Origin of the sequence: Nocardioides sp. Root1257 (genome assembly GCF_001425175.1) — a bacterium.
Classification (GTDB): Bacteria; Actinomycetota; Actinomycetes; order Propionibacteriales; family Nocardioidaceae; genus Nocardioides.
In genome coordinates, this window is record NZ_LMDV01000009.1 from 55,097 (window position 1) to 112,633 (window position 57,537).

General features: G+C 71.5%; 49 protein-coding genes (2 of these 49 only partly in view). 23 read left to right on the forward strand and 26 right to left on the reverse strand.

Annotated features, from left to right (window positions below; all coding sequences use genetic code 11):
- Together treY and treZ are read left to right on the forward strand one after the other, a co-directional pair.
- Positions 1-2,164, forward strand: partial view of a malto-oligosyltrehalose synthase gene (treY, locus tag ASC77_RS14575; protein ID WP_056156467.1) — the 3' portion only. Its footprint begins 134 nt before the window's first position; only the last 2,164 of its 2,298 coding nucleotides appear in the window; its start codon lies off the left edge, out of view; it ends in the stop codon at positions 2,162-2,164.
- Positions 2,161-3,906: a malto-oligosyltrehalose trehalohydrolase gene (treZ, locus tag ASC77_RS14580; RefSeq protein ID WP_056154338.1), complete on the forward strand. Its 1,746-nt coding sequence runs from the start codon at positions 2,161-2,163 to the stop codon at positions 3,904-3,906. Before treY ends, treZ begins: the two co-directional genes overlap by 4 nt.
- Here the strand turns inward: treZ and ASC77_RS14585 are convergent.
- A complete protein-coding gene (locus tag ASC77_RS14585; RefSeq protein WP_056154341.1) occupies positions 3,896-4,480 on the reverse strand; it encodes a TetR/AcrR family transcriptional regulator in 585 nt (194 codons plus the stop codon). The genes treZ and ASC77_RS14585 overlap by 11 nt on opposite strands.
- 97 nt (positions 4,481-4,577) lie before the next feature.
- Between ASC77_RS14585 and ASC77_RS14590 the strand changes: the two genes are divergently transcribed.
- Positions 4,578-6,002 (forward strand): MFS transporter, encoded by a 1,425-nt coding sequence (locus ASC77_RS14590; protein ID WP_056154344.1) that lies wholly within the window; start codon positions 4,578-4,580, stop codon positions 6,000-6,002.
- 71 nt (positions 6,003-6,073) lie between these two features.
- Here the strand turns inward: ASC77_RS14590 and ASC77_RS14595 are convergent, their stop codons facing one another.
- The 5 genes from ASC77_RS14595 to ASC77_RS14615 all read right to left on the reverse strand — a co-directional run bounded on the left by ASC77_RS14595 (position 6,074) and on the right by ASC77_RS14615 (position 9,603).
- Positions 6,074-6,385 carry an antibiotic biosynthesis monooxygenase family protein gene (locus tag ASC77_RS14595; protein ID WP_056154347.1) on the reverse strand — a complete coding sequence of 104 codons (312 nt, stop codon included), beginning with the start codon at positions 6,383-6,385 and terminating at the stop codon, positions 6,074-6,076.
- Positions 6,382-7,083 (reverse strand): hypothetical protein, encoded by a 702-nt coding sequence (locus ASC77_RS14600; RefSeq protein WP_056154349.1) that lies wholly within the window; start codon positions 7,081-7,083, stop codon positions 6,382-6,384. Before ASC77_RS14600 ends, ASC77_RS14595 begins: the two co-directional genes overlap by 4 nt.
- 83 nt (positions 7,084-7,166) lie before the next feature.
- Complete coding sequence (locus ASC77_RS14605; RefSeq protein ID WP_056154352.1) at positions 7,167-7,853, reverse strand: NAD-dependent deacylase; 687 nt, start codon at positions 7,851-7,853, stop codon at positions 7,167-7,169.
- The gene (locus ASC77_RS14610; RefSeq protein ID WP_056154355.1) at positions 7,850-8,470 is read right to left on the reverse strand and encodes a class I SAM-dependent methyltransferase; all 621 of its coding nucleotides are present in this window, start codon (positions 8,468-8,470) and stop codon (positions 7,850-7,852) included. Before ASC77_RS14610 ends, ASC77_RS14605 begins: the two co-directional genes overlap by 4 nt.
- Positions 8,467-9,603, reverse strand: coding sequence for a GTPase family protein (locus ASC77_RS14615; RefSeq protein ID WP_056154358.1), 1,137 nt, complete (start codon positions 9,601-9,603; stop codon positions 8,467-8,469). Before ASC77_RS14615 ends, ASC77_RS14610 begins: the two co-directional genes overlap by 4 nt.
- A gap of 36 nt (positions 9,604-9,639) precedes the next feature.
- Here ASC77_RS14615 and ASC77_RS14620 point away from each other — a divergent pair, with 36 nt between their 5' ends.
- Positions 9,640-10,287: a dihydrofolate reductase family protein gene (locus ASC77_RS14620; protein WP_056154361.1), complete on the forward strand. Its 648-nt coding sequence runs from the start codon at positions 9,640-9,642 to the stop codon at positions 10,285-10,287.
- A 58-nt stretch (positions 10,288-10,345) separates the two neighbouring features.
- Here the strand turns inward: ASC77_RS14620 and ASC77_RS14625 are convergent, their stop codons facing one another.
- Entirely contained in the window at positions 10,346-11,785 is a 1,440-nt protein-coding gene (locus ASC77_RS14625; protein WP_056154365.1) for an FAD-dependent oxidoreductase, read from the reverse strand.
- A 119-nt stretch (positions 11,786-11,904) separates the two neighbouring features.
- Here ASC77_RS14625 and ASC77_RS14630 point away from each other — a divergent pair, with 119 nt between their 5' ends.
- The 3 genes from ASC77_RS14630 (at position 11,905) to ASC77_RS27465 (ending at position 14,764) form a co-directional block, all read left to right on the forward strand.
- The gene (locus ASC77_RS14630) at positions 11,905-12,789 is read left to right on the forward strand and encodes a helix-turn-helix domain-containing GNAT family N-acetyltransferase (RefSeq protein ID WP_235547684.1); all 885 of its coding nucleotides are present in this window, start codon (positions 11,905-11,907) and stop codon (positions 12,787-12,789) included.
- Between the two features lie 87 nt (positions 12,790-12,876).
- Positions 12,877-13,602, forward strand: a complete 726-nt coding sequence (locus tag ASC77_RS14635; RefSeq protein ID WP_082574771.1) for a helix-turn-helix domain-containing protein — start codon at positions 12,877-12,879, stop codon at positions 13,600-13,602.
- A gap of 37 nt (positions 13,603-13,639) precedes the next feature.
- Positions 13,640-14,764, forward strand: coding sequence for an aquaporin (locus ASC77_RS27465; RefSeq protein WP_235547686.1), 1,125 nt, complete (start codon positions 13,640-13,642; stop codon positions 14,762-14,764).
- 244 nt (positions 14,765-15,008) lie between these two features.
- Here ASC77_RS27465 and ASC77_RS14645 read toward each other — a convergent pair whose 3' ends face one another.
- On the reverse strand, positions 15,009-15,398 hold the full coding sequence (locus ASC77_RS14645) for a VOC family protein (protein ID WP_056154369.1): 390 nt from the start codon (positions 15,396-15,398) through the stop codon (positions 15,009-15,011).
- Positions 15,391-16,188, reverse strand: a complete 798-nt coding sequence (locus ASC77_RS14650; protein ID WP_056156471.1) for an ArsR family transcriptional regulator — start codon at positions 16,186-16,188, stop codon at positions 15,391-15,393. The genes ASC77_RS14645 and ASC77_RS14650 overlap by 8 nt, the downstream gene beginning before the upstream one ends.
- A 36-nt stretch (positions 16,189-16,224) precedes the next feature.
- Here ASC77_RS14650 and chrA point away from each other — a divergent pair, with 36 nt between their 5' ends.
- Entirely contained in the window at positions 16,225-17,616 is a 1,392-nt protein-coding gene (chrA, locus tag ASC77_RS14655; protein WP_056154373.1) for a chromate efflux transporter, read from the forward strand.
- On the opposite strand, the gene ASC77_RS14660 is transcribed toward chrA, so the two are convergent.
- Both ASC77_RS14660 and ASC77_RS14665 read right to left on the reverse strand, forming a co-directional pair.
- A complete protein-coding gene (locus tag ASC77_RS14660) occupies positions 17,609-19,030 on the reverse strand; it encodes a sensor histidine kinase (protein WP_056154376.1) in 1,422 nt (473 codons plus the stop codon). The genes chrA and ASC77_RS14660 overlap by 8 nt on opposite strands.
- Positions 19,027-19,713, reverse strand: coding sequence for a response regulator transcription factor (locus ASC77_RS14665; protein ID WP_056154379.1), 687 nt, complete (start codon positions 19,711-19,713; stop codon positions 19,027-19,029). The genes ASC77_RS14660 and ASC77_RS14665 overlap by 4 nt, the downstream gene beginning before the upstream one ends.
- Before the next feature lie 101 nt (positions 19,714-19,814).
- Between ASC77_RS14665 and ASC77_RS14670 the strand changes: the two genes are divergently transcribed.
- The 4 genes from ASC77_RS14670 to ASC77_RS14685 are packed head-to-tail and all read left to right on the forward strand — an operon-like array spanning position 19,815 to position 22,916.
- Positions 19,815-20,777: an ABC transporter ATP-binding protein gene (locus ASC77_RS14670; RefSeq protein ID WP_056154382.1), complete on the forward strand. Its 963-nt coding sequence runs from the start codon at positions 19,815-19,817 to the stop codon at positions 20,775-20,777.
- Positions 20,774-21,649, forward strand: a complete 876-nt coding sequence (locus ASC77_RS14675) for an ABC transporter permease (RefSeq protein ID WP_056154384.1) — start codon at positions 20,774-20,776, stop codon at positions 21,647-21,649. The genes ASC77_RS14670 and ASC77_RS14675 overlap by 4 nt, the downstream gene beginning before the upstream one ends.
- Before the next feature lie 5 nt (positions 21,650-21,654).
- On the forward strand, positions 21,655-22,449 hold the full coding sequence (locus ASC77_RS26700; RefSeq protein ID WP_156391107.1) for a hypothetical protein: 795 nt from the start codon (positions 21,655-21,657) through the stop codon (positions 22,447-22,449).
- 44 nt (positions 22,450-22,493) lie between these two features.
- The gene (locus ASC77_RS14685) at positions 22,494-22,916 is read left to right on the forward strand and encodes a YkvA family protein (protein ID WP_056154387.1); all 423 of its coding nucleotides are present in this window, start codon (positions 22,494-22,496) and stop codon (positions 22,914-22,916) included.
- 216 nt (positions 22,917-23,132) lie between these two features.
- Here the strand turns inward: ASC77_RS14685 and ASC77_RS14690 are convergent, their stop codons facing one another.
- From ASC77_RS14690 to ASC77_RS14705, 4 genes are all read right to left on the reverse strand, one after another.
- Positions 23,133-25,547: a heavy metal translocating P-type ATPase gene (locus ASC77_RS14690; RefSeq protein WP_082574775.1), complete on the reverse strand. Its 2,415-nt coding sequence runs from the start codon at positions 25,545-25,547 to the stop codon at positions 23,133-23,135.
- Positions 25,548-25,598: 51 nt separating this feature from the next.
- A complete protein-coding gene (locus ASC77_RS14695; protein WP_156391108.1) occupies positions 25,599-26,486 on the reverse strand; it encodes a WD40/YVTN/BNR-like repeat-containing protein in 888 nt (295 codons plus the stop codon).
- Positions 26,487-26,844: 358 nt separating this feature from the next.
- Positions 26,845-27,528: a DUF305 domain-containing protein gene (locus ASC77_RS14700; RefSeq protein ID WP_056154393.1), complete on the reverse strand. Its 684-nt coding sequence runs from the start codon at positions 27,526-27,528 to the stop codon at positions 26,845-26,847.
- Positions 27,529-27,646: 118 nt separating this feature from the next.
- A complete protein-coding gene (locus ASC77_RS14705; RefSeq protein WP_156391109.1) occupies positions 27,647-28,159 on the reverse strand; it encodes a hypothetical protein in 513 nt (170 codons plus the stop codon).
- A gap of 247 nt (positions 28,160-28,406) precedes the next feature.
- Here ASC77_RS14705 and ASC77_RS14710 point away from each other — a divergent pair, with 247 nt between their 5' ends.
- The 3 genes from ASC77_RS14710 (at position 28,407) to mobF (ending at position 33,834) form a co-directional block, all read left to right on the forward strand.
- The gene (locus ASC77_RS14710; protein ID WP_235547690.1) at positions 28,407-29,891 is read left to right on the forward strand and encodes an MFS transporter; all 1,485 of its coding nucleotides are present in this window, start codon (positions 28,407-28,409) and stop codon (positions 29,889-29,891) included.
- 40 nt (positions 29,892-29,931) lie between these two features.
- Positions 29,932-30,144, forward strand: coding sequence for a heavy-metal-associated domain-containing protein (locus tag ASC77_RS14715; RefSeq protein WP_056154400.1), 213 nt, complete (start codon positions 29,932-29,934; stop codon positions 30,142-30,144).
- A 1,065-nt stretch (positions 30,145-31,209) separates the two neighbouring features.
- Positions 31,210-33,834 (forward strand): MobF family relaxase, encoded by a 2,625-nt coding sequence (gene mobF / locus ASC77_RS14725; protein ID WP_235547692.1) that lies wholly within the window; start codon positions 31,210-31,212, stop codon positions 33,832-33,834.
- On the opposite strand, the gene ASC77_RS14730 is transcribed toward mobF, so the two are convergent.
- On the reverse strand, positions 33,831-34,535 hold the full coding sequence (locus ASC77_RS14730; protein ID WP_156391110.1) for a helix-turn-helix domain-containing protein: 705 nt from the start codon (positions 34,533-34,535) through the stop codon (positions 33,831-33,833). The two genes, mobF and ASC77_RS14730, sit on opposite strands and share 4 nt — an antisense overlap.
- Positions 34,536-34,597: 62 nt before the next feature.
- Between ASC77_RS14730 and ASC77_RS14735 the strand changes: the two genes are divergently transcribed.
- A complete protein-coding gene (locus ASC77_RS14735; RefSeq protein ID WP_056154413.1) occupies positions 34,598-34,837 on the forward strand; it encodes a helix-turn-helix domain-containing protein in 240 nt (79 codons plus the stop codon).
- Positions 34,838-34,899: 62 nt separating this feature from the next.
- Positions 34,900-36,060, forward strand: coding sequence for a tyrosine-type recombinase/integrase (locus ASC77_RS14740; protein ID WP_056154416.1), 1,161 nt, complete (start codon positions 34,900-34,902; stop codon positions 36,058-36,060).
- Between the two features lie 27 nt (positions 36,061-36,087).
- Here the strand turns inward: ASC77_RS14740 and ASC77_RS14745 are convergent, their stop codons facing one another.
- Complete coding sequence (locus ASC77_RS14745) at positions 36,088-37,005, reverse strand: 1,4-dihydroxy-2-naphthoyl-CoA synthase (protein WP_056154421.1); 918 nt, start codon at positions 37,003-37,005, stop codon at positions 36,088-36,090.
- A 70-nt stretch (positions 37,006-37,075) separates the two neighbouring features.
- Between ASC77_RS14745 and ASC77_RS14750 the strand changes: the two genes are divergently transcribed.
- The 4 genes from ASC77_RS14750 (at position 37,076) to ASC77_RS14765 (ending at position 41,846) form a co-directional block, all read left to right on the forward strand.
- The gene (locus tag ASC77_RS14750) at positions 37,076-37,519 is read left to right on the forward strand and encodes a nitroreductase family deazaflavin-dependent oxidoreductase (RefSeq protein ID WP_056154422.1); all 444 of its coding nucleotides are present in this window, start codon (positions 37,076-37,078) and stop codon (positions 37,517-37,519) included.
- A gap of 35 nt (positions 37,520-37,554) precedes the next feature.
- Entirely contained in the window at positions 37,555-39,048 is a 1,494-nt protein-coding gene (locus tag ASC77_RS14755; protein WP_056154425.1) for an alpha/beta hydrolase, read from the forward strand.
- Between the two features lie 56 nt (positions 39,049-39,104).
- Positions 39,105-40,427, forward strand: coding sequence for an MFS transporter (locus ASC77_RS14760; RefSeq protein ID WP_235547694.1), 1,323 nt, complete (start codon positions 39,105-39,107; stop codon positions 40,425-40,427).
- A 99-nt stretch (positions 40,428-40,526) separates the two neighbouring features.
- On the forward strand, positions 40,527-41,846 hold the full coding sequence (locus tag ASC77_RS14765; RefSeq protein WP_056154429.1) for an endonuclease/exonuclease/phosphatase family protein: 1,320 nt from the start codon (positions 40,527-40,529) through the stop codon (positions 41,844-41,846).
- 57 nt (positions 41,847-41,903) lie between these two features.
- Here ASC77_RS14765 and ASC77_RS14770 read toward each other — a convergent pair whose 3' ends face one another.
- The 6 genes from ASC77_RS14770 to ASC77_RS14795 all read right to left on the reverse strand — a co-directional run bounded on the left by ASC77_RS14770 (position 41,904) and on the right by ASC77_RS14795 (position 52,677).
- Positions 41,904-42,527, reverse strand: a complete 624-nt coding sequence (locus tag ASC77_RS14770; RefSeq protein WP_056154432.1) for an ACT domain-containing protein — start codon at positions 42,525-42,527, stop codon at positions 41,904-41,906.
- 66 nt (positions 42,528-42,593) lie between these two features.
- Complete coding sequence (recD, locus tag ASC77_RS14775) at positions 42,594-44,351, reverse strand: exodeoxyribonuclease V subunit alpha (RefSeq protein WP_056154435.1); 1,758 nt, start codon at positions 44,349-44,351, stop codon at positions 42,594-42,596.
- Positions 44,348-47,653, reverse strand: a complete 3,306-nt coding sequence (locus ASC77_RS14780; protein ID WP_235547696.1) for a UvrD-helicase domain-containing protein — start codon at positions 47,651-47,653, stop codon at positions 44,348-44,350. Before ASC77_RS14780 ends, recD begins: the two co-directional genes overlap by 4 nt.
- Entirely contained in the window at positions 47,650-50,904 is a 3,255-nt protein-coding gene (gene recC, locus ASC77_RS14785) for an exodeoxyribonuclease V subunit gamma (protein ID WP_056154438.1), read from the reverse strand. Before recC ends, ASC77_RS14780 begins: the two co-directional genes overlap by 4 nt.
- Positions 50,905-50,938: 34 nt before the next feature.
- Positions 50,939-51,757 (reverse strand): ABC transporter permease subunit, encoded by an 819-nt coding sequence (locus ASC77_RS14790; RefSeq protein WP_056154441.1) that lies wholly within the window; start codon positions 51,755-51,757, stop codon positions 50,939-50,941.
- Positions 51,754-52,677, reverse strand: a complete 924-nt coding sequence (locus ASC77_RS14795; protein WP_056154444.1) for an ABC transporter ATP-binding protein — start codon at positions 52,675-52,677, stop codon at positions 51,754-51,756. The genes ASC77_RS14790 and ASC77_RS14795 overlap by 4 nt, the downstream gene beginning before the upstream one ends.
- A gap of 93 nt (positions 52,678-52,770) precedes the next feature.
- Here ASC77_RS14795 and ASC77_RS14800 point away from each other — a divergent pair, with 93 nt between their 5' ends.
- Entirely contained in the window at positions 52,771-53,259 is a 489-nt protein-coding gene (locus ASC77_RS14800) for a cupin domain-containing protein (RefSeq protein WP_056154447.1), read from the forward strand.
- Between the two features lie 24 nt (positions 53,260-53,283).
- On the opposite strand, the gene ASC77_RS14805 is transcribed toward ASC77_RS14800, so the two are convergent.
- The 3 genes from ASC77_RS14805 to ASC77_RS14815 form a co-directional block, all read right to left on the reverse strand.
- A complete protein-coding gene (locus ASC77_RS14805) occupies positions 53,284-54,510 on the reverse strand; it encodes a ScyD/ScyE family protein (protein WP_162249832.1) in 1,227 nt (408 codons plus the stop codon).
- 87 nt (positions 54,511-54,597) lie between these two features.
- The gene (locus ASC77_RS14810; protein WP_056154452.1) at positions 54,598-56,760 is read right to left on the reverse strand and encodes a caspase family protein; all 2,163 of its coding nucleotides are present in this window, start codon (positions 56,758-56,760) and stop codon (positions 54,598-54,600) included.
- Between the two features lie 95 nt (positions 56,761-56,855).
- Positions 56,856-57,242, reverse strand: coding sequence for a hypothetical protein (locus ASC77_RS14815; protein WP_056154454.1), 387 nt, complete (start codon positions 57,240-57,242; stop codon positions 56,856-56,858).
- A 67-nt stretch (positions 57,243-57,309) separates the two neighbouring features.
- Between ASC77_RS14815 and ASC77_RS14820 the strand changes: the two genes are divergently transcribed.
- Positions 57,310-57,537, forward strand: the 5' portion of a protein-coding gene (locus tag ASC77_RS14820; protein ID WP_056154456.1) for a Dyp-type peroxidase. The gene runs 699 nt beyond the window's last position; only the first 228 of its 927 coding nucleotides appear in the window; it begins with the start codon at positions 57,310-57,312; its stop codon lies beyond the right edge, outside the window.

Below are 57,537 nucleotides of genomic sequence, written 5' to 3' on the forward strand. Positions count from 1 at the left end.
CTACCTCTCGCCGCTGCTCGCGGCGGAGCCCGGCAGCTCCCACGGGTACGACGTCGTCGCGTTCGACCACGTCGACCCGTCGCGCGGCGGCGCCGAGGGACTGGGGACGCTGGCCGCCGAGGCGCGCCGGCTCGGCATGGGCGTGCTCGTCGACATCGTGCCCAACCACGTCGGCGTCGCGACGCCGGCGGAGGACGCGTGGTGGTGGGACGTGCTCCAGCACGGCCGCGAGTCGGAGCACGCCAACGCCTTCGACATCGACTGGGCCGCGGGCGACGGGCGGCTCCTCATCCCGGTCGTCGGCGACGGCGACGAGGACGCGATCGTCGTCCGCTCGACCGCTGAGGGGGGAGAGCTCTGGTACCACGACCTGCGCTTCCCGCTCACGCCCGGCACGACGACCCACGACGAGCAGCACTACCAGCTGGTCAACTGGCACGAGGCGGACGACAACCTCAACTACCGCCGCTTCTTCGCGGTCAACAGCCTCGCTGCCGTGCGCGTCGAGGACCCCGAGGTCTTCGCCGAGTCGCACGTCGAGATCCGGCGCTGGTTCGAGGACGGCCTGGTCGACGGCCTGCGCGTCGATCACCCCGACGGCCTGCGCGACCCGAAGCGCTACCTCGAGGACCTCGCCCAGCTGACCGGCGGGGCGTACGTGCTCGTCGAGAAGATCCTGGAGCCCGGGGAGTCGCTCCCCGCGGACTGGGCGACCCAGGGCACCACCGGGTACGACGCCCTGGGACTGGTCGACCGCGTCCTCACCGACCCGGCCGGGCAGGCACCCCTCGACGCACTGGAGACCCGCCTCCGCGGCGGTCCCGTCGACTGGGCGGCGATGATCCACGGCACCAAGCGCGAGGTCGCCGACGGGATCCTGCACTCCGAGGTCCGGCGGATCACCCGGGAGATCCGGCGGCTCACGTCGACGCCCTTCACGCAGGTCGAGGACGCCGTCGCCGAGCTGCTCGCCTGCTTCCCGGTCTACCGCTCCTACCTGCCCGAGGGGCTGCACCACCTGGAGCAGGCCTTCGAGCTGGCCCGCGAGCACCGGCCCGACCTCGCCGCGACGTACGACGCACTGCTGCCGATCCTCGTCGACGGCTGGACCGCACCGGCGCGGCGCTTCCAGCAGACCAGTGGGATGGTCATGGCCAAGGGCGTCGAGGACTGCGCGTTCTACCGCTTCTCGCGGCTCACCTCGCTCAACGAGGTCGGCGGCGACCCGAGCGTCTTCTCGGTGTCGGTCGACGAGTTCCACGCGGCGATGGCGACCCGGCAGGCGGAGTGGCCGCACGCGATGACGACGCTCTCCACCCACGACACGAAGCGTGGCGAGGACGTGCGCGCCCGGATCACCGCGCTGGCCGAGCTCCCGGAGGTCTGGACGGCGGCGCTCGACGAGCTGCTGGAGCTGGCGCCGGTGCCCGACCCGGGCTTCGGATCCCTGCTGTGGCAGGCGATCCTCGGCGCCTGGCCGACCTCGCCCGACCCCGACCTGCGCAGCCGCTTGCACGGGTACGCCGAGAAGGCGATGCGCGAGGCGGGCGACCGGACCACGTGGACCGAGCCGAACGAGACCTACGAGGCCGCCGTGCACGCAGCGGTCGACGCGGCCTTCGACTCCCCCGACGTACGACGGGTGCTCGACGGGCTGCTCGCGCAGGTCGCCTGGCCGGGCCGCTCGAACGCGCTCGCCGCCAAGCTGGTCGCGCTGACGATGCCCGGCGTGCCGGACGTCTACCAGGGCAGTGAGCTGTGGGAGCAGAGCCTGGTCGACCCCGACAACCGCCGGTTCGTGGACTTCGACCACCGGGCGCACGTGCTCGCCGGGACGGCCGAGGACGACGCCGCCGCCAAGCTCCACCTGACCCGGGCCGCGCTGACGCTGCGCCGCGACCGGCCCGACCTCTTCACGACGTACGCACCGGCGATCGCGACCGGCCCCGAGGCGAAGCACGTGCTCGCCTTCGACCGGGGCGGGGCGCTCACCGTCGCCACCCGGCTGCCGGTCGGGCTCGCCGCGACCGGGTGGGGCGCCACCCGGCTGACGCTGCCTCCGGGCTCGTGGACCGACGTGCTGACCGGGCGTCCGGCATCCTCGGTGGTGGCCGACCTGCTCGACGTGCAGCCGGTGGCCCTGCTCGTGAAGGAGAACGCGTGACCTACGGACCGTTCGACGTCTGGGCGCCGCGCCCGGCCCGGCTGCGGCTGGTGGCGGCCGGCGAGACCATCGACATGGTCAAGGACGAGGACGACTGGTGGTCGCCCGTCGGCGACGTCCCCGACCCGGAGGGCGAGGAGGTCGACTACGGCTACCTGGTCGACGACGACGAGACCCCCCGGCCCGACCCGCTGTCCCGGCGCCAGCCCGACGGCGTCCACGGCCTCTCCCGCACCCACGACGCCTCGGTCCACGACTGGCAGGACGCCGGGTGGACCGGGCGGCAGCTGGCCGGTGCGGTGATCTACGAGCTGCACATCGGCACGTTCACCCCAGAGGGCACCTTCGACGCCGCGCTCACCAGGCTCGACCACCTGCGGGATCTCGGTGTCGACTTCGTCGAGGTGATGCCGGTCAACGCGTTCAACGGCACCCACAACTGGGGCTACGACGGCGTCCTGTGGCACGCCGTGCACGAGGGGTACGGCGGGCCCGCGGGCTACCAGCGCTTCGTCGACGGCTGCCACGCGGCCGGGCTCGGCGTCATCCAGGACGTGGTCTACAACCACCTCGGTCCGTCCGGGAACTACCTGCCGCTCTTCGGTCCCTACCTGAAGTCGGGCTCCAACACCTGGGGCGACCTGGTCAACCTCGACGAGGACGGCTCCGACGTCGTACGCCGCTACATCCTCGACAACGTGGAGATGTGGCTGTCGGACTACCACGTCGACGGGCTGCGACTGGACGCCGTGCACGCGCTCCAGGACTCCTCCGACGTGCACCTCCTCGAGGAGATGGCGATCGAGGTCGCGGCGCTCTCCGCCCACCTGGGCCGGCCGCTGACGCTGATCGCCGAGTCGGACCTCAACGACGCGAAGCTGGTGACCCCGCGCGAGGCGGGTGGCTACGGGCTCGACGCGCAGTGGAGCGACGACTTCCACCACGCCGTCCACGTCGCGCTGACCCGCGAGACCGACGGCTACTACGCCGATTTCGAGCCCCTGGACGCACTGGCGAAGGTCGTCGAGCGCGGCTTCTTCCACGACGGCACGTACTCGTCCTTCCGCGGCCGCGCCCACGGCCGCAAGATCGACACCGACAAGATGCCCAGCTGGCGGCTCGTCGTCGCGAGCCAGAACCACGACCAGATCGGCAACCGGGCGGTCGGGGACCGGATCACCGAGGCGCTCGACGAGGACCAGCTCGCCTGCGCGGCGCTGCTCACGATGGCCGGCCCGTTCACCCCGATGCTCTTCCAGGGCGAGGAGTGGGCGGCCTCGACGCCCTTCCAGTTCTTCACCTCGCACCCCGAGCCCGAGCTGGGGAAGGCCACCGCCGAGGGCCGGATCGCCGAGTTCGAGCGGATGGGCTGGGACCCGGCAGTGGTGCCGGACCCGCAGGACCCCCAGACGTTCCAGCGGTCCAAGCTCGACTGGACCGAGCTCGGCGAGGGCCGGCACGCCCGGCTGCTCGACGTCTACCGACGGCTCGCCGTACTCCGTCGTGAGCGGCCCGAGCTGACGGACCCGTCGTTCGCGCACAACGCCTGCCTCGTCGACGACGACAGCCGGCTCTTCGAGATGTGGCGCGGCGACCTGCACGTCGTCGTGAACTTCGGCGACTCCGAGGTGGTCATCGACCTCGACGAGGAGGGCGAGCTGCTCTTCGAGACCGAGGCCGGCGTCGACCTGGCCGGTACGACGCTGCGCGTGCCCGCCCACGCCGGGGCCGTCATCGGTTAGGCGTCAGCACCTCGGCGCCCGGAGGGGTGTAGGCGGCGAGCACCGTACTCACCACGGCCTGCTCCGCGCCCGCGGCGTCGAGCCGACCTGCGACGCACTCGGTCGCGGCCGCGTGCATGACCGTGTAGGCGACCGTCACCAGCCAGCCCTCGGGGAGGTCGGTGCGGAAGACCCCCTCCCGGCGCCCGCGGCGGACCAGCGCGGCCATCCGCGCGAGGTGCTTGTCGTGGTGCTCGCGGACCAGCTCCTCCGGCAGCTCGCGCTGGGCGGCCGTCATCACCGAGCGGAAGCGGTGGACGACCTCCCAGCTCGCGCTGAGCAGCCGGGTCACGGCCGCGACGGGGTCGCCGGTCGTGTCGGTCGCGCCGAGGATCTCCTCCGCCTCGGCGTGCACCTGACGGAAGACCTGGTCGACCAGGATCGCGCGGGTCGCGAAGTGCCCGTGCAGCGTCACCCGCCCGACGCCGGCCTCCTCGGCGATCGCGCTCAGCGTCGCCTCGGGGTCTCGCACCAGGCAGGCCTGGGCCGCGGCGAGGATCGCGGCCACGTTGCGACGCGCGTCGGCTCGGGGCATCGGAATCCTTTGCTCGAGAGATCTTGAACATCAGTGTACAAGTTGTGTACGGTCGCGCTAACTTGAACACCGATGTTCGAGATAGTGAGGAGCCGTCATGACCACCGTCCACCACCCTCCCGTCCACGAGACGGGTTCCGATCCCTCCAGCCGGCGCTCCGGACTGGTCCTGCTGCTGCTCGCCACCGCCCAGCTGATGCTGGTCCTCGACGTGACGGTCGTGAACGTCGCGCTCCCCGACATCGGCGCCGACCTCGGCCTGAGCCGCGCCGCCGTGCCGTGGGTGATGACGGCGTACACCCTGTGCTTCGGCGGCCTGATGCTCCTCGGCGGACGGCTGGCGGACCTGGTCGGAGCGCGACGCGTGCTGCTGAGCGGACTGGCCGTGTTCACGGGAGCCTCGCTGCTGTGCGGGCTCGCGGACGGGCAGGGCGTGCTGCTGGCCGGGCGCTGCCTCCAGGGCATCGGCGCGGCCGCCCTCTCCCCCGCCGCCCTGTCGCTGGCGATCGCCTCGTCGTCGGGTGCGGCCCGGACCCGGGTCGTGGCCGTCTGGGGTGCGTTGAGCGGGACGGGTGCGGCGCTCGGGGTGCTGCTCGGTGGCGTGCTCACCTCGGCGTTCGGCTGGGAGTGGATCTTCTTCGTCAACGTGCCGATCGGCCTCGCGATCCTGGCGGTCCTGCCGCGACTGGTGGCCGCACCGCCGCGACCCGAGGTCCGCGAGCGGCTCGACCTGGCGGGCGCCGCGCTGGTCACCGGCGGCACGGCGTCCGCGATCTACGGTCTCGTGCACGCCGGCGGCAGCGGGTGGACCGACGCCCGGACCCTCGCCGCGCTCGGTCTCGCCTTCCTGCTGTGGGTCGCCTTCGCCGTCGTCGAGCGCGTCGTCACCGACCCGCTCCTCGAGATCGGGCTGCTGCGCCAGCGCACCGTCGCGGCCGGCTCCTTCCTGATGCTGGTCGCCACCGGCCTGATGGTCGGCGGGTTCTTCCTGGGCTCGTTCACGCTGCAGCGGGTGCACGGTGAGAGCGCCGTGCAGGTCGGGCTGTCCTTCCTGCCCGTCGCGGTCGCCGTCGTCGCGGGCGCCCACCTCGCCGGGCACCTGCTGACGCACGTCCCTGCTCGGGCGGTCGCGGCGACCGGGCTGGCCCTCGCCGCCGGAGGCAACGCCCTCACCGCGACGACCACCGGCGCCCCGGCGCTCGTCCTCGGGCTCAGCGTGGCGGCCCTCGGCATCGGCGCGACCTTCGTGACCGCCTTCGGGGTCGGCCTCGCGGACGCCGACCCGGCCGCGTCGGGCCTGCGGTCGGCCGTGGTGAGCACGTTCCACGAGCTGGGCGGCGCCTTCGGCGTCGCCATCCTGTCGAGCATCGCCGGCGCGGCACTGGTCGCGACGACACCCGGTGACTCGGCCTTCGTCGACGCCTACGTGGTCGCGGCCGTCATCGCCGCGGTCGGCGCGGCGCTCGCGCTGCTCGTCGTACCCACCATCGACCGCGTGGAGGGACGGGTCGGCCGCCACTGAGTTCGCCGGCTGGGACAGCCAGCAACGGAACGGCCCTTCCGGACCTCCCCGAAGGGCCGTTTCGTGCCTGGCTACCCCGCCGGGGGGCCGACCGAGAGCACCCGGTCGAAGTGCTCGACGACCGGGAACGGCTCGTAGAAGTGGTGGAGCAGACGCCGCCACTCGTCGTACTGCGCAGAGCCGCGGAAGCCGACCGTGTGGTCCTCGAGGGTGTCCCACTCGACCAGGAGCAGGAACGTGCCGGGACGCTCCTGGCAGCGCGACAGGGTCAGCCCGCCGAAGCCCGGCATCGACGCGATGATCTCCTTCGCCTCGGCGAAGGCCGCGACGAACTCGTCCTCGAGACCTGGCCGCACCGGGAGCAGGGCGTGCTCGAGGATCATCCTTCGAGGTCGTCCAGGCTGATGACGTCGCCCTCGGGCGGCGCCGTGACGTCGAAGTCCTCGTCGAACTCGGAGAAGGTCACGCTGCCGGTGTCGTCGCCCTCGGTCTTCTCGATCTTGACGAGGTAGTGCGGCTCGTCGACCAGCACGTAGCCGGTGGAGAGACCGTCGTCGTCCTTCTGGTCGACCGGGACCGCGTCGTCGCCGTCGACCTCCACGACCTCCTTGACGGAGTAGGTCTTGTCCTCGTCCCCGTCGCTGGAGATCAGCTCGTCGAGCAGGTCGTCGATGTCGCAGAACTCGCCGAAGGAGTCGTCGGAGCTCGACACCGCGACCCACTTGTCGCCCACCGCCGCGATGACCTGATCGGCGGAGTCGGGGGCGCTCGCCCGCCAGAAGGCCTCGTCAGGGCGGAACCAGACGTCACCGTCGACGCCGAGCAGCTCCGTCGTACCGCCGCCGACGCCGAGCGAGCCCGTGCAATCACCCTGGTCGTTGGTCTGCACGTCGATGGCGATCTCCTGCCCGTCGGTCGTGACGGTTCCGGCGACCTTGACCGCGTCGAGACCCTTCATGGCCTTCTTCGAGGCGTCCGCGATCTTCTGCCCCGACTGGTCGGTGAAGTCGTCACCACCACCGCAGGCGGTGAGCAGGGCGGCCATGCCGAGGCCGGCGGCGGCCAGTCCGATGCGTGTCATGCGGGCCAGCCTCCCACGCCGCCGGGGTAGTCCCTGACGGAATGGCCCTCCCTGGGCGCGGCAGCCGACCGTTCCGTCAGGGACTACCTCAGCAGCTCGCGGACCCAGGCCGGGACGAGGGCGGAGGCGGGGCCGTGGCGCGCCTCGTCGAAGAGGTGGCTGCCGGCGCTGGGCTCGAGGTTGAGCTCGAGGGTGCGAGCGCCACCCGCGCGGGCGTGCTCGACGAAGCCGGCGGCGGGGTAGACGGCGCCGGAGGTGCCGATCGAGACGAAGAGGTCCGCCTCGTCCAGGGCGGCCACGATCCGGTCCATCTCGTACGGGATCTCGCCGAACCACACCACGTCCGGCCGGAGCTCGCTGACGCCGCAGCGCGGGCACGGCGGGTAGTCGCCGAGCTCGCCCGTCCACGCGACCCGGGCGCCGCACCCGCGGCACAGCGCCGACTGCAGCTCCCCGTGCATGTGCAGGACCCGGCGCGAGCCACCGCGCTCGTGCAGGTCGTCGATGTTCTGGGTCACGACGAGCAGGTCGTCGCCGAGGACGGACTCCAGCTCCGCGAGCGCCCGGTGCGCGTCGTTGGGCTCCACACCGGCGAGCGCCGCGCGACGGGCGTCGTAGAAGCGGTGCACGACCGAGGGCTGGTACTCGTACGCCTCCGGCGTCGCGACGTCCTCGACCCGGTGGCCCTCCCACAGCCCGTCGGCGTCGCGGAAGGTAGGTACGCCGCTCTCAGCGGAGACCCCCGCGCCCGTCAGCACGACGACCCTCATCGGCGCGGCTCGGCGTACAGGGTGACGGCGTAGCCGTCGGCCGGGTCGAACGCGTGCCCGTCCCACGTGCCGTAGCGCATCACCGCGTCGAGACCGAGCACGCCGAACGCCGCGTCGACGTCGGCCAGGGCGGTCGGCGGGCAGTCGCCGGGCAGGTGGCCGGCGTCGAGGCCGTAGCCGCACACGACGACCCCGCCGGGGGTGAGGTGGTGACCGAGCCGCTCGCAGGCGTCGAGGAGCGTGCCGGGCTCGAGCAGCGGGATGGTGTTGCCGGCGACCAGCACCAGGTCGAAAGTCTCACCGAGATCGAACGACGACAGGTCGCCGAGGCGCCAGTCCAGCTCGGGCGCAGCGGCTCGGGCCTGGGCCAGCATCGACTCGTCGACGTCGACCCCGACGACGTCGTACCCGAGCTCGGCGAGACGTACGCCGACCCGCCCGGTGCCGCATCCGGCATCCAGCACCCGCGCCGGTGGTGCGATCAGGTCCGCGACGAACGTCGCCTCACCGTGGATGTCCTGGCCACGCTCCGCCATCGACCGGAAGCGGTCGGCGTACGCGCGTGCGTAGTCGTCGCCCACGGTCTCGCGGGCGATCCGCTCCCACCGGCTGGTCACGACGAGATCTTGCGACGGGAGGCGCTGGTCTTGAACTCCTCCATGAAGATCCGGTGCACCGTGTCACCGTCCAGCGCGCCACCGACCAGGCCCAGCTCGCCGCGGGCCAGCCGTTCGCACACCCGGATCCAGGCCTGTCCCATCGCATAGGTGAAGGTGCCGGCGACGGTCGCGCTGATCGGCGCGGCCACCGCCGTGCCTGCCCCGGGAACGAACTTGATCATGTTGGTGACCACCGAGCGCCCGGCCGTCGTGGCGGCGGCCGTCGCGGCGATCGACGCAGCGGTCGAGCGCTCGACGGAGATCCCGTACGTGACCGCGATCGAGGCCATCATTCCGATCTGGAGCGGGACGAGGATCGCCGCGTCGGAGAAGGGGATCGGGGAGGCTCCGGCGGCGGTGGCTGCTGTCGTCGCCGCCTTGACGGCCACCTCCGCCCGCTCCCGCTTGCGGTCGAAGTCGATCCGCTGCGCGGCGGTGATGGCGTGGGCGACGCCGTCCGGCGCGCCGCGAAAGGTGGCATCGAGGACTTCCTGCAGGCCGTACGCCGTCTGTCCGGTGAAGTCGTCCGCGAGCGCCATCGTGTAGTGGATCAGGCCGTCCTGGATGGGCAGGTCGAGAGCGGCGATGCTGGCCGCGAGCGCCTCGGCGTCGGGGTGCACGCGCCCACCGGCACCGCGCTGCACCTGGGTGAGCACCAGGATCACGGGCAGCCCGAGGTCGGCGAGCGCGCGGACGAAGTCGGCCTCGGTCGCCTCGAAGCGGCGGTCGCCGGCCCGCACGCAGTACCAGGCGACGTGGATCTGGTCGGCGAGCGGCTTGCGGCGCATGCCGTGCAGGTAGTCGCGGAGCTCGCTCAGCAGCGCGTCGTTGTCCTTGCCGACCTCGAGACCGCGGGTGTCGAGCACGCCGAGCGTCCCGCTCTGGTGCAGGTAGAGGTGCTCGGCGCGGGTGACCGGCTCGCCGATCCCGGTCTGCGCGATCTCCGCACCGAAGATCGCGTTGACCAGGGTGCTCTTGCCGACGCCCGTCTTGCCGAAGATGGCCAGGTTGAACCGGCCGATCTCCTCTGCCTTGTCCTTCCACGCCTTCCCGAAGGCCTGGCCGAACCACTCGTCGGTGGGCTTCGCCATGTCCCCAGCGTGTCAGAAGTAGGCAAGAGTGGGGTCATGACGCAGATGGTGCGAGTGCACAACTTCTTCCTGTCGAGCGACGGGTACGGCGCGGGCGAGGGCCAGAGCCTGGAGCAGCCCTTCGGCCACGCGAACCCCGCCGAGCTGGGCGCGTGGGCGTTCGGGGCCGCGAGCTGGCCGAACCGCACCGACGGCGCCGGCACCCGCGGCCTGGAGGACTACCTGGTCCGCGACTTCCACCGCAACATCGGCGCCGAGATCATGGGCCGCAACAAGTTCAGCCCCTATCGCGGTCCGTGGGAGGACCACCCCGACTGGGAGGGCTGGTGGGGTGAGGACACCCCGTTCCACACGCCCGTCTTCGTGATGACCCACCACGAGCGCCCGTCGCTGACGCTGACCGACACGACGTTCCACTTCGTGAGCGGTACGCCGAGCGAGGTGCTCGAGCTCGCTCTCGAGGCCGCCGACGGCAAGGACGTCCGCCTGGGCGGCGGCGCCACGACGATCCGCCAGTTCCTCGATGCGGGTCTCGTCGACACCCTGCACGTCGCCGTGGCCCCGATCGAGCTCGGCGGCGGGTCCCGCTTCTGGACGTCCCCCGACGAGCTGGACGACCGCTACCACCACGACGTCGTGCCGCGACCCGACGGCGTGGTGCACCACCTCTACTGGCGGCGGTGACCGCATCGACTTCGCCCGACACCCGGGCGTCACTCCCTCCCCGAACAGCCTCGCGACGTCAGCCGCAGCTGGGGCCGCAGCCGCCGGCAGGAGTGCCGATGCTGACGAGCTCCGGCTCGGCGGACGTGCCGCAGCAGCCGACGTCGGCGGGTGCACCGTCGAAGAGACCGGATCCGCCGCACACACCGCTGTCGGGCAGGACCAGCTCCACGCGGTCGGCGGCCTCCTGGTCGCCCGCGACCTCGGCGACGATGCTGCGGACCTGCTCGAACCCGGTCATGGCCAGGAACGACGGAGCGCGGCCGTAGGACTTCATCCCGGCCAGGTAGAGGCCGGGCTCGGGCTGGCGGAGCCGGTCCGCGCCGTGCGGGCTGACGGAGCCGCAGGAGTGCCAGGCAGGGTGGATCTCGTCGGCCAGCCGGGCTGGCGCGTCGAGCTCGCCGTCCAGGTCCAGCTGGACCTGGCTGAGCCAGGTGTGGTCGGGGCGGAATCCGGTCACCACGATGACCTCGTCGATGGCGTCGACGACCTTCCCGTTGTCGGCGGGTGCGGCGCCGGTCCCGAGGTCGGCGAACGACGTCAGCCGCAGCCGGCCCTGGCCGGCGTCCTCGTCGAGCTCGATGTCGCTGGTGCGGAAGGAGGTCATCACGGTGACCGGTCCGTCGGTCACGGCACGCTGGGCGCTGCTCCCCAGCGCGCCGCGCTGCTCGAGCTGGTCGTTGTCGCCACCACCGAACGCGTCGGCGGTGCCCGGTCGGCGGACCAGCCAGACGACGCGGGTCTCGGGGTGGTCCTTCGCGAGCGCGCCGAGACCGACCAGGACGTTCTGGGCCGAGGCGCCGGCACCGGCGACCGCGACCCGCTTCCCGGCGTACCGAGCTGCGACGGCAGGGTCGGTGAGGTCCGGGATGCCGTAGGTGATGCGGTCCGCGTGCTCGGTCTCGCCGGCGGCCGGGTAGCCGTCCCCGCCGAGCGGGTTCGGGCGGGTCCAGGTGCCCGAGGCATCGACGACCGCTGCGGCGTTCAGTCGTGCGCGGGCACCGGTGGCGGTCTGGGTGTGGATGGTCAACGGCAGCCGCTCGCGGTCGGCGGCGACGAGGCGGTCCCGGCCGTAGCGGGCGACCCCGACCACACGCCGACCGAAGCGGATCTCCACCTCGTCGGTCGCCTCGAGCGCGGCCGCGAGCGGAGCGAGGTACAGCTCGACCCACTCGCCGCCGGTCGGGTAGCCGTCCGGGTCCGGGGCCACCCAGCCGGTGGACGAGAGCAGCTGCTCGGCGACCGGGTCGACCAGCTCGCGCCACGGTGAGAACAACCGGACGTGGCCCCAGCGGCGCACCGAGGCGCCCGGGGCATCGCCGGCCTCGAGGACCACGGTCGCCAGGCCGCGGGACTGGGCCTGGGCCGCCGCGGCCAGACCGATCGGGCCGGCGCCGACGATGACGAGAGGCAGGTCGGCACTCGGGGTCAGGGCGGAGGATGCGGCGGAGGTGGTCATGCGTGGCTCCTGGCGACTCTCGGACAATTCATCGACGTCTGTCGATGGATGGACTGTATCGACCGCCATCGATCCCTGCAACCATCGATCAGCATCGATGAAGACGGTAGGCTGTCTCCGTGACCGTCGACATCACCGAACCAGCCGACGCTTGCGCGCCGGCGACGCCACCGGTCTCGCTCGGCGAGGACACCGCCGCGACGTACGCGGAGTGGTTCGCGACGCTGTCGGACGCGACGCGGGTGCGCCTGCTGCACGCGGTGTCGACGGCATCGTCGGGTCACCTGCGGGTCGGGGACCTCGCGACCCAGCTCGGGATCAGCCAGTCCACGGCCTCCCACCACGTCCGCAAGCTCGCCGAGGTCGGCTTCGTCGCCGTCGACAAGGTCGGCACGTCCTCGGTCGTGTCGGTGAACCCGGCCTGCTGCACCGGTCTGCCGCACGCCGCCGACGTCGTCATGGGCACCCTGACTGCGGTGCCGTGCTGCCCCGAGGACCTCCCCGTCGACGTGACCTCCCGCGCGATGACCGACGACGACCTCCCGGCGGTCCGGGAGATCTACGCCCAAGGCATCGCGACGCGCAACGCCACCTTCGAGACCCGGGTCCCGACGGTGTCGGCGCTGGCGAAGAAATGGGTGCCCGGCCACCGGTGGGTCGCCGAGCTCGACATCGACGGCACCTCGACCGTGGTCGGGTGGACCGGCGTCACTCCGGTCTCCGAGCGCGAGTGCTACGCCGGGGTCGGCGAGACCAGCGTCTACGTCGCTGAGGGCTACCGCGGCCGGGGCGTCGGCAAGGCGCTGCTGTTCCGTCAGGTCAACGAGGCCGACGCCGGCGGCCTGTGGACCCTGCAGACCTCGATCTTCCCCGAGAACCGCGCCTCCATCGCGCTGCACCACTCCGCCGGCTACCGCACCCTCGCCGTACGTCCCCGGATCGCGCAGCTCGACGGCGTCTGGCGCGACACCGTCCTGCTCGAGCGGCGGCGCGACACCGACTGACCAGCCGCCGGCGACCGTGCCGGCTTGTGCACAGCACTTTCAGTCAGCCATTATTGAGTCAATCACCACTGACTGAATGAGGTTGTCGTGGAACTCCAGGCTCGCGTCGCAGCGCTGGGTGCCCTGGCCGACCCGGCCCGGCTCCGGATCGTCGACCTCCTCAGCGCAGGAGACGCCTCTCCGAGTGAGCTCCGCGCCGAGCTGGGACTGGCCTCGAACCTGCTGGCCCACCACCTCGGGGTGCTGGAGGAGCGCGGCATCGTGACCCGGCACCGGTCGCACGCCGACCGCCGGCGCACCTACCTGCGGCTGCGGCCCGAGGGGCTCGCCGGACTCTTTCCCGCCGCGGAGGCCTCGCCGGCGAGCGCGGTCGAGCGGGTGGTGTTCGTGTGCACCGCGAACTCGGCGCGCTCCCAGCTCGCCGACGCACTGTGGCGCCGGGCCAGCACCATCCCGTCCACCTCGGCGGGCACCCATCCCGCCGCGGCCATCGCGCCGGGCGCGGCCGCAGCAGCCCGGCGTCACGGGCTCGCCCTCGTCCAGGAGGGTCCCCAGGCACTCGACGGACTCCTCCGTACGGGCGACTACGTGATCACCGTCTGCGATGGCGCGCACGAGGAGCTCAAGCCGGACGACCTCGACCTGGTCGACCTGGCCGGCATCGCCCACTGGTCGATCGCCGACCCGGTCGCCGCCGGCACCGCAGCCGCGTTCAACGCCGCGTACGCCGACATCGCCGACCGTGTCACCCAGCTGGCACCGCGACTCGAGAGATCGAGATCCACCACGACCGACTCGTCGGCCGTGTCCTGACCCGCACCACCCAACTCCTGACCCGACTCGGAGAACCGTGACACAGCCACCCCTGTCCCGGCGCCTGGTCGCCGAGTTCCTCGGCACCGGGCTCCTGGTGACCGTCGTCGTCGGCTCGGGCATCGCCGCCCAGCGGCTCTCACCCGACGACATCGGCCTCCAGCTCCTCGAGAACTCCACCGCCACGTTCCTCGGCCTGGCCGTCCTCATCCTCATGCTCGGCCCCGTCTCGGGCGCGCACCTCAACCCGGTCGTGTCCGCGGCCGACTGGTTCCTCGGCCGCCGCGCGGGCACCGGGCTCACCGGTCGCGAGGTCGGCGCCTACACACTCGCCCAGGTGCCCGGCGCCATCGCCGGCGCGGTGCTGGCCAACGCGATGTTCGACCTCGACCTCACCGAGCTCTCCACCAAGGAGCGGACCGGGTCGAACCTGCTCGTCGCCGAGGTCGTCGCGACCGCAGGCCTGATCGCGCTCATCTTCGCGCTCGCCCGCACCGGCCGCGGTGCTCTCGCCGCCCCCGCGGTCGGCGCGTACATCGGTGCTGCCTACTGGTTCACGTCCTCCACCTCGTTCGCGAACCCAGCCGTCACCATCGGCCGCATCTTCTCCGACACGTTCGCCGGCATCGACCCGACCTCGGCGCCCGCCTTCGTCGGGGCGCAGATCGTCGGAGCGGCCGTCGGCGTCGCGACCGTCCGCTACCTCTACCCCGACAGCCCGACGGAACGGGCCCACCCGCCCACGGTCGTGTTCGCGTGCCGCGCCAACGGCGGCCGCTCGGTCGCGTCCCGTCTCCTCGCCGAGCACTACGCCCGGGGCCGGGTCGTCGCGCTGTCGGCAGGCACCGAGCCCGGCGATCACATCCACCCCGAGGTGGCCCAGGTCCTCCAGCAGCTCGGCCTCGACACCTCTCGCGAGCAGCCGAAGCTCCTGACCGCCGAGACCATCGCCGCGGCTGACCTGACGATCACCATGGGCTGCGGAGAGAACTGCCCCTACGTCCCGGGCGCTCGCTACCGCGACTGGCCGCTCGAGGACCCCAAGGGCCAGGACGACGCCACCGTGCGACGCATCGTCGCCGACATCGACAGCCGGGTCCGCGACCTGCTCGTCGAGCTCGTCCCCGATCTCGAGCTGTCTCCGTCCGTGGTCAGCGTCTAGCGGGTTCCCCGTCGCGGAGGCCGGATCAGTAGTACCAGGGGAAGCGCGGCACGCTCATCAGCGGTCGTTGGGAACCGTTGGCATTGGCCGGCTGACCTGCGCAAACACGTCGGCGAACGCTGGTCGCGAACGGCACCAGACGAACGTCCTGCCACGCATTTGCCACGCAAGAGTGACGGTCAACCCGCCATTGGACGGGCTGACCACAGGACTCCGTCCCTGATCTCGGTTCGTACCGCCGTCGTTACGGGTGCTGCGTTGCGGGCTGGAACAGCTCGACCAGGTTGCCGGCAGGATCTGCGATGAGAATCTGGTGTCCACCGGGACCAGCCACCTGCGCACTGCAGAAGGGCACTCCGGCCGCTTGAAGCCGGTCGATCTCGGAGTCCAGGTCCGCGACGACCAGGTGGATCCGGTTTCGGCCGGCTCCGGCGGCATCGTCGGGTGTCGCTCGGGCGCCGGAGCTGGCCGGTCCCGACAGCAGGAGGCGCAACGGACCGCGGGTGACGTCGGCGAAAGCCGGCGCAGGGTTGCTGAGCAGCGTGAAGCCGAGATGCGTGGTGTAGAAGTCGATGGCCGCCGTCACGTCATCGACGATGTAGCGCACGCTGGCGAACTGGTCGGTCTCACTCATGGCTGATGCTCCTTGTCGTGTCGGCGGACAGCGTCGGCAGCAGGTGGCGGACGCGGCTGTCGATGTCCGCTGCCGCGGCGAGGAAGCGCCGGTAGCTTCCCTTCTTGTCGCCGTCCGCGGCGCCGGTCGGGTCGGTGACGCTCCAGTGGACGAGCGTGTGCCGCCCGGTTGACCCGGACACCTCCTCGCGGGCTCGGTCGCACAGCGTCACCACCTGGTCGAACCCACCATCGGAGCCGAGATCCAGCGGCCTGGGGATCTGTCCGCCGATGTCGATCCCGTACTGCTCGCGCAGCACTCGTTCCGCGTGTGGGTGGATGCGGTCCTTGGGACGTGTGCCGGCACTGCTCACCCGGACCCGGTCGCCTGCCCGACGACGCATCACGGCTTCGGCCAGGGGTGAACGTGCACTGTTGCCGCTGCACACGAACAGGACGCTCGGCCTGGCAACCTCCTTCTCCATGGACGGAGGTGGCGACTGCTCCGGGCTCACATTCAACGACGGATGGAGCGAGTTCGCGGCGGCAGCCAGTCCCGTCGCACATTGGTCGAGGTCCAGGTGGTAGTAGCTGTCGCGCCCGTCGAAGCTGCTTTGCGTCGCCGAGACAAGGCCACCGTTACGCAGCACCCGGAGGTGGTACGAGACCAGGTTCTGGGGTTCATCCACCCGGTCCACCAGTTCGCGCACCCGCAGGTCGCTGCGAGCCAACTCGGTCAACAGACGCCACCGCAGCGGATGGCCCACCAAGCGGATGAACAGCGGGTAACCGACTGGATCAACGACGGCCATCACCCCACTGTAGCCCCATTGCATCAACTCGGATTGATGTACTGTCCGCTCGTGCGAGCCGGCCATCTGCGAGCGCCGAAAGGCGCCCGCCCTGACGACGTCATCCCGCTCGGGGAGGCGGCGAGGGCGTGGTTCGCGATCTCACTGCAGACGTTCGGTGGTCCGGCCGGCCAAATCGCGGTCATGCAGCACAAGCTCGTCGACGAGAAGCGTTGGATCGGGCAACGCCGCTTCCTGCACGCGCTGAACTACTGCATGCTGCTGCCCGGTCCCGAGGCTCAGCAGCTCGCCATCTACACCGGGTGGCTGCTCAACGGCACCCTCGGCGGCCTGATCGCCGGCATCCTGTTCGTCCTGCCCGGCATGCTCGCCCTGCTCGGGCTCACCATCCTGTACCTCGCCGCCGGGTCGACCGCTCTCGTTACGGGACTGTTCGCGGGCCTCGCTCCCGCCGTCATCGCCATCGTCGTCCAGGCCGTCTATCGAGTCGGGAAGCGCGCCCTGACCCACCGGGTCCTCGTCGTCCTGGCGGTCGCATCCTTTCTCGCGCTCGCCGTCCTCGGCGTGCCGTTCCCCCTCGTCATCCTCGCTGCCGGTCTGCTGGGGTGGCTGGCGGCGCGGTGGGTGCCGACTCTGCGGACCCTCCAGGCACACGGCGACGAGGACGGCCCGCCTCCCCTCATCAGCGACGACGCCCTGCACACCACACGCCCCTCGGTCCGGCGCGCCGTCGGCATCATCGCGCTCGGGCTCGGCGTCTGGTTCGCACCCGTCCTGCTCGCCGGAACGCTCCTCGGCCGCAACAGCGTCTACGTCGATCAGGGTCTGTTCTTCTCCGGCGCCGCCGTCATCACGTTCGGCGGCGCGTACGCCGTGCTGGCGTACGTCGCTCAACAGGCCGTCGAGGTCTACGGGTGGCTGGCCCCGGGCGAGATGGTGCACGGACTCGCTCTCGCCGAGACCACGCCCGGCCCCCTCGTCATGGTCACGCAGTGGGTGGGCGGCGTCGCCGCCTACCGCGACCCGGGCGCCCTCAACCCCTGGGCCGGGATGCTCGTCGGATCGCTCCTGACCACATGGGTCACGTTCGTGCCGTGCTTCCTGTTCATCTTCCTCGGCGCCCCGTACGTCGAGCGCCTCCGCCACAACACGCACCTCACCGCCGCCCTGACGGGCATCACGGCAGCAGTCGTCGGCGTCATCGCATCCCTGGCCGTCTACTTCTCGCTCCACACGCTGTTCGACACCACCCGGGCTGTCGACACCGGGCCACTCGACCTCGAGCTGCCGGTCCTCGACTCGTGGGACCCCTTCGCGTTCGCCCTCACCGCGGTCGCCCTGGGGCTGCTGTTCGGGCGCAGCTGGACACCGCTGCGGACGCTCGGCGTCTGCGCTGCCGTCGGGCTCGTGGCATCGTTCGTCAGCTGAGCGGGTCGGGCCGCGGCAGGATGACCGCGGCCGTCATCGCCGGCGAGTGCTGGCAGGGCACGTCCGGAAGCCGGTGCCCATGGCTGGTGTGGTGCCCGGCATAGCAGAGACGGAGCTCGCCGCCCGCGTTCTGGATCAGCGCGACGGAGATGGACAGTCCGAGGCCGGCCCCGGGTCGCGCCCGTGCCACGTCGGCCCGCACGAACCGCTCGGTAGCCCGGTCCATCAGATCGGATGGTATTCCGAGCCCGGCGTCGGCGACCTCGACGACCGCCCACCCGGGTCCCTCGTCCGGTACGGAGCGAACGCGCACACGGACCGGCGGCGCCCCGTGTGCGAACGCGTTGTCGATGAGGTTGGAGACAGTTCGTTCGAGCGCCTGGGGGTCGATGGCTCCGGGGATGGGGCCAGCACCGGCCTCGAGTGTGAGCTGGTCGGCAAGCTCGGGGTGCGCAAGGCGATGACGTTCGATGACCACGGCGATGAGCTCGGAGACGTCGACCACGCCGGCCGGGATGCCTTCGACGGCACCGAGGGCGAGCAGGTGCTCGGCGAGATCGGTCAGTCGGGTGACGTCGACGGCGAGCTCCTCGAGCACGACCTCGTGCTCCTCGACCGTTCGGCGACGACGTTGTGCGAGTTGGATGCGGCTCTTGAGCAGGGTCAGCGGTGTACGGAGCTCGTGGCTGGCCTCGTTGACGAACCGACGCTCGCGCTCCAGCGCGCGTTCGAGCGCGGCGAGCATGTCGTTGAGGGTGTGCCCGAGGCGGGTGACTTCGTCGTCGCGACCTTCGGGTACGTCGAGGCGGAGCCCGTTGGCGCCTTCCGCGATCTCGGCGGCGCGGCGTCGGTAGCGCTCGACGGGACGCAGCGCGGCGCGGGCGAGGACGTCACCGACGACGGCGGCGACGGCGAGTGCCCCGAGCCCGGCGAGGGTGAGCTGGAGCAGGAGCTCGCGGAGTGCTTCGTCGCGGTGGTCCCGGCGGACACCGACGACCAGGTAGTGGTCGGACGGCTGGAGGCTCGTGACCTGGACCCGATAGGGCTTGGCCGCGATCGGCAGGAGCTTGCCGATGTCCTTGGTGAGCGGCTCGGTCGATACCTGGTCGAGGTCCGCGGCGGTGACGAGAGGCGCCTCGGGTGCGGTGCCGCCGGAGTCGAGGACCTGACCGGACTGGTCGAGGACCTGCCAGCCGGCGCCGGTGGCGTCCGCAGCCTCGGGTGAGGTGACGTGGCCAGATGGGTCGACCAGGGGCGTGATGACAGCGGTGGCCTGGTCGAGCTCGGTGTCCAGGCCACGGTCCAGGGCGTACTCGACCCGCCAGTAGACGAACGCTCCGGCGGCGGTGAGCAGCACGAGCATCGCGAGGATGAACCCGGCGACCAGCCGGACCCGCAGAGGCAGCCGACTCATCTCGGGGCCTGGGGGTCGACCCGGTACCCGGCGCCGCGGACGGTGGTGATGGTGCTGGTCCCGAACGGGCGGTCGATCTTGGCCCGGATCGAGGCGAGGTGGACGTCGATGACGTTGCTGCTCAGGTCGGTCTCGCCGTCCCAGACCTCGTCGAGGATGGCGTACCGGCTCACGACCCGGCCCGCCCGAGCGACCAGAAGATGCAGGATGTCGAACTCGCGCGCCGAGAGCTCGATCGGAACACCTCCCCGCGTCACGAGCCGTGCGCCCGGGTCGACGCTCAGGTCGTCGACCTCGGCCACCACCTCCTCGCCGTAGGTCGAGCGTCGTACCAGAGCCCGTAGACGGGCAAGGAGCTCGTCGAGGTCGAACGGCTTGGGCAGGTAGTCGTCGGCGCCCGCGTCCAGGCCGTCGATCCGGTCGCGGACGTCGCCACGAGCGGTGAGCATCATGACGGGGATGGTCACCCCGAGCGATCTGAGTCGCCGACACACGGCGACGCCGTCCATGCCGGGCAGCATCCAGTCGAGGAGCAGCACGTCGTAGGGGATCCCGTCCGGCAGCGCCCGTCCGTAGGCAGCGGTGCCGTCGTGGACGACCTCGACCTCCCAGCCCGCCTCAGACAGCGACTGCTCGAGAAGGTCGGCGAGGCGCACGTCGTCCTCTGCGACCAGGATTCGCACCGCGCCCCCTTCCCTTCTGTCGCGGGTTTCGACGGGACCACCCTGCACCCTGAGGCTCGGGTTCATCGTCCCTTCATGTTCCAACTCCTACGGTGCGGCGCATGAGCGATCTCCTCGCAGTCGAAGCGATAGGTGTGAGCAAGACCTTCGGGTCCGTGCGCGCCGTCAACGACATCACCGTCCGCGTCGCCGCCGGCGAGGTCTACGGCGTGCTCGGCCCCAATGGAGCCGGGAAGACCACGTTCCTGCGGATGCTGTTCGGCCTCATCCAGCCCGACTCCGGCACCATCCGTGTCCTTGGGAAGACGTGGGCCGCCGACGGCGTCGGAGTCCTGGACGGGGTCGGCGGGTTCATCGAGAGCCCGAAGTTCTACCCCTACCTGACCGGACGGCAGAACCTCGAAGGCCTCGCGCTCCTCGACGGCGGCCACCGTCCCGGGCTGCTAGAAGAGCTCCTCGACCTCGTCGAGATGAGCGACCGAGCCGACGAGAAGGTCGGCGGCTACTCCTACGGAATGCGCCAACGCCTCGGGGTCGCCGCGAGCCTGCTGCGCGAACCCCGCCTGCTGGTCCTCGACGAGCCCGCCAACGGTCTGGACCCGGCCGGCATCCGCGACATGCGCGCCCTGGTGAAGCGGCTCGCCAACAGCGGGCTCACGGTGCTGCTCAGCTCCCACGACATGGACGAGGTCGAGGAGATCTGCGACAACGTCACCATCATGAGCCGAGGCACCGTCGCGTTCCACGGCAGCATCGCGAAGCTCCGCACGATGGCGCCCGACCCCGGCCACCTTCTCGCCACCACCGACGACAATCGCGTACTCGTCCTCGCTGGCCACCACCCGGGTCTGCGGGTCGTCCGTGACCCGGACGCGGCGCTCGTTGTCACCGGCGCCAAGCCGGACGTGTCCGCGTACGTCGCCGCCCTCGTGCGCGCCGACATCGACCTGCTCGCGTTCAACCAGACCCAGACACCGCTGGAGGCGCTGTTCTTCATGCTCACCGACGACACCACCCACCAGACCCTCGCCCGCCCGGCAGAGCTGACCAAGGCCTTCCGATGAGCGCCGCCACCACCACCGCCGCAGCACCAGTCGACGCGACCCGCGCGCCCCGACAGCGTCCGGGCGCGCTCGCGCCGCTGCGCTGGGAGGTCCGCAAGCTCCGCGCCCAGTGGCGCGGCAAGGCTGTCCTCGTCGGCGCCCTCGTGCTCCCGGTCATCGTCGTGGTCGTCCTCCACGGCCAGTCACGGCCCCCGAAGGACACCCTCTTCGGTCGGTTCGCCACCGTGAACGGGTTCGCGCTCGCACTGCTCGTGCTCGGGTTCGCGGCGCAGTGGGTCCTGCCGCTCCTCACCGCGGTCGTCGCCGGCGACATCTTCGCCAGCGAGGACCAGCACGGCACCTGGAAGACCGTCCTGACCCGCTCCACCAGCCGCGGGCGCTTGTTCTGGGCCAAGACCCTGACCGCCGCCGGGTTCGCCGTCGTCGTCCTGGTCGTCCTCGCCGCCTCCACCATCGCCTCGAGCGTCCTCATCGTCGGACACCAGCCCCTCATCGGGCTCTCCGGGCAGACCATTCCTGCCACCGAGGCGCTACGGCTCGTGGCACTGGCGTGGGCGACGATGCTGCCGCCGATGCTCGGGTTCACCTGCCTGGCCATCCTGCTCTCAGTCTGGTCGCGCAACCCCGCCGTCGGCATCGCCGCCCCCGTCGTCATCGGCATGGTCATGCAGCTCGTCGGCGCCCTCGGCGGCGTCGAGGCCCTCCGCCCGTTCCTGCTGACCACACCCTTCGAGGCATGGCACGGCCTGCTCGCCGCCCCCCACTTCACCGGCCCACTGACCGACGGACTTCTCACCAGCGCCGTCTGGTGCCTCATGTGCCTGGGTGCCGCCTACGTCCTGCTCCGCCGACGCGACATCACTGGAGGCTGAACACCATGCGCACCAACCTGCGTCGCACCATCCTCGTCCTGCTCGCCGCTCTGGTAGCCCTGGTGGCCCTCGGCTCCGCCGTCGTCGCCACCCACGGCGACACCAGCACCGTCACCCGCCCCCGCCTCGAACGCTCCCTCACCACGACGTTCGCCAACCTCTACGTCGACCAGGCCCACCTCCAAGGCCGCACCCTCACCGCCGCCTCTCTCCACCCGGCCGCCATGTGCGACAAGGCCGGGCCTGCGAACAAGGACGTCGGACCCGGCGGCGACTGGAACTGCCTGATGAGCTGGACCGATCCTGAAGTCCCGATGCCCCCCGAGGGGTACGGCAAGTTCGAGCTCAACGTCCACAGCAACGACTGCTACACCGCCAGCGGCCCCAGCAAGCTCACCGGATTCCTCACCATGACCGACACCAAGGGCGACGTAGTCACCAACCCCGTCTTCGAGTTCGACGGGTGCTTCGACCCGCATGGCGACAACACACCGACCGGAGTCGTGTTCCCCTCGCTGCTCAACGTCGCGAGCACCACCATCACCCCCGACGCACACGGCAAGGCAGGACTCCAGGTCACCTGCGGCAGCGGCGACAAGGGCTGCGCCGGCACCATCACCGTCACCGCCGGTAACGCCAAGCTCGGAACGATGCCGTTCCACCAGGCCGAAGAGTCGACCGCGACCCTGCCACTCCCGTCGGCGGTCCCCACCGGGGCGAAGGAGCTCACCTTCGCCGTCCACGTGACCACCGGAGCCGGCCCGACCAGCCCCGCCACCCTCCCGGTCCAGGGACGATGAGCCACGCCTACACGGCGGCGCGGCCGGGAGCTACGGTCTAACGCGTGGAGCGACTCCTACTCCTGGCCGCCATAACCGTCGGGCTGTGGGCAATCAGCTGTCTCCTGATGATGCTGTTCGCCTCACGGCTCCCCGACGGGCTGATGCGCCAGGTCGCCGAGTTCCTCCCCGCCTGCGTCACCACAGCGCGGGTCCTACGCCAAGACCCAGCGGTGCCCCGACGCGCGAAGATCGCCCTGCTCATCGCGGTCCTGTGGGTCATATCGCCCATCGACCTGCTCCCCGAGTTCCTCCCCATCATCGGGCCACTCGACGACGTCGTCGCCGTCATCCTGCTACTCCGGTACGCGGCCCGGAGCATCCCACGCCAAACCCTCCTCACCGCCTGGCCGAGCGACCCACGACTTCTCGAGCGCCTCCTCGGGCCAGACCGGTCACGCCCACCTCGCATCGATCACGAGGTGTAACCGCGAGACGCCCGGTGCGCTGGTCAGAGTCATCCGGCGTTCGGACGACGGCCGGCACGTGAGCGGTAGCCGAGCTGAACCGGCCGAAGGTCGAGGATCCGGATCTAGCCGCACTCGGGTGCGGGTTGTAGTTGTCCGACGGCAAATTCCGCGTTGCTGACGACAACTGTGCCCCCGCGTCACCTGGGGCAACGCGGGGGCACGACCGGTGCTGGCCTACATCCGGACGGTGCGCAGCCGAAGGGCGTTCGTGATGACGCTGACCGACGAGAGCGCCATCGCCGCTGCGGCGATCATCGGCGACAGGAGCCACCCGAACGTCGGGTACAGCACGCCGGCTGCGATGGGGATGCCAGCTGTGTTGTAGCCAAACGCGAGCCAGAGGTTGGAGCGGATGTTGCGCATCGTCGCCTGTGAGAGGCGGCGGGCGGTCGCGATGCCGGTCAGGTCGCCGTGCAGCAGGGTGACGCCGGCGGACTCGATGGCGACATCCGTTCCGGTCGACATTGCCAGGCCGACGTCCGCGGCCGCGAGCGCCGGGCCGTCGTTGGTGCCGTCGCCGGCGTACGCGACGACCTTCCCTTCGGCGCGCAGGGCGTTGACGACATCGGCCTTCTTGTCCGGCATCACCTCCGCCTCCACTCGTGGGATGCCGAGCTGCGCGGCCACGGCGTGCGCGGTCACCGGGTTGTCACCGGTGACCATCACGACCTCGATGCCGACCTCCCGCAGCTGCTTGAGCGCTTTGGCGGTCGTCGGCTTCACGGGGTCGGCGATGGCCAGCACCCCGGCGAGTGCGCCTTCGACCGCGACGAAGACAGCGGTCGCGCCCTCGGTGCGCAGCTCGTCGGCGGTCTCGCCTAGCGGGGCGGCGTCGATGCCGAGGGAGGAGAGGAACTTGGTGCTGCCAACGGCGACGCGGCGACCGTCGACGAGTCCGGTGACGCCCTTGCCGGCCGGGGCGTCGAACTCCGCGACCTCGGGCACCGCGCTGCCGCCATCCTGGGCGGCGTTGGTGGCGGCGTTCACGATGGCCCGTGCCAGCGGGTGCTCCGACGGTGCCTCGACCGCGCCGGCCAAGCGCAGCAGCTCACCCTCGTTGAAGGTGCCGGTGGGGACGACTCGGGTGACGGCCGGCTTGCCCTCGGTGAGCGTTCCGGTCTTGTCGACCGCGAGGGTGTCGACCTTCTCCAGCCGCTCGAGCGCGGCCGCGTTCTTGATGAGGACGCCGAGGCGGGCGCCGCGGCCGACACCGACCATGATCGACATGGGCGTCGCCAGGCCGAGCGCACAGGGGCAGGCGATGATGAGGACGCTGACCGCGACCACGAGGGCGTGCGCGAGTTTCGGGACTGGGCCAATCAGCGCCCAGGTGGTGAACGCGACGACGGCGGCTGCGATGACAGCCGGCACGAACACTGCAGAGACCTTGTCGACGAGCCGCTGGATGGGGGCTTGGGACCGCTGGGCATCGGCGACCATCTGCACGATGCGCGCGAGCATGGTGTCGCGTCCTACTGCGCGAGCCTCAACGAGGAGTGTGCCGCCAGCGGTCAGGGTGCCTCCGATGACGGTGTCGCCGGCCTTCTTCGTCACCGGCATCGACTCTCCGGTCACCATCGACTCATCGACCGAGGACCGGCCGTCCACGACGACGCCGTCGACCGGAACCTGCTCGCCGGGGCGGACTCTGAGTCGGTCACCGGCCTGCACTTGGTCCAGCGTCACGTCTGCTTCGGTGCCGTCGGCGTTGACGCGGTGCGCGGTCTTCGGGGTCAGGTCGAGCAGGGCCTTGATGGCACCCGAGGTTCGCTCGCGGGCCCGGAGCTCGAGGACCTGACCGAGCAGCACCAAGGACGTGATGACCGCGGCGGCCTCGAAGTACACCGGGACGACGCCGTCCATCGTGCGGAACGAGTCCGGGAAGACGCCGGGCGCGACCGTCGCGACGACGCTGAACAGCCACGCGACACCGGTGCCCATCGCGATGAGCGTGAACATGTTCAGCTTCATCGTCCGCACCGAGGTCCAGCCTCGGGTGAAGAACGGCCACCCTGCCCACAGCACGACCGGCGTGGCGAATGCCAGCTGCAGCCACGCGTTCACGCGACCGGGGACGGCGATGAAGTCGAACAGCTCGGCCCCCATTCCGAGAATGACGACGGGGATGGACAGGGCGACCGCGAACCAGAACCGGCGGGTCATGTCGACCAGCTCCGCAGAGGGCCCGTCCTCAGCGGCGACTGTCACCGGCTCGAGCGCCATTCCGCAGATGGGGCACGTCCCCGGACCGATCTGGCGGATCTGCGGGTGCATGGGGCAGGTGTACTCCGCGCCGGCTGGTGCGTCGGCAGAGGTCGCGTCCCCATGGCCGTGGTGGTTCGCGTGGTGGTTCGCATGGTCGTGCGCGGGGAGTGTGTACGCGTCGGGGTTGGCGACGAACTTGTCGTGGCACCTCTCCGAGCAGAAGTGGTACGTCTGCCCGTCGTGCTCGGCCGTAGGGCCACCCGCTGCCGGGTCGACCTCCATGCCGCAGACCGGGTCCGTCACAGCCGCTACCTGGGCGACGTGCCCGTGTTCGTGCGGGTGGTCGTGCTGGCGCGGACCGTGGTTGTGGTGCTTTTCGTTCATACTCACCAAGATACCCCCAGGGGGTATCAAGTCAAGGGCCGAAAGGCCCGGTCACTGAGTGAAGGCGAGGACCTGCTCTACGGCGCCGATGCCTCCTACGCCGCCGACCCCGTCGCTGCCTCCGGGGTCCACAGGTCCGCGGAACAGGCCGTCACTGGTGGCGGCGTACCAGGCGTCTCCGATGACGCTGAACGCGGTCGGCTCGCCGGAGGTTCGAGCCAGCTCGCCCCAGGCCTCACCACCGTTCTCGGAACGCCACACGACCCCGTCGGGTGCGATGCCGAGTAGGACGTTGCCGGTAGGCCAGTCGATGAAGGCCAGTCGGGGCGCGTCGTTGAGTTCGAGTTCGCGTTCGGTGGCCGCGTCCAGCTCGAGCAGCCGACCGTCGCCGGCGGTGCCGAGCACCCGGTCCGCGTCCCGGGGGTCGGCTGCCAGGTCGAGAAGCGGCTCTGAGGGCACGGTGTCCCAGATGCGATCGTCCGTTGAGGTGAGCAGCCCCCCGGTGGCCGAGTCGATGCCCCAGGTGCGTTGTGGGGTGTGCTCGAGGGCATGGAAGTCTGCGGCGCCATCGAGTGAGAGCGGTTCCCATGTCACGCCGCCGTCGCGTGACTCGATGAGGCCGAGATTCGGCGGCCGATCGATGTCGCTGGGCTCGGGGTGGCCGCTGGCCACCAGCCTGCCCGGCCCCGCTGCAGTGATGGCCATGTAGTCGCTCGCTGAGTCCCCGACGCGGTGGACGGTGCCGTCCGTGTCGACGGAGAATAGGCCGTAGTGGGTGCCGACGAGGACTCGCCCATGCGTTTGGCCGACCGGCTGCTGCGCGGGTGCGATGCCGTGGATGTGCCCCACGATGGGGGCGTTGCCGTCCGCGGGCGTCGGTGCCTTGTGGCGGTGCTTCCCGCGGTACGGGTCGGTGAGAGCCACCACCAGCATGCTCACCATGAGCAGTGCAGCGGCGGCCCCGATGACCAGCGCCCCGCGGTGGGACGGGGAGCGGGTCCGCTGCGCGTTGGTGTCCTCGAGCGTCTGCCGGCTGCTCGGGACGGTCTCGTCGTTCGTGTGGCCGGCGTTCGTGTGGCCGGCGTTCGTGTGGTCGGCGTTGGTGGGGTCGAGGTCAGGGGTGTGCGCGTTCATGGCGTCTGGCTCGTACGCGAGCCTGGTCCGGAAGCCGATGCAGCAGGTCCGCCAGATCTCTGGTCGTCCTCCCATCCGGGTTCCCGCATCCCGGCGAAACGGTGGGCGTGGGGGGAACCCGGACGGACGGGTCAGGGCGGGGTGCTGCGGCGACCGGGCCAGGTCAGCCGAGCAGCCCCTCCATCTGCGCGATCTCCTTGTTCTGGGCCGTCTCGATGGCCTTGGCGAGCTCGACGGCGTCGGCGAACGTCCCGTCCTCCTGCTCGGTCTGCGCCATCTCCACCGCGCCCTTGTGGTGCCGGACCATCATCTCGAGCCACATGTCCTGGAACTCGGCGTCAGAGGCATCCTGAAGCTCGTTCATCTCGTCGGCCGACATCATCCCGGGCATGTCGGAGCTCTCCATGCCCTCCATCTGCTCGGACATGTCGCCGCCCATGTCGTGACCCGCGTTCGAGTGGTCGCGCATCGTCGCGGGGACGTCCTCGCCCCAGGCGGTCAACCAGTCGGCCATCGTCTCGATCTCGGGACCTTGAGCGGCCTGGATGTCGTCGGCGAGCTGCTGGACCTCTGGGTCGAGGGTGCGGCCCTGGGTCAGGTCGACCATCGAGAGCGCCTGAGCGTGGTGCTGAATCATGTCGGAGGCGAACGAGACGTCTGCGTCGTTGAACACGTCCCCGTTCGATGCGGTCTGGGTAGATGACGGCGAACCGCCATCGGAGTCGTCGCCGCACGCGGCGAGCGTCACGCCGAGCGCGGTCGTCAACGCGACCGCGGCCGCGACACGACGGACCGTCCTCGACCGCCGTACGGGGTGCTTCTTCTTGGTGTGGGTGTAGCTGTCCATGGTGGTTCTCTCCTGAGCTGAAGTGCCGTTAGGGGTCGCGAAACCACCGCTACCAGCAGGCTCTGCCCGAGTCGGTCGACCCGTCGTCAGGGCACGCAGAAGCGGCGGTGCCGGCTCCTCAGCACCTCTGAATGGAGAGTAGGTTCAAGTCGGGTGGAGCGGGCCCACGGGCCCGCGCCCAGAACGCAGTCGTCGCCGCGACGACTGGGTCATGGGCCAGTACGTGCCACAGTCGTGCGAGCGCGCGTGCACACCACGCGGCGAGACCGAACAGCAGTGCGGCCACCAGGACTGCCAGGCACATCCCGACCAGTACTCCGCCGCCGTGGTGGTCGTCGTGACCACCGCTTGAGTCTGCGGGCATCTCGGCCGGGACGCTGGCATCGGCCACAGCAGCCGCGGCACCGTGCATGCCTCCAGGCGAGGCCGCGCCGCCGCCGAGCTGATGCCCGGCTCCGGTGTGCGCGTCGACGTGGGCCACAGACGAGCCCAGAGCAGCCGGCCCGCCAACGCCGTGGTCGGACAGGCCGTGCATCGCGAACAGCCCGCCGAGCGCTACGAGCAGCAGCAGCCACCGGCCGATCACATCTCGTGACCACCGACCGACTCCAGACGCGACGACTGCACCCATCGCCATCATCGTAGGACCCGCCGCGTACCCACCCACCCGCGCCACCCGCCCGCGCCGTCCGCCCGTGCCATCCGCCGGCGCTACCCGCCCGCGTCCCGGGCCGGTCGCCGCCTCGGAGCGAACGCAGACCACAGGGCACAACCAACGGCGGGAAGAGCGCACAAGCCTCTTGCTACCCATACCGGTGGGGGGTATGTTTCGACGCCTTGGACATATACCCCTAGGGGGTATCAACAAAGGAGTAGTCGTGACCACCACCCAACGTGCCGACGACGGCACGACCCGGCCGACGAAGAGGCCATCTAAGAACACCCCGAGCAACAACCAGCCCGCCGGCAACGCCGGTGCGGCGTACCCCCGCCGCTGGGTCGGGCTCGCCGTCATCGCGGCCGCCCAGTTCATGGTCATCATGGACACCTCCATCATCGGAGTCGCTCTCCCGCAGATGCAGACCGACCTCGGCTTCACTCCCGAGAACCTCACCTGGGTCTTCAACGCCTACGTCATCGCGTTCGGCGGGCTGCTGCTGGCCGGGGGCAAGCTCGCGGACCTCTTCGGCGCCCGCCGTGTCTTCATCGCCGGCTGGGTCACGCTCGCCGCCGGGTCCCTCGCCGCCGGACTCGCAGGCAACGTCCCCGTCGAACTTGCCGGCCGCGCCGCCCAAGGCGCCGGGTCCGCACTCATCGCCCCCGCCGCCCTCTCCCTGCTGATGACCTTGTTCGGCCGGGAGCCACGCGAACTCACCAAGGCCCTCGCCCTGTACGGCGCCGCGGCCCCCGCCGGCGGCACCGCCGGCGTGTTCCTCGGCGGCGTCCTCACCGAGTACGCGTCCTGGCCGTGGGTGTTCTTCATCAACCTCCCCCTCGCTGCCGCCATCGTCGCCGTCACCCCCGCCGTCCTGCCCGGTGGCAGCGGGAACCGCGTCAAGGTCGACCTCCTCGGCGCCATCACCGTCACCGCCGGCCTCGGTACAGCCGTGTACGGCATCGTCACCGCCCCCGAGGTCGGCTGGAACTCGCCCCGCACGTGGGTCACCCTCAGCGTCGCGGCCGCCGTACTCGTCGGGTTCGTTGCCCTGCAGGCCGCGCGCCGCGACCCGCTCGTCAGGCTCAGCATCTTCCGAGCCCCGAACCTCGGCGCCGCGAACCTCGCCCAGCTGCTCCTCGGTGCCGCCTGGATTCCGATGTGGTTCTTCCTGAACCTCTACCTTCAACAGGTTCTCGGGTACTCCGCGTTCCCCTCCGGCGCCGCACTGCTCCCGATGACCGCGCTCATCATGGCCGGCATGGTGCTCTTCGCACCGCGGATCATCGCCGCGGTCGGCCCCAAGGCCGCGACCGTCACCGGACTGCTCACCCTCTCCGCCGGACTGCTGTGGCTTGCCCAGGTCGACCCGGACGGCTCCTACGTGGTCGACGTCCTGCCCGCCTCCCTGGTAGCCGCGCTCGGCATGGCCCTAGCGTTCATTCCCACGCTCGGGACCGCCATCTCCGCGGCATCGCCCGCGGACGGCGGACTGGCCTCGGGCATCGTGAACACCAGCTACCAGGTCGGCTCCGCTCTCGGCCTCGCCATCATCACCGCGGTCGCGTCCGCTGCAGGAGCCGATCAGGCTGGCGCGGCTGACCTGGCCGCCCTCACCGACGGCTACTCCGCGGCATTCATCGCCGCCGCTGTCGTCGCCGCCATCGGAGCCGCGGCCTCGGCTGCCCTCCTGCGCACCAACCGCTGAAACCAGACCAACGACCACCGACACATCAGAGAAGGAACTCATGTCCACCCCCATTGTCACCACCGTCAACGTCACCGGCATGACCTGCGGCCACTGCGCCTCATCCGTCACCACCGAGCTCCGGCAGCTCGACGGGGTCACCGACGTCATCGTCAACCTCGAGAACGGCGCCGTAGCCATCACCAGCACCGCGCCCCTGGACGACCACGCCATCACCGGCGCCGTCGAAGAAGCCGGCTACGCCATCGCCTGACACGCCCGTCGAGAACATGGGACACAACGCCGGCGGGCCAGGAGAAATCCTGCGCCCGCCGACATAGGCACGCCTCGAGCGACTCCCCCGACACTGCGCCCGACGCCGGACCGGTCGTTCACCGGACCGGGGCCAGTGCGGAGGCGACCACTGTCGGCGTACTTGACGATGGGCTGGGCCGGGGGTTGGGCTAGTGCCGATAGCACTCGCCTCCCTGACGACCGGGGGCGTCGAAGGGCTGACCTCCGATTGGGCTCATCCAGCATTACTGGGTGCTTGTTCAAGCTGGTGCTGACCCTGGCGGCGACGGTCGTCCTGGTCCTCTACACGCAAACCCTGTCGGCTCTAGCCGACGACGCGGTCGCCGGTGGCGGCCCCAGGCTTGACCGGTTCACGGTCGCGGTGCACTACGGGGCGCGGTGTCGCTGGTCGCCGCCAAGGTGCTCGCCGTCTTCCAGCCCCGCGGCCGTACCGGCCTTGGCCGAGTAGCGGACCGGCCCATGCGAGCACACGCGTAGAGCCTTGCGGCGTGCGGGGACCTGGGGAGGTCGCGCGAGGGCTTCTCCGGTCCGTGTGCTCTGCTCGACGTCATCGCTCACACCCCTCCGGCTACGAACCGTGCGCCGCTGGCTACGTCTGGCGACGTCGCCCGTCCGAGCGAGTCGGGTAGGGCGCGGCCACACTCGACGGCGATTCGCGTGAGGAACACCGGCGCTGAGGCGGCTGAACTGGGCGCACCCGCGTCCACGCCTGCGGGTAACCAAGGGTCTGAACCATTCCCCTGAGTTCGCTACTCAAGAATCGCTCGGGCCACACATGCTGGCCTCGCCCAGCCCGGCCGCTCGATCACCGGTTCTCGTCGACTATCGACGATCCCCAGAATCTTCCCCACAGGCCTGCTGTTTCGCTCCCTCAAGTCATTCTCGTCAAGCGGCACGCATGCTACGAAGGTTCGTAGATGGGTCGCCCCGATTGCGGCGGCCCATGCGGCATTTCTAGCGGTCCGTTGGTTGTCGACGGACACCGTAGAACCGGGTCTCGGGGTGGTCGGCTGTGCATGGTGGAGTGAAGTTCTACCGGGGCGCTGCAAAGGCGGCGCGCACCTATGTCGAGCGCGACCGGTCGCGGGCGGATGACTACTACCTCGCCGAGGGCAGCGGTGTCGCGACCCGACTGGTCTCCACCCCAGACGGTGTCGACGTAGCCGGATCGATGGATGGCGACACGTACGAGCAGTGGGTCGCCGGCTTCGAGGTCGAGACCGGGCGTCCGAAGGGTCGGCTCCGCACGGATGCGGACGCGTTGCGGTTCGTCGAGGTCGTGGCGAACGGTCCGAAGACCTGGTCGCTCGCGGCCGCGCTGCATCCGGAGATCTCCGACGCGCTGGATGCGGCCCAGGATCGTGCCGCGTCGGAGATCGTGGGCTGGGTCGCCTCTCATGCGACGACTCGGGTGGGGCCGCGGGGCCGGCAGGTGCAGGTCCCGGTCGAACGGATCGAGGCGGCGGTGATCCCGCACTACACGTCACGGGCGGGTGATCCGCACCGTCATCTCCACCTGCAGGTCAATGCGCGCGTCTGGGCCGCGGGTGGTTGGCGTGGCCTGCATTCGGTCGGGATCCGCGACTCCATCGAGGCGATCAACGGGATCGGGCACGCCGCGGTCGCCACCGACCCCCAGTTCAGGGCAGTGCTGGCCCAGCACGGGTACACGATCGACCCGGACACGAGCGAGATCCGCCAGCTCCAGCCGTACGTCGGGTCGTTCAGCGCCCGTGCGGCGCAGATCCACCGCAACTCCGACCGCTACGAAGCCGACTGGCGTGCCGAGCATCCCGGCGAGGAGCCCGGTCAGCGGCTGCGCGAGGGCTGGGACCGGCGTGCCTGGGCACAGGCACGCCCGGACAAGGTCGTCCCCCGCGACGGAAAGGAGTTGGTGGCTCGGTGGAACAGCGAGCTCCAGGACCTCGGCTACCACGTCCCCGACGCCCCGGTCCGGCTCGAGCGGACCCTGCCGGGGTGGGTAGACCGCGACGCCGCCGCCGACCTGGTCGTGTCGATCCTGGGCTCGAAGCGATCGGCGTGGAACACCGCCGACCTCCGCGGGAAGACCGAGGTGCTGCTCGCCCAGACCGGACTAGTCGCGGACCGGGCCGCCCGGGTCGAGCTCGCCGAGGACATCACCGCCCGCGCCGCCGGGCGCTGCACGAGCCTGCTGGAGGGATCCGGTGTGCCCGAGCACGTCCGCTCGCTGACCTCACCGCGCGTCCTGGACGTCGAGGCCGACCTCATCGCGCGGCTCGCCGTCCGCGGGGCGGAGCCGGCGCGGCGGGTCCGGCTCGGCGGGCGGGGACTCGTTCGGGTCGACGCGACTCAGGCTGCGATGGTCGGGGTTCTTGCGGGCAACGGGCGGCTGGTCGTCGTCGAGGGTGCGGCGGGTGCCGGGAAGACCACGGCCCTGTGCGCGACTCGGGAGGTCCTCGCGCAGCGGGCACGGCGAATGATCGTGGTGACCCCGACGCTGAAGGGGGCCGAGGTCGCGGCCGCCGAGACCGGCGCCGACGGTCACTCCGCCTCGTGGTTGATCTACCAGCACGGGTTCCGGTGGAACTCCGACGGCCACTGGACCCGCGTGCCCGACCCCACCCCGCAGCCGTCCGCGCGGCTGCGACCGGGGGACCTGCTGCTCGTCGATGAGGCGGGGATGCTCGACCAGGACGCAGCCCTGGCGCTCCTGACCCTCGCCGACGAGACCGGCGCGCGGCTGGCGCTGGTCGGGGACCGGAGTCAGCTGCCCGCTGTCGGTCGCGGCGGGGTCCTGGACCACGCGATCGCGTTCGCGCACCCGTCAGCCGTGGTCACCCTCGAGACCGTGCACCGGTTCACCGACCCCACGTACGCCGACCTCAGCTTGAGGATGCGCACCGGCGAGGACCCCGCCGCCGTGTTCAACACCCTCATGAAGCGTGGGCAGATCGTCATCCACCCCACCGAGGTCGAACGCACCGCCGCGCTCGCCGAGATCGGCGCCGCTGGTGACCTGGTCATCGCCGACACCCGCGAGCAGGTCGCCGACCTCAACGCCGCCATCCGCGACCACCACCGCCACGACGAAGACACCACTGCTGGCCTGACCACCGCCGTCGGGGAATGGATCGGCCTCGGGGACCGGGTCGCGACCCGCCGCAACGACCCCGACCTCCAGGTCGCAAACCGGCAGACCTGGACCGTGACCGGCATCGGGGACAACGGGAGCCTCGTCCTCCACGACCACCGATACCGTCCAGGTGGGCGCGGCCGGGATCGGGTGGTTCCGGCCGAGTACGCGCACCGGTTCGTCGAGCTCGCCTACGCCACCACCGTGCACGGCGCCCAAGGCGAGACCGTCGACGCCGCCCACGTTCTGATCGGAGACCAGACCGGCGCCTCGGCCGCGTACGTCGCGATGACCCGCGGCCGCGAACACAACACCGCCCACCTGGTCGCCGAGACCCTCGACGGCGCCCGCGCACAGTGGGTCGACGTCTTCGGTCGCGACCGCGCCGACCTCGGCCCCGCCCATGCACGAACTCAGGCCGTCGACGCGATCGACCGCTATGGCCCTGACGCGCGCCGCCGAACAGCTCCCCCACCACCGCCACCATCACCTGCACCTTCGGCGCAGAGCCGGGGACGTGGCCTGTCCCTCTAGTCCTCCCCGATGTAGTCCGCTACCGATCGCGGGCGGCGTCGGCGCCGCTTCATCTTCGGCAAGGGGACACCGATCTCGTTCGACATCCAGGCGTTGAACCCGCCCGGGTCATGCAGCGGCCCGTCCTGGGTGGCGGTCGTGGCGTCGATCAACGGCTGCCACCGGTTTCGAATCGCCTCTGGGAGGTTCATCCTCGGCCACGCCTGGATCAGCAGAACCCCATCGACCGCACCCTCGATCATCGGCGCCGCCCCGTGCTGCAGGAGCAACTCGTAGAAGTCGATCCGCTCGAACTCGACCGAGAGGTCCCAGGTCCGGATCTCCTCAGACCACCCCGCGTGCACCTCGGGAGGGAAGGTGTACTTCCAGGCCTGGACGCGGGCGAAGCACTCCGGGATCGGGACCGACCACAACCGGTCCGGCACCGCGAACCTGCCGGCCACCGAGTCCTCGATGAACTCCCAGAACACCATCGGCCGCACCGCGAGCTCCGCGTCAGCTGCCTCCAGCAGCCGCACCACGACATCGAGCGTCGGGGACTTCCTGTGCGACTCGTACTCCGAGACCGACGACTGCTGAGTCCGCGCGTACTCCGCCAACTGTCGCTGCGACAGCCCCGCTTTGCGGCGGGCCACCTCGATCACCGTCTTCTTCGGCCCCAACACCCCAAAAGTATCGCCGATCATCGATCGGAGCGCCAAGCACACCTACTGGGTGAGGTCGAGAACCGCTTGACCTCATCGACCAGCAAGGAGCACCACCCATGACCGCAGCACCCATCAACCCCGACGAGCACCCACGCCCGATCCGCAACCCCGGCGACGAGATGCTCACCCTCCAAGAAGCCTGCACCTTCCTCCGCGTCCCCGAAGGCACCCTGCGCTACTGGCGCCACCTCGGCTGCGGACCCCGCAGCTTCAAGATCGGCCGCCACGTCCGCTACTGGCGCACCGACCTCATCCTCTGGCTCACCGAACAGACCAACCGTCCCCAGGACCACTGATCGGACAAGGACGTCCGACAGGACAAGCGCATCATGAAGAGATCTCAGAAGGAGTGACTGCCATGGGCTGGGTCTGGAAGGAACGCCAATCCTGGCGCGGGTCGTACCGCGACGAAGGCGGCAAGCAGCACACGAAGTCGTTCAAGCGTCAGGTCGACGCCAAACGCTGGGTCGCGACCGAGGAGGCGAAGGTCGTTCGTGGCGACTGGATCAACCCGGCCGCCGGGAAGGTCACCTTTGCGGCCTTCTACGCCGGCTGGGCGCCGAGGCAGATCTGGCTCTCCTCGACCCGCGAGAACGCCGACCTGGCCACCGCGAGCGTGACGTTCGGTGACCTGCAGCTGCGATCGATCCGGCGCTCTCACATCGAGGCGTGGGTGAAGAACATGACCTCGCGGCTAGCGGCGAGCACGATCGACACCCGGTTCACGATCGTGCGTGGTGTCTTCCGCGCGGCGGTTGCGGATCGCCTCATCGCCAGCGACCCGACGGCCGGCGTCGTCCTGCCCCGCAAGCGCAAGGCAGAGGCCGCCATGCGCATCCCGACCCACGCGGACGTCGCCAAGCTGCTGAACGCGGCCGAGCCACCCCACCGGCCGAGGTCGCGCCCCGGATTCACTGCATACGTCGCCCTGTGCGCCTTCGCCGGGCTCCGTCGCGGTGAGGCGCTCGGAGTCCAGGTCGGCGACATCGACTTCCTCGGCCGCACGCTGCGAGTCACGCGTCAGCTACAGCGAGCGAAGGGGGCCGACATCGCCGCAGGCAACGATCTCGTCGACGCCGCTGGCGGGATCACCGTGGTGGTTCGTCCGCCGAAGTACGAGTCGGAGCGGACCATCTACCTGCCTGACGAACTAGTCGCGATCCTCTCCGAGCACGTCCGTCAGCACACTCCATCTGGAGCGTCTGACCGATGGCTGTTCGACGAACACGGCAAACCGTGGCACGACAACCTGGTCGACTACCGCTGGAGATCCACACGCGCCGACGGCGGGCTGTCGCACCGGCTGCACGACCTCCGGCACTACTTCGCCAGCGGACTGATCGCGGCCGGGTGCGACGTCGTCACCGTCCAGCGCGCGATGGGCCACTCCTCGGGCACGACGACACTGAGCACCTACGCCCACCTCTGGCCGACCGCCGAAGACAAGACCCGTGCCGCTGCATCGGAGATGGCGGCGGCGGTTCTTGCCACGCATCTGCCACGCACTGGGGCCCAATAGGCCTCTGACCTGCGGAAATAGCCCAGATCAGTAGTACCAGGGGTACGGCGACCAGTCGGGCTCGCGCTTCTCGAGGAACTGGTCCCGGCCCTCCTGGGCCTCGTCGGTCATGTAGGCCAGGCGGGTGGTCTCGCCGGCGAAGAGCTGCTGGCCGACCAGGCCGTCGTCGAGGAGGTTGAAGGAGTACTTCAGCATCCGCTGGGCCGTCGGGGACTTGCCGTTGATGAGGCGTCCCCACTCGAGGGCGGTCTTCTCGAGCTCGGCGTGCGGCACGGCCTTGTTGACGGTGCCCATCCGCATGCCGTCCTCGGCGGAGTACTCCTGGCCGAGGAAGAAGATCTCGCGCGCGTACTTCTGGCCCACCTGGCGGGCGAGGTACGCCGAGCCGAAGCCTCCATCGAAGGAGCCCACGTCCGCGTCGGTCTGCTTGAAGCGCGCCTCCTCGAGCGAGGCGATCGTCAGGTCGCAGACGACGTGCAGGCTGTGGCCGCCGCCGGCGGTCCAGCCGGGCACCACGCAGACGACGACCTTGGGCATGAAGCGGATCAGCCGCTGGACCTCGAGGATGTGCAGTCGCGCGAGCTTGGCCTTGTCGACGGTCTCGACCGTCTCCCCGTCGGCGTACTGGTAGCCGGCGCGGCCGCGGATCCGCTGGTCCCCGCCGGTGCAGAACGCCCACTTGCCGTTCTTGTCGCTGGGTCCGTTGCCGGTCAGCAGCACACACCCGACGTCGGAGCTGGTGCGCGCGTGCTCCATCACCCGCAGCAGCTCGTCGACGGTGTGCGGGCGGAACGCGTTGAGGATGTCGGGGCGGTCGAACGCCACCCGGACGGTGCCGTGCGCCTTCGCCCGGTGGTAGGTGAGGTCGGTCAGGTCCTCGAAACCGGGCACCACGTCCCAGTCGTCGGCGTCGAAGATCTCGGACACCCCGTCGATAGCGCTCATGGGGTCAGACGCTATCGCCGCCCCACGCTCCCCCTGGAATAGGGCGGCCGGGCGTGGTCTTGTGGGAGGCATGACTCTTGAAGGCGAGTACGAGCCCAGCCCCGAGAAGTGGGTCCGCGACCAGGTCGAGGAGTACGAAGCCTCGAACGGCGAGCGCGCCAACATCCTGATGGGCAAGCCGGAGTGGCCGATCGTGGTGATCACGTCCAAGGGCGCGAAGTCCGGCAAGCTGCGCAAGAACCCCGTGATGCGGGTCGAGAAGGACGGCGTGTACGCCGCGGTCGCGTCCAAGGGCGGCACGCCCGAGAACCCGACCTGGTACTACAACTTCGTCGAGCACCCCGAGGTCGATCTCCAGGACGGGCCGGAGCCGCACACCTACAAGGTCCGCATCGCCGAGGGCGAGGAGCGGGCCGAGTGGTGGGAGCGCGCGGTTGCGCAGTACGCGCCGTACGCCGAGTACCAGGAGAAGACCGACCGGGAGATCCCGGTCTTCCTTCTCGAGCGCGCCTGACGTCACCCGGCGGCATGGTCGGTCGTTGACCGGCCATGCGCCCGCTCGTCGCCGCCCTGTCCGCCGTCGTCCTCGCGGTCTCGGGGCTGGCGATCGGGCTGGCCCCGCCCGCCGCCTCGGCACCCGACCCGGTCGGCGACGCCCAGCACATGGCCGACGCCTACGGCCGGATCACCGGCCCCGGCGGCCAGCTGCGCAACCCGGCGTACCTGCCGGCGCTCGTCGCCGCCTCGACCCAGCGCACGATCGACCAGCTGCTCACCCAGGTGGCGTCCCCGACCCGGCTGGCGCTGACGGCCGGCAACCTGGTGCCCGGGTGGAACGTCGGCAACCCGCTGCGCGCGGGCTGGAACGGCACCCGCGGCCGGTCCCGGGAGGTCGCGTTCACCAACCGGTACGGCGCACTCCTGCGGGGCACCGTCTACCGGCCGTTGCGGGACGCGCGTGACCCCTACACCGGGCGCCGCCTGACCGGACCGTTCCCCGGCGTGGTCCTCACCGAGGGATCCGTGCAGGGGTCCGAGGGCATGTACGCGTGGCTCGCCCAGGACCTCGCCGAGCGCGGCTACGTCGTGCTGACGTACGACGTGCAGGGCCAGGGCACCAGCGAGACGCTCCCGCACCAGGAGTCGCCCCTCCACCAGGACACGCTGCCGTTCTGCGACCCGACCTCGCCGGCGGCCGACGGCGAGATGACCGGCTGCCCGGGCGTCCCCTTCCAGCAGCTGTCCAACTTCGTGGTGGGCACCGAGGACGCCCTCGACTTCTTCACCTCGACGCCGCGGCACCACTACCCCAACGCACCGATCGAGGGGGCGAGCACGTACTCGTCGTACAACCCCTACTGGCGCAGCTTCGACCGCTCGAAGGACCCGACCCCGACGGCGCCCGGACGCACCACACGGATCGCGATCATCGGCCACTCGATGGGAGCGGCCGCGGTCTCGAAGGTGCAGGGCACCGACCGCCGGGTCGCCACCGTGGTCGCGCTCGACAAGCTCGCGGGCCCCGCCTCGGACGGACCCCTCGACGGCAGCGGCAACAAGCCGGTGGTGCCGGCCCTCGCGGTGCAGTCGGAGTACGGCTTCACGGTCTCGCCCTGGTTCCTCTCCGGCGGCAGCTCGCTGATGCCGCAGCCGTCGCCCGACGGCCCGGACCCGCACCGCGAGCGGGCGACCGGCTTCGACGCGTGGCGCGCGGCCGGGGTCGACTCGATACTGGTCGTCCCGCACGCCTCCACGCACCTGGACTACACCGACATCCCGCTGGTACTGCCGGCGAGCCGCTACGGCCAGGACCTCACCAGCGTCTACGTGCAGCGCTGGCTGGCCCACTACCTCGGGGACGGCACGTCGAAGCCGCTGCTCGCCCGGTCCTTCCGCTACCTGGAGCCCGTCGGGGCCGGCACGTGGTCGCCCGTCTCCCTGCACCGCGACAACCTGCTGAGCTCGACGTACTGCTCGGCGTACTCCCTCACGACCGGCACCCGCCACCGGCAGAACGGCGACATCACCCACGCCGGCTGCTGAGCGCAGCGAGCCTCGAAACCACCCCACCGGCGCCCGCTTGCCCCCACAATGCGGCTGTGACCACCGACACGCCCCCGCCGGTTCCGGCACTGCGCCGCTCGGCGCTCGCCGAGCCCACCGAGAACCCGCCCGGGCGCTGGGTCGCGTTCGTGACCCTCGCCAGCATCGGGCTCTGGGCCGGGTTCTTCGGCCCGATCCAGGTGCTGCTCGCGCAGCAGGCCGAGGCGATCGACGCCGACGCCAAGAAGCAGATCCTCGCCATCGTCCTGGGGCTCGGTGCGGCGACGTCGGTGGTCTGCAACCCGGTCTTCGGGGCGTTCTCCGACCGCACCACGCTGCGCGTCGGCCGGCGACTGCCGTGGGTGGTCGGTGGCGCCCTCGGTGGCGCGGCCGCACTGCTGCTGCTGCTGTCGGTCGCCGACAGCGTCGTCGTCATGGCGCTCGGCTGGTGCGGCGTCCAGGCCGCCCTGAACGCGATGCTCGCCGCCGTGACCGCGACCATCCCCGACCAGGTGCCGGTGCACTCGCGCGGCAAGATCGGCGGCATCCTCGCGATCGCGCAGACCGTCGGCGTCATCGGCGGCACCGGCATCGCGTCGGTGACCGGCAGCATCGCGGCGGGGTACGTCGTGACGGCGGCCGTGCTGCTGGTGCTGACGATCCCCTACTGCCTGGACTCCCACGACATCGCGCTGGCACCCGACGAGCGGCCGGCGGCGTTCGACTGGGGCGCGTTCCTGCGCTCCTTCTGGGTCTCGCCGCGCGCCTACCCCGACTTCGCCTGGGCCTGGATCACGCGCTTCCTGGTCAACCTCTGCAACGCGCTCGGGCTGCTCTACCTCTTCTACTACATGCAGGACGTGCTCGGCTTCACCAAGCACCAGGCCGAGGACCGGGTGTTCCTCCTGACGGCCATCTACGGCGTCGTCGTGATGGCGACGGCGGTCGCGTTCGGCGTCTGGAGCGACCGCAGCGGCAAGCGCAAGGTCTTCGTGATCTGGTCCGGCGTCGTGATGGGCATCGCGACGCTGCTGCTCGCGATCGCGCAGTCGTGGCCGGCAGCGGTGGTCGCGGCGGCCCTGATGGGGATCGGGTACGGCATCTACGTCTCGGTCGACTTCGCGCTGATCACCCAGGTCCTCCCGGGCGCCGAGGACCGCGGCAAGGACCTCGGCGTCATCAACATCGCCAACGCGCTCCCGCAGGTGTTCGCACCCGGCATCGCGGCCGTGATCCTGCTCGTGGTCGAGGGCCTGGGCGGGGTCACCGAGACCGACGGCGACGGCTTCTCGACGGGCTACTGCGTGCTCTACCTGAGCGCGTTCGCGGTCGCGATCCTCGGCTCGGTCTTCGTCACGCGCATCAAGTCCGTGCCGTGACCGCGATGGGCCGAGGTGCTCCGTTCTTTGAACTTTCGGCCGATCTGCTGCCTACACTCGATCCTCGTACCACATGCTCCCTCTACCTCTGGAAGTGACATGCGCACACGGCTCATCGTCGCGGGGCTCGCCTCTGCCCTGATCAGCAGCTCGCTCCTCCTCGGCGCCACCGCCCCCGCCCAGGCGGGCGACCTCCACGTGAAGCTCACCAACAACGGTGACGGCACGATCCACGTGGACTGGGACCCCGCCGTCGGAGTCGGCTCCACCTACAAGGTGCAGATCGCGACCGACCGAGGGTCGAAGACCCACGTGCAGACGTTCGACGTGCCGGGCAACGGCGCGCAGACCGAGCTCGACGTGCCGCACGCCGACCTCGTCACCCCCGCCTCGGGCGACTACACCTTCGTGACGGTGCTGATCGACCGGCACGGCAACGGGAAGAACAGCGGTACGCCGACGACGTGGATCAAGCCCACACCCGTCGTCCCGCCGGCCACCGGCAGCACCATCAAGATGGCGACGTTCAACACGCGCATCTGGCGTGCGGCCGACCGCAAGGACAAGAAGACCCTGATCTCGTGGAACGTGCGGCGCAAGAAGATCGTCGCGACGATCAAGGCCACCGCCCCCGGCGTCGTCCTCCTGCAGGAGTCCTCCGGCGCCGCGAAGCTCCGGGTCGCCGGCAAGCTCTGGCAGTTCCAGGACATCGCCAACCGCCTGCCGAAGAAGTACAAGCTCTCGGTCCAGGGTCTCTACACCAACGCCCGCGGCCTCGCCATCGGCAGCCAGGGCTCGCGCATCATCGTCGACACGTCGCGCTACTCGGTCGTGAAGACCGGCTACGTCCAGCCGCCGGCGTTCTCGCCGACGCAGACCCGCTTCATGCCCTGGGCGCTGCTGCGCGTCAGGGCGACCGGCGAGGAGTTCTACGTCGCGTCGGCGCACCTGCAGTCCGGAGCGGACAAGCCCGGCCAGACCCGGCTCTACGACATGCGCCAGAAGCAGACCGACTACATCAACGCGCAGCTCGCCCTGCTGGCAGCCTCGGGCCGAGGTGTCTACCTGGGCGGCGACTTCAACTCGACCAGCAACACCAAACCCGACAACAACGTGCACCGGACGCTGGTCGCGGACGGCTGGTACGACGGGTTCGCGACGACGACGGTCTCCGGTGCCGCCTACCCGACCACGAACGACTTCGACTTCCCGGTCAAGCCCGGCCCGTTCCGTCGTGACTACCTGATGAGCCTCGGCGCTCCGCAGGGGTCGTACGGGTACACGAACCACTTCTACAACTCGGGCACGAAGTTCGCCTCCGACCACTTCATGCAGTCGGCGACCTTCCCGATCGGGGCCGGCCCGTACCTCACCGCCGCGCAGATCGGCCGGTCGAAGTACAAGCCCTACCACCGCTGATCCGACCACGCAGACGCCCCGCTCGAGATCCTCGGGCGGGGCGTCTCGCACGTGGCGTCAGTGCGCGGGCGCCTTCGCGCTGCGGGTGATCGACATCGCGAGGCCGACCAGGTGGCCGAGCCGGGCGATCTCGGAGTCGAGGAAGTCCGGGCCGCCGCGGCGGCCGATGACCACGACCTCGGTCTTGTTGAGCCGGGCCGCGCAGGCGACGGTGTTCTCGTCGTCGGTGTCGATCAGCTCGGCCCGCTCGATGGGCAGCCAGGTGAGGTCGGACGGCGCCGCCTCGGTCGTGTAGACGATCCCGTCGGCCTTGCTCACCCGCACGGCCCAGTCCGCCCGGAAGGTCACCGGCAGCAGGTCGATCAGGCGGTCCAGCGCGCCCTCGGGGTCGGCGGTCAGCTCCTCGACCGCCTCGAGGTCGAGGAAGAGGTTGCCGCCGGCGGCGTACCGGCTGATCCAGACGACGACCACGCCGTCGAGGCCGTTGACGGCGGAGACGACGGAGTCGGGCATGGTGCCGGGCGCGATCTCGAGGAGCACGTCGTCGACGGCCGTGCCGTCGTGGCGCTTCTCGACGATCTCGATCGCCTCGATGTCGCCGCCGGCCTCACCGATGGCGCCCGCGAGCCGACCCAGGGATCCCGGGACGTCGGGCAGCTCCACGCGCAGCAGGAAGGGCATCTCAGACTCCAATCTGACTCGACCCTAGCCCGATCAGATTGCGGCGGCGTTTCCCTGTATCAGCAGTCAGTCGCCGGCCAGGCGGAGCCGCAGCCCGGTGGCACGCTGCGCCCGGGTCTCGACGGCGGCGCGGACGGCGGCCTCGGTGCCGACCACGCGCACGTGGGTGCGGGCCCGGGTGACCGCCGTGTAGAAGAGCTCGCGGGTCAGCAGTCGCGACCCCTCGTCGGGCAGCAGCACCGTCACCCGGTCGGCCTGGCTGCCCTGGCTCTTGTGGATCGTCATGGCGTGCATGGTCTCGACGGCGTCGAGGCGGCCGGGGGCGAACTGCTTGAGCCGCTCCGACCCCGCGACGAACGCGCGGCTGCGCCCGTCCTGGCGCACCACCACCCCGGTCTCGCCGTTGTAGACGTCGAGCGCGTAGTCGTTGCTGGTCACGAGCAGCGGCCGGCCGACGTACCACTCCCCCCAGATCTCGATCTCCGGGTCCTCGGCCAGCCACCGCTCGACCAGGTGGTTCCAGCGGCGTACGCCGTAGGGCCCCTCGCGGTGCGCGCAGAGCAGCCGGTAGCGGTCGAGCTCGGCCAGCGCGCGGGCCGGGTCCTCCTGCGTCGCGGCCGCCCACACCGCCCGGCCGGCCGCGACCGAGTCCGGGCGCAGCGCCGCCTCGATCGCGGCCTCGTCGTCGGCCTCGACGAAGGAGACCTGCTCGGACGGCGCCCGCAGCACCCGGAGCACCTCGTCGGCGTCGCCCTCGCGGAGCGCGGCGGCGAGCGCCTTGATGTCCTCCTCGGAGCGGAAGTTCTCGGTCAGCGCGGAGACCGGCGAGTCGGCACGCGCCTCGTAGCCGGCGACCAGGTCGCTGAGCACGGCACCCGCGCCGACCGACGTGAGCTGTCGCGGGTCGCCGACCAGCACGAGCCGGCAGTCGGGTCGCAGTGCCTCGAGCAGCCGCCCCATCATGGTGAGCTCGACCATCGACGACTCGTCGACCACGACGACGTCGTACTTGAGCCGGTTGCCGCGGTCGTGCCGGAAGCGCGTCGCGTTGTCGGGCCTCCAGCCGAGGAGGCGGTGCAGCGTCAGGCCCTCCAGCCGGCCGACGAGATCGGGCGCCTCGGGCCAGGTCCGGGCGACGTCGGCCAGCTCGGTGGCGACGGCCTCCTGGAGACGGGTCGCGGCCTTGCCGGTCGGTGCTGCCAGCGCGATCGCGAGCCCGCCGCCGGCCTGGTCGGCCAGGAGCGCGAGCAGGCGGGCGACCGTGGTGGTCTTCCCGGTGCCGGGCCCGCCGGTCAGGATCGTCGTACGCCGGCGCACGGCCGCCGCGACCGCCGCCTCCTGCTCGTCGCTGAAGTGACCGGCGCGGACCTTCGCCAGCGCCGCGTCGAGCCGGGCCTCGTCGACGGGCGGCGGCGCCTGCGCGAGCCGGAGCGCCAGGTCGTCGTGCACCTGGGTCTCCAGCCGGTGGTAGCGGTCGAGGTAGAGCAGCCCGAGCTCCCAGCGGACGACCCCGGCGGCCAGCAGCGGCGAGGCCTCGATCGCGGTCGTCCACTCTGCCGGCGCCGGCCAGGCCAGGTCGGGCGCGGTCTCGGGCACCGTCGCGAGGTCGAGGCAGACCGAGCCACGGCGTACGGCGCGCACCGCCAGGGCGACGGCCAGCAGCACCCGCTCGTCCTCCTCGCCGCCGAGCGCGCCGATCCGGGTGGCGACGTGCAGGTCGGAGGCGGTCAGCACCCCGGCCTCGTTGAAGGCGGCCAGCAGGCCAACTGCGCCGGTCGCGATCCGCCAGTCCTGCTCGCCGGTCGGCTCCCAGAGCTCGGTCACGTCGCACCGTCCAGGAGGTCGGAGAGCTCCTCGACGAGGGCGACGGGAGGCTGCCAGGCGAAGACCCCGCACGGGGCGCCGTCGACCAGCGGGGTGTCGGGTCCGCACATGCCGCGCAGGTAGAGGTAGAGCACGCCGCCGAGGTGGACGGCCGGGTCGTAGCCGGGCTGGCGCCAGCGGAGGAAGCGGTGCAGGACAGCGGCGTACAGCAGCGCCTGGAGCGGGTAGTCGGAGTGACCCATCGCGGCGTCGAGCGCCTCGGGTCGGTAGCTGTGGGCGGTCAGCGGCTCGTCCATCGGGCCGAGCCAGTTCGTCTTGTAGTCGACGACGAGGTAGCGCGGTCCGGCCTCGGTGCGCAGCCGGAGCACCACGTCGACCGACCCCGTGAGGTAGCCGCGCAGGGTCTGCTCGCCGAGCGGTCCGGCGAGGGAGTCGGCGTACGCGCGGACCGGGTCGCCGGGCGGCAGGTGCCGCTCGAGCAGCGGCCCGATCGCGCCGAGGACGGTGTCGCCGGCCGGCCCGCCGAGCGGCAGCTCGAAGTCCATCTCGCGCAGCCGGTCGGTGAGCGGCAGCTGCCGCAGGGTGGTGCCGGCGAGCGGGCCGAGCGGCGAGTCGCAGACCGCCACGAGGGCGTCCGCCAGCTCCTCGCGGTCGAGGTCGACGGGCCACCAGCCGAGCTGCTCGTCGATGTGGCCGAGCAGCTCCGCGCGCAGGTCGGGCGCGTCCGGGTCGGTGTGCTCGAGCACGGCGTGCACCAGTGACCCGAACGTCGCACCGACGGGCAGGCCGGCCATCGGCGACGGCACGTCGTCGGGCAGCGGCTCCGCCACGACGTCCTCGACCGGATCCACGGGCTCGTCGTCCTTGGCGCCGTACTCGGGCTCGCTGGCGACGGCCCCGGTCGTGCCGGCGACCGGCTCGACCTTGCTCAGCGAGGAGTACGACGCACGCCGCCACTCGGTGTCGACGGCCCGGGTGAACGTGCGCGCGACGAGGGTGGGCGGGTCGGGCACCGGCGGGTCGGCGCCGGGGTCGGCGTGCACCGCGGGCTCCGGGGACGGGCCGCCCCGGTCGCGCCACGCGGCGAACATCGTCACGACGGCGTCGTCGTCGGGGACCGCGGGCGACTCCGGCACGACGGCGGAGTCCGGGTCGCGCATCAGCATCCGGTGCAGCGGCGAGGCGACGGCGTTCTTGGTCGGCGCCCACCAGCAGACGACCTGCGACTTGGCGCGGGTGATCGCGACGTACAGCAGGCGCAGCCACTCCCCGGCCTCCTCGTCGGCCCAGCGCCGGCAGTCGTCGGCCCAGTGCGCGCCGCCGCCACCGACGTTGAGGCAGCGGGTGCCCGCGTCGTCGTGGAAGAGCGGGCGCGTGGGCTTCGGGACGAAGCGGTCGGCGACCGCGGGGAGGTAGACGACGGGGTACTCGAGCCCCTTGCTCGCGTGGATCGTCACCAGCTGCACGGCGGCCGCGTCGGAGTCGAGGCGGCGGGTGCGCTCGACGCCGCGGCCGGCGCGGCCCTCCGCGACCTGCGCGCGCAGCCAGGTCAGCAGGGACACGGGGCCGTGGCGCTCGCTGAGCATCACCTCGTGCAGCGCTTCGCCGATGTGGCGCAGGTCGGTGAGCCGGCGGTCGCCGCCCACCTCGGCCAGCACCCGCTCAGGCAGACCGGCCACGTTGGCCGCCTCGAGCACCGCGGCGACACCGCGCGTCGTGAACAGCTCGACCCAGGCGCGCAATGTCTCGGCGACGTCGTCGGTGAGGTCGTCGCCGCCCGCGTCGAGCTCCTCGGCCGTGTGCCCGAGGAAGCAGGTCAGCGCGGCGGCGCGCACCCGGGCACTGCGGTGCGGCTGCTCCAGCGCCTCGAGGAGGGTCAGCCACTCCACGGCGGCCGGGGTCGCGAACACGCTGCCGCCGCCGGCGATCACGGCGGGCACGCCGACCGCCAGCAGCGCCTCGCGTACGGCGGCCAGGTCGGCGTGCCGGTAGGAGATGACCGCCACGTCGCGCGGCCGGACCGGGCGACCTTCGAAGGTCGCGCCCGAGGCGAGCAGCCGGCGTACGTCGAGGGCGAGGTCGCGCGCGACGTGCGGACGGACCAGACCGACGGCGAGGGACGCGTTGCCGCGCCGGCCGAGCTCCTCGCGGCGTACGACGCGGACCCGGAACGGCGACGGCGCGGGCGCCCCGACGAGGCGGCTCTCGTCGTGGTGCGCCTCGACGTCGCGGACCACGATCCGGTCGTCGCCGAGCGCCGCACCGGCGAGCAGCCGCTGGAACGAGTCGAGCAGCGGCCGGTCGCTGCGCCAGTTGACCGACAGCGTCTGCTTGACCTGGGCGGTGTCCGCCGCCTGGAGGTACGTCGTGACGTCGCCGCCGCGGAATGCGTAGATCGCCTGCTTGGGGTCGCCGATCAGCACCATCGTCGCGTGCCCGGTGAACGCCCGGTCGAGGACCTGCCACTGCACCGGGTCGGTGTCCTGGAACTCGTCGACGAGCACGATGCTCCACCGCTGCCGCATCCGCTGCGCGGCCGGGCCGTCCGCGTCGACGAGGGCGTCGGCGAGCTGGGTGAGCAGGTCGTCGTAGGACAAGATGCCGAGGCGGCGCTTGCGCCGGTCGAGCTCCTCGCGGACGGTGCGGGCGAAGCTGACCCGACGGCCGACCGGCGTCGAGCGGTCCTCGTCGGCGGGCTGGAGGGTGGCCTGCGGGTCGCCGACCGCCGCCCGCGCGATGGCGAGCGCCTCCGCGTGGGTGAAGACCGGTGGCTCGGCGTCGAACGCGAAGGCGCGGAGGTAGAGGTCGTCGACCGTCTCCTTCACCAGGTCGTCGAGGTCCTCGACGAGCCGCGCGCGGGAGTCTGAGTCGCCGGCGACCCCGAGCGAGTCCAGCACCATCGAGCAGAACTGGTGGGTGGTGGCGATGGTGGCCGCGTCGAAGCCGGCCAGCGCCTCGGCGACGCGACGGTGCCCGAGTCGCCGCTGCTCGGGGTCCCACCCGCGCAGCAGGGTGACGAGGTCGGAGTCCGGTGCGGCACCCACGACCGCGACCGGGTCGTCGCTCAGCACCCGCTCGGCCTCGACCAGCTGTGCCCGGACCCGCTCGCGGAGCTCCTGGCTCGCGGCCCGGCCGAAGGTGACGACCAGCATCTGCTCGAGCCGGGCGACGCCCTCGGCGACGTACCGGGTCACGAGCGCGCCGATCGTCCAGGTCTTGCCGGTGCCGGCGCTCGCCTCGAGGAGGACGGTGCCGGTGGGCAGGTCGTCGGTGATCGAGAACGGGCGCATCGGGGTGGTCACAGCGGACCCACCCTCTCGGCACCCGTCAGCAGCGGCTCCCAGATCCGCCAGGCGTACTCGCCCAGGCCCGCGTCGAGCAGCACCTCGACCGGGGCGCCCGGCCCGTAGACCCGGCGGTGGTAGGGATTGGCGTCCTCCCCCTCGATGCCGAACTGGTTGTGGGGATCCGTCTCCCACTCGCGGCGCGCGGCCTCGACCGGTGGGACGTCCTGCCCCATCAGCTCGCGTGCGTGTGCCTCGGCCCAGGCGGCTCCGGTCTTCACCGGCACCGGCAGGGGTGCGCACAGCCCGCGGTCGCGGAGGTCGAGCAGGTCACGCAGCCAGTCGACGGCTCGGTGGTCGAGCGGGCCCGCCAGGGCGCGCTTCGGGCCGGCGCGCTCGCGCCCGATCGCGTGGGAGGTCCAGTGCTGGTCGGGGTGGGAGGCGCTCAGCGCCAGCAGGTCGACCCACGCCTCGAGCCGCTGCCGCGCGCCGAGGCGCGAGTAGCCGAGCGAGACGACGCGGGTGCCGTAGACGCCGGGCACGGTGCCGGTCAGGCGCCGGCCGTCACCGAGGTCGACGTCCACGTCGACGGAGCGCCGCTCCCCCTCGCGTACGACGGCGGCACTGGCCCACAGCTTCTGGCACTCGCGCACCACCTCGTCGAGGGCAGCCGTGCCGAGGCCGCCCGGCGGGAGCGTCCCGCGCAGCTGCTCGGCGGTCATCACCGCGACCGGGTCCTGGCCGGCCAGCAGCTCGCGCAGCAGGTGGTCGCCGATCTGCCACTTCTCGAGGCTGTCGAGGCTGACCGGGATCGCGTCGGCGAGGTCGTCGGGGGCGAACGGCGTGGCCACGTCGAGCCGCTCGCGCAGGAACGCGCGCACCGGCTGGGCGAGGAACGTCTTGAGGTCCTGCAGGGAGACGTCCTCGCGGGCACGCGGCGGCAGCGGTCCGTCGAGCAGCGGCGGCGGCTCGTGCCGCACGCTCCACGCCGACCGCGCGCCGGCGAGCGACGCGGTGTCGAAGCTGAAGGGCCGCCGCGGCTCGAAGTTGCGCGCGTCGTAGGGCTGCAGCGGGTGCCGCGTCTCGATCCGCTCGCGCACCGGCTCGGCCGTCGTGCGGTCAGCGGCGTCGAGGATCTCGCCGAGGGGTACGGCGGGGGGCCGCTTCGCCCCCGACTGCTCGTTGGCGCCGGTGTAGGTGATGACGAGGTGCTCGCTCGCGGCCAGCACGGCGTCGAGCAGGAGCTGGCGGTCCTCGCTGCGCAGGTCGCGCTCACCGGTGCGCGGACGCCGGCCGAGCACGTCGTCGCCGTCGACCGACCCGGCCCGCGGGAAGACGCCGTCGTCGAGGCCGACCAGGCAGACCACGCGGTGCGGCACCGACCGCATCGGCACCATCGTGCAGACGGTGAGCGTGCCGGTGCGGAAGTTGGCCCGGGTCGGACGGCCCGCCAGCCGGGACTGCAGCAGCGCGCGCATGTCGGGCAGCCGCAGCTCGAGCTCGCCCTCGTGGGAGGAGACCGCCGCCCGAGCCAGCTCGCGCTCGAACTGCGGCAGCTGCCAGGCGTCGTCCGCCGACACATCGGTCAGGGCGCGTACGCCGTCGCGCAGCCGTTCGGTCCACTCCGCGACCGTGCGGGCCTCGCCGAGCCCGGTCAGGCACGCGTCGAGCCGGGCGACCAGCTCGGCGAGCCGGCCGGCGAGGTCGATCTCGTTGCTGCCGACGTCGTCGAGCGGCAGCCCGCGGCCGAGATGACGGTGGTCGTCGCCACTCATCGCGACGCCGAGCAGGATCCGGTCGAGGCCCATCCGCCAGGTGTTGTGAGGGAATCGCTCCATCGCGAACGCCCCGCGGGACTCGGCGTCGAGGCCCCAGCGGACCCCGGCGCGCGCCACCCAGCGCGCGGCGCGATCGAGGTCGTCGTCGGTGAACCCGAACCTGCGCCGGCAGGGCTCGCTCGCCGCCAGGTCGAGCACGTCGGCCGCCGTCACCCGGCCACCGGACAGCTCGAGCAGCGTGCCGGCCACCGCGAGCAGCGGGTTGGTGCTGGTGAGCGCCCGGTCGGCGAGCTTGACCCGGAGCTCGTGGGCCGGGTGGCCGCCGGTCGCGAGCCCGAACCCGGCCGAGACCAGCGGCGCGTAGGTCTCCACGTCCGGGCACATCACGAGGATGTCGCGCGGCTCGAGCGTCGGGTCGTCCTCGAGCATCCCGACCAGCACCTCGCGCAGCACGTCGACCTGGCGCGCGGGGCCGTGGCAGGCATGCACCTGCAGGCTGCGGTCGGCGGCGTCGAGGTGCCGACCCGCGCGCTCGTCGTACGACGGGGCGTGGTTGGCGCGCAGGTCGCGCTGGAGCCAGCCGAGCAGGGTGTCCGGGGTGTCGGCCGTGGCGGCGACGACGTCGGCCTCGATCCCGCCGAGCGTGCGCCGCAGCTCGCGCGCGTCGCGGCCGAGGGAGGCCAGCAGCGGGTGGCCGACCCGTTCGACGGAGGTGTCCTCGTCGCGCGGCACGACGCCGCCGAGCCCGACGAGGTCGTCCCAGAGGGCGGGCGACGGCTGGGGCAGGAAGAGGTGGACGTCGCGGTGCTCGCCGAGCGCCTCGAGCAGCTCCAGCTCCGTGACCGGGATGCGCGTGTGACCGAAGAGCGAGAGCCGCGCGGGCAGCGGCAGTCCGTCGCCCCCGGACCGCAGTGCGGCGACCGTCTCGGCGTGACGCACGTCGGGCGGTGGCGCCGCGACCCGGGGCAGCAGCCGCCGCCACAGCTCGGCCTGCCAGAGCAGGTCGTCGGCGAGGTCGCCGTCGTCGCCCTCGCGCCAGCCGGTCACGAGGCTGGGTCGCTGCACGGCGTACGACGCGAAGAGGTGCGCCAGCCGGATCGCGACCGAGTAGCGACGGTTGCGGCGCATCTCGCCCTCGAGGTGCGCGGTCAACGCCTCGAAGCCCGGCTGGTCGAGACAGTCGTCGATGGTCGCGAGCAGCGGCCAGACCAGGCGCTCGGGGTCCCACGGGTCGTCGCGCTCGCGGCCGAGCAGCAGGCTCACGAGGCTCCGCGGGTTGAGGAAGCGGACGCCCGCGCACACCCCGTCGCCGCCGCGCGGGCCGGTGCCGAGCCGGTGGCTCAGCCGCTGGGTCAGCCAGCGCTCCACGCCCTTGGCCGGCACCACCACGACCTCCTCGGCGAACGGGTCGTCGAGGGGCGACGCGAGCAGCTCGCCGAGGGCGTCGGCGAGCTGGTCGGTGCGCGGTGCGCGGTGCAGGTGGAGCGCCACGGCCGCACCCTACGGGGCGCGGCCGACACCGTGCTCAGGCGTCGCGGCGCCGGACCATCACCCACGCGAGCAGGAGCAGCGCGGCGGTCTCCAGGCCGAAGACGGCGAAGCCGGTCCAGGGCTCGAGCAGGTCGGGGTTGAACGAGACCGGCGTGGAGATCGCGGAGCCGGCGTTGCCGGGCATCAGCTTGGTCAGCCACTCGCCGAACTCGCCTGGCACCAGGTTGACCATGTTGCCGAGGATCAGCATCAGCGCCAGGACGATCGAGATCGTGCCGGCCGTGTGCCGCAGCAGGAAGCCGACGGCGACGGTGAAGAGGCCGATGCCGGCGAGGTAGAGGCCGGAGCCGTACATCGCCCGCAGCACGTCGCCCTCGAGCGCCATCCCGATGCCCTCGCGGTCGAGGAAGTAGTTGCCGCCGACGTAGCCGACGAGCGCGGTGATCGTGCCGACGACGAAGAGCAGGGCGACGACGACCAGGGACTTCGCGGCCAGCACGCGACCACGGGCCGGTACGGCGGCGAAGGTCGTCCGGATCATCCCGGTGCCGTACTCCGTCGTGACGACGAGCGCACCCAGCACCACGGCGGTGATCTGGGCGATCATCATCCCCCAGGTGATGAACGAGCCCGGCGACTCGTCGGCCTCCGGCGAGGCCAGCCACTCGGCGTTGCCCCAGCACAGCAGGACGGTGAGCCCGGCGCCGAGGACGAACGTCGCGAGCAGGGTCCACCAGGTCGAGCGCACGGTCGTGAGCTTGAGCCACTCCGAGCGCAGCACGGCGGCCGTGCCCGGCTGGCGTACGTCGGTGCGCTCGACGACGGCGCCGGACTCCATCAGCGTCGCGGTCATCGTGCGGCTCCTTCCGAGGCGGAGGTGGCGTGGTACTCCACGCTGTCGGCGGTCAGGGCCATGAAGGCGTCCTCGAGCGAGGACCGCACCAGCGTGAGCTCGTGCAGCGCGAGCCCGCGCGAGAAGAGGAGGTCACCGATGGACGCGGCGTCGAGGCCGCCGACCCGGACCTCGTCGTCGACGCGGGTGACGTCGAGCCCGCGACCGGATAGCAAGTTCGCGACATCGCCGAGGGCGGGCGCCTTGAGCCGGACGTACGACGCAGCGTGGTCGGTCATGAACTCGGTCATCGAGCAGTCGGCCAGGATCGAGCCGCGACCGATCACCAGCAGGTGGTCAGCCATCAGCGCCATCTCCGACATCAGGTGGCTGGAGATGAAGACGGTCCGGCCCTCGTCGGCGAGCTGACGCGCGAAGGTGCGCACCCAACGGATACCCTCGGGGTCGAGTCCGTTGACGGGCTCGTCGAGCACGACCACCGGCGGGTCGCCGAGCATCGCGGCGGCGATGCCGAGCCGCTGGCCCATGCCGAGCGAGAACCGGCCCGCCCGCTGCCCGGCCACCGAGTCCAGGCCGACCAGGTCGAGCACCTCGCCCACCCGCGTGGTCGGGATGCCGTTGGACGCCGCCATCCACCGCAGGTGGTCCCGGGCGGACCGGCCCGGGTGGATGGCGTGCGCGTCGAGGAGAGCGCCGATCTCACGCAGCGGCGCGGGCGACGCGGCGTACCGGTGCCCGTTGACGCTGACCGTGCCGGAGGTCGGTGCGTCGAGGCCGAGGATCATCCGCATCGTCGTCGACTTGCCGGCGCCGTTGGGGCCGAGGAAGCCGGTGACGCGGCCGGGCTCGACGACGAAGTCGATGCCGTCGACGGCGTTCCGGTCCCCGAATCGCTTGGTGAGTTGGTGGGCTCGGATCATGGCTCCACCCTCCGTCGTACGCCGGGTCGCGCACATCGGGGAGCACCCCGGAACCGACCCCGAGAGACCCCCGGGGCCCCTACGCTCCTGGGCATGAAGCGTCTCCTGGTCCCCCTCGCCGGCCTGGCCCTGATCGGCTCCGGGTTCGGCGCCGGCATCGCCGTGTCCGCCGCGGCCGCCGACGACCCGGCCCCGGTCGTGGTCACCCGCCAGTCGCTCGCCGAGGTGACCGCTCCTCCAGGCGCTCCGAAGCGCACCCTGGGCCTCAGCCGGGTCGTGGTGATGCCAGGCGCGCAGCTCGCCTCGCACCACCACCCCGGCGCCCAGCTCGGCTACATCGCCGAGGGAGCGCTGACCTACACCGTCGAGTCCGGCACCGCGACGGTCCTGAAGGGCACCGGCGACGACCCGACGGTCGTCAAGCGCCTCAAGCCCGGCCAGACCTACCGGGTCCGCGCCGGTCTGTGGCTGCGCGAGGAGCAGGGCGAGGTCCACCACGCCCGCAACGCCGGCTCGGTGCCGATCGTCATCTACCTCGCCACCCTCTTCAAGACCGGCGAGCCGGCGGCCATCCCGGACTGACGAGACGGCCGCCGACCGCGACGGCTAGCTGATCTTCATCAACGATCCCGGCCCGAAGACCGGACCGACGATGTACGGGTCGCCGGCGACGTCGACCCCTCCCGGCAGGACCAGCTGGTCGGGCACGAGCTCGGTGATCGTCGCGGACCCGTGCGACCCGTGACCTCCGCGGTAGTGGTGGTGTCCGCGGTGGCCGGAGCTCACCAGGAACAGCCCACCGATCTCCGCACCGGGCACGGGCGTCGGGCTCTCGACGGCGAGCCAGCTCATCTTCGAGAGAGTGACCGCGTAGATGCCCTTCGGTCCGGCGCCGAGATCCACGATCGAGGTCAGCCCGTCGGCGTACCGCTTGCACGCGCCCCAGGGGCTCTCCGGGTCGCAGGTGGCGTCCGTCGTCCCGGCACGCACCTTCCAGATCTCGGAGGTGCCCGGGGTGGCGGGGTAGCCACGGAGCTCGCCGATGTACCAGTACCCGTCGTCGCCGACGGTCACCGACGTCGCGACGGCCTCCGCCGGCACGGTCGTCCCTGCGCCGGGCAGGCCTTCGGGGGTCACGACCTCGCGGGGCTTCAGCCGCGCGACCGTCGAGATCTCGCCGCTCCTGGAGACGCGGAGCAGGTCGTTGCCGGCCGCATCGGCCACCAGCACGCCCCCGTCGTCGAGGGCGGCGAGACCGAACGGGTTGCTGTCCTCGGGGACACCTTCGAGGTCGTACGGGTCGGGGTCGGTCGCCTGGTAGGCGGCGATGTCGGCGAACGCGACCGGCGCGTCCCAGCCGGGGCGCCACTTGAAGAGCGTCGCGCCGGCGGCGGGGGTCGGCTCGTCGGCTGCCAGGCTCGCGACCTGCGGGTCGTCCTCGGGCGGGGCCCCGCCGCCGGTGAGCAGCCATACGGTGCCGTGCTTCCCGGCGGCGATGGCCGGGGCGAACGACGTCGGCAGCTGGCCGAGCTCGATGACCTGCGGTTCCCTGGTGTGCCGGTAGCGGCCGTGCTTGTGCTGGCCGTGCCAGCCCCGCCTGCCCTCGATGACCAGGCTGAACGTGCCGTCCGTCTCGGTCACGAGCGTCAGGCCGTGCCCGAGGGCGTCGACGCCGCGCGGGCCGTCGAGTCCGTCGACGACAGTGCGGAGCTCCGCGTCGTGGTGCCCGTGACGCGAGTGGTCGCCGTGACCGGCGCTGGCGGGTGCGAATGAAGAGGCCGCCAGCGCGATCGTCGCGGCGGCGGCCACAGTCAAGGTGATCCGTCTCGTCACCATGGTTTTCCTCCCGGAAGGTCGTGTGCCTCCACACCACTCCGGGCGCCGTCGCACGGCAACCGTTCAAATCGGGTATATCGCCGCTCAGGCGGAGCGTGCTTCGGCCCGGGTCAGGCCGAGCGCCAGCGCACCGAGGATCAGTACCGTCCCGGGGAGCATGGCGGCCATGTGCGGTCCGAGCTGGTCGGAGTCGCGCCAGCCGAGTGCGCCGTACAGGGCGAGCAGCTGCATCGACCCGGCCGCGACGGCGAGCACCTCGCGGGTCCGGGTGTCCGGACTGCACAGCGCGAGGGTGGAGAGGGTTGCGACGATGACGACCGCCAGGAGGACCAGCGGGCCGAAGACGTCAAGGGCACTCGTGCCCGAGAGGTCGATGGTCTCGTTGACGACGACGAGGCAGACGCCGCCGGCCAGCGCCGCGAGCGGGAGCCAGCCGGGGCGCCCGAGTGGCACGAGCCGGGGGCGGACCACGACCAGGACCGTTGCCGCGACGAGCACCGCCACGATCACCGTGGTCGTCCACTTGGCGACGCCGTCCTCGTAGGCGAAGCCGAGCACCAGGAACGTGAAGCCGTCGTCGAAGAGGTAGAGGCTGCCGCCCAGCAGCGCCCCGAGCGCGAGGCTCCGGGGCCGTCCCCGCACGAACAGCGACAGCGCGGCGGCGACCACGCAGACGAGCCCGGCCATCACCCAGGAGTCGCCGGGGTTGCGGTAGTAGTACCACCCGCTGTTCGCCTCGTCGTAGTACGCCTTCCACTGGTCGGTCTCACCCGGCCGGTTCACGTAGAGCAGGACCAGGGCTGCGGCGCAGAGCAGGCCGCCGAGGATCCAGCGCACGATCCCGTTGTCGCCCAGCATCGCGGGCCGCTCCGCCTCCGGAGGTGGAGCGGCGAGCGCGGCCGCCACGGGCTGCCGGGGCGACGGGGGCGACGGGGGCGGCGGGGGCGCCGGCTCCGGTGGGGGTGGCGTCGGGGTCGGTGAGGGCGGGGGTGGCGGCGCCTCGGCCGAAGGCGGTACGCCGGCCTGGACCGGCACCGTGACCGCACCGGTCGGACTGGTGATCGTGACGCTGCCGCTCACCGGTTCGTCCCCGGAGGCGACGATGCGCAGCGACGGCTCGTCGTACACGGCACTGAGGCGGGGGTCCGTCGTCGTGACCGTGGCGGCCAGCGCCAGCGGCGGGCCGTGGAGGGTGACGTCGGCGCTGAGGGTCCCGGTGTCGTCGGGGCTGAGCACGACGTCGGTCGGCGTCACGTGCACGGCCGCTGCCTCGATGGCCTCACCCGCGGACTCGGCGACCCGCCGGCTGTCGTCCTGCACGAGCTCGGCCAGGGTCGCGAGCGCGGTCGCCGCCAGGCCGAGGTCGTCGCCGAGGACGCGCTGGCGGAGCAGGTCGACGAGGCCGAACCGGGTCGCGGCCAGCGGGCTGGCGAGGGCCTCGGACAGCTCGTCGCTCAGCGGCGTCGGGCGGATCCGACGCACCTTGCTCCGGGCGATCAGCAGCTCGCCCTGGGAGCCGAACGTCCACATGTGCGGGGTCTGGTGAGGGCTGATCGTGCGGACGGCGTGGGAGACGAACTCGAAGAGCTCGTGCAGCCCTACCCACCCGTCCCCGTCCGCGTCGGCCTCGCCCGACGACAGCGCCTCGACGAGCGCGCCGGTGAAGACCGACGGTGACCCGGTCGACCCGGCGGTCAGGTCGCCCTCCTCGAACGAGTACTCCATGGCGCTGGACGCGGTCACGACGGCGCGACCCTTCCCGCCGGCGACGTCCGACTGGGCGGCGAAGGCCTCCAGCACCTGCGCCTCCCCGTCGGCCCGTACGACCATCCCCCGGGGGAACGCACCGCCGTAGCAGCAGTCCAGGAGCAGCACGATCCGCTCCGCACGGCTGTCGGCCATCTGCCGGCTGAGGAAGTCCGAGCCGACCCCGGTCGAGGCGAGCCGGCCGGGTCGGGTGTCCGCGGCGGCCAGGAACAGCTCGCCGGCCGCGTTCTTCAGGCCGTGCCCGGAGAAGTGCACAAGCAGCATGTCGGAGCGGTCCCGGTCGGCGAAGAAGTCCTCGACCGCCATCCGCACCTCCTGAGCCGAGCGATTGCTCACGACCTGGACCTGGAAGTCACCGACGGCCGGGTCTCCGAGCACCTCGGCGAGCGCCTCCGCGTCCCGCGCCGGAGCGGCCAGCTCGCGCAGGCCGGGCTCGGTGTACTGGTCGGTGGCGACGATCAGCGCGTACCTGGAGCTCATCTCGGCCTCCCTCCCACAGGTGCGGCCTCCCTCAGATTCCTCCGAACAGGAGGAGAGGGCAATGCCGCCCGCAGATACCCGTGCCCGTACCAGCGTCAGGTCGAGGCGGAGCGGCGCGCGATCCAGTCGTCGACGAGCTTGTCCTGCAGCTCGTTCGTGGCACCCGAGAGCTCGAGGACGTCGCCGTCCACCTCGATCCGGATGGTCCGCGGGGTGCCGCTGCCTGCGCGTCGCAGCCACTTCCACACCGAGCCCACGATCGCGACCACGGCCGCGACGTGCGGCTGCGCGGTCACCACCAGCGCGCCCGCCTCCGCCACCAGACCGCCGCGGGTGCCGGGCGGGGCCTCGCCCACGACGAGCGCATCCACCGACTCCGCCTCGGGCAGCTGCAGGAGCTCCTCCCTGAGCAGGCGGCCGAGGTCGTCCAGACGGACGTCGTCGGCGCCGTCCTCCGACACTGCGAGCACGATCTCGGTCATGTCGTGTCCCTTCCACTCTCCAGGATGGCCGATGGACGCGACCCCGTCGAGGTGCTTTCGTGACGCCATGCCACCCGCCGAGCCCCAGCCCGTGACGACACCTCTCACCCGCGCGGCGGTCTTCCTGGTCCTGACTCTCGAGCCGGGTGGCGCGGCCACCGTGCGCGACGTGCTCGCCGACGTGCCGGGCCTCGCCCGGGCGATCGGGTTCCGCAACGTCGAGGCGGCCCTGTCCTGCGTGGTGGGCATCGGCAGCGCGGCGTACGGCGAGGTCCTCGGCGACCCGCGACCGGCG

Excerpts from the sequence above, each read along its gene's own strand:
- ASC77_RS14745 (WP_056154421.1), bottom strand. The coding sequence starts at position 37,005 with ATGAGCGCTATCGACGGGGTGTCCGAGATCTTCGACGCCGACGACTGG.
- ASC77_RS14790 (WP_056154441.1), bottom strand. The coding sequence starts at position 51,757 with ATGACCGCGACGCTGATGGAGTCCGGCGCCGTCGTCGAGCGCACCGAC.
- ASC77_RS14800 (WP_056154447.1), top strand. The coding sequence starts at position 52,771 with ATGAAGCGTCTCCTGGTCCCCCTCGCCGGCCTGGCCCTGATCGGCTCC.
- chrA (WP_056154373.1), top strand. The coding sequence starts at position 16,225 with ATGTACTGTCCGCTCGTGCGAGCCGGCCATCTGCGAGCGCCGAAAGGC.
- ASC77_RS14740 (WP_056154416.1), top strand. The coding sequence starts at position 34,900 with ATGGGCTGGGTCTGGAAGGAACGCCAATCCTGGCGCGGGTCGTACCGC.
- ASC77_RS14810 (WP_056154452.1), bottom strand. The coding sequence starts at position 56,760 with ATGAGCTCCAGGTACGCGCTGATCGTCGCCACCGACCAGTACACCGAG.
- ASC77_RS14700 (WP_056154393.1), bottom strand. The coding sequence starts at position 27,528 with ATGGACAGCTACACCCACACCAAGAAGAAGCACCCCGTACGGCGGTCG.
- ASC77_RS14750 (WP_056154422.1), top strand. The coding sequence starts at position 37,076 with ATGACTCTTGAAGGCGAGTACGAGCCCAGCCCCGAGAAGTGGGTCCGC.
- ASC77_RS14675 (WP_056154384.1), top strand. The coding sequence starts at position 20,774 with ATGAGCGCCGCCACCACCACCGCCGCAGCACCAGTCGACGCGACCCGC.
- ASC77_RS14815 (WP_056154454.1), bottom strand. The coding sequence starts at position 57,242 with ATGACCGAGATCGTGCTCGCAGTGTCGGAGGACGGCGCCGACGACGTC.
- ASC77_RS14795 (WP_056154444.1), bottom strand. The coding sequence starts at position 52,677 with ATGATCCGAGCCCACCAACTCACCAAGCGATTCGGGGACCGGAACGCC.
- ASC77_RS14770 (WP_056154432.1), bottom strand. The coding sequence starts at position 42,527 with ATGCCCTTCCTGCTGCGCGTGGAGCTGCCCGACGTCCCGGGATCCCTG.
- ASC77_RS14595 (WP_056154347.1), bottom strand. The coding sequence starts at position 6,385 with ATGATCCTCGAGCACGCCCTGCTCCCGGTGCGGCCAGGTCTCGAGGAC.
- ASC77_RS14705 (WP_156391109.1), bottom strand. The coding sequence starts at position 28,159 with ATGGGTGCAGTCGTCGCGTCTGGAGTCGGTCGGTGGTCACGAGATGTG.
- ASC77_RS26700 (WP_156391107.1), top strand. The coding sequence starts at position 21,655 with ATGCGCACCAACCTGCGTCGCACCATCCTCGTCCTGCTCGCCGCTCTG.
- ASC77_RS14605 (WP_056154352.1), bottom strand. The coding sequence starts at position 7,853 with ATGAGGGTCGTCGTGCTGACGGGCGCGGGGGTCTCCGCTGAGAGCGGC.
- ASC77_RS14600 (WP_056154349.1), bottom strand. The coding sequence starts at position 7,083 with ATGACACGCATCGGACTGGCCGCCGCCGGCCTCGGCATGGCCGCCCTG.
- ASC77_RS14620 (WP_056154361.1), top strand. The coding sequence starts at position 9,640 with ATGACGCAGATGGTGCGAGTGCACAACTTCTTCCTGTCGAGCGACGGG.
- ASC77_RS14585 (WP_056154341.1), bottom strand. The coding sequence starts at position 4,480 with ATGCCCCGAGCCGACGCGCGTCGCAACGTGGCCGCGATCCTCGCCGCG.
- ASC77_RS14735 (WP_056154413.1), top strand. The coding sequence starts at position 34,598 with ATGACCGCAGCACCCATCAACCCCGACGAGCACCCACGCCCGATCCGC.
- ASC77_RS14590 (WP_056154344.1), top strand. The coding sequence starts at position 4,578 with ATGACCACCGTCCACCACCCTCCCGTCCACGAGACGGGTTCCGATCCC.
- ASC77_RS14645 (WP_056154369.1), bottom strand. The coding sequence starts at position 15,398 with ATGAGTGAGACCGACCAGTTCGCCAGCGTGCGCTACATCGTCGATGAC.
- ASC77_RS14765 (WP_056154429.1), top strand. The coding sequence starts at position 40,527 with ATGCGCACACGGCTCATCGTCGCGGGGCTCGCCTCTGCCCTGATCAGC.
- ASC77_RS14625 (WP_056154365.1), bottom strand. The coding sequence starts at position 11,785 with ATGACCACCTCCGCCGCATCCTCCGCCCTGACCCCGAGTGCCGACCTG.
- ASC77_RS14755 (WP_056154425.1), top strand. The coding sequence starts at position 37,555 with ATGCGCCCGCTCGTCGCCGCCCTGTCCGCCGTCGTCCTCGCGGTCTCG.
- ASC77_RS14650 (WP_056156471.1), bottom strand. The coding sequence starts at position 16,188 with ATGGCCGTCGTTGATCCAGTCGGTTACCCGCTGTTCATCCGCTTGGTG.
- ASC77_RS14660 (WP_056154376.1), bottom strand. The coding sequence starts at position 19,030 with ATGAGTCGGCTGCCTCTGCGGGTCCGGCTGGTCGCCGGGTTCATCCTC.
- ASC77_RS14670 (WP_056154382.1), top strand. The coding sequence starts at position 19,815 with ATGAGCGATCTCCTCGCAGTCGAAGCGATAGGTGTGAGCAAGACCTTC.
- ASC77_RS14715 (WP_056154400.1), top strand. The coding sequence starts at position 29,932 with ATGTCCACCCCCATTGTCACCACCGTCAACGTCACCGGCATGACCTGC.
- ASC77_RS14690 (WP_082574775.1), bottom strand. The coding sequence starts at position 25,547 with ATGAACGAAAAGCACCACAACCACGGTCCGCGCCAGCACGACCACCCG.
- ASC77_RS14615 (WP_056154358.1), bottom strand. The coding sequence starts at position 9,603 with ATGGCGAAGCCCACCGACGAGTGGTTCGGCCAGGCCTTCGGGAAGGCG.